Consider the following 57,671-nt stretch of genomic DNA (forward strand, 5'->3'; position numbering starts at 1 on the left):
TGTTTCAACAACCGTTCAGCCGTAGGGGAACGGCAGATGTTCCCCACGCATACCACCAGAATTTTGTTAAACATCGCGGATTACCAGGTATGAATGTCGCGCGCCGTATCCGTCATGTAGCGAACGCCACTGATGGTTGGCAGCAACTGGTTGATCAGACGGTTCCAGCGGGCAACCGGCGCGGTGGTGACATACACCACATCGTATGGCTGGAGACGGAACTCCGTTGCCATCACCAGAGAGGTCGCATCGGACATATCCAGCTGGTAGATGTTGGCAATCTTGCCTTTTGTACCCTCGCCTTTCAGCGGACGGATAACGAAGATACCGCTGGCGTTCGACGAGGTCAGGTCGATGCCTTCCGCATTGCCCAGCGCTTCGGTCAGGGTCATACCGCTGAAGTCCATTTTGAGGGTGCTCTGTTTCTTCACTTCACCCATCACGAACACTTTCAGATCGTCGTTGCGCGGCACGTAGAGAATGTCGCCCGGATAGAGCAGGCGGTTCTGGGTCAGATCGCCGTTTTGCATCAGCGCCTGCAGCGAAATGCGCTGCTCCTTCCCGTTGTGGGTCAGCACCACGTTGCGCCAGTCGGCACCGTCGGTTAACCCTCCCGCGGCGTTAATGGCATCCAGTACGGTCAAAGGAACGTTGGTGATGGCCTGCTGACCGGATTTGTTCACCTGGCCGGAGATATAGGCTTTTTGCGAGCGGAATGCGGCGATATTAACGTCCACCTGCGGATCGGCGATGTACTGCGCTAAGCGGCCGGTAATATCACTACGGATCTCGGCAAGCGTTTTCCCTGCAACATGAACTTTACCAATGTAGGGATAGAACATGGTGCCATCTGACTGCACCCAGTTACCGGTGTCGCTTGAGCTGCGGTACTGGCCCGCTGGCGTCGTCAGTTCAGGGTGGTCCCAGACGGTCACGTTGATCACGTCACCCGGCCCCACGCGGTACTGGTAGGAGGCAATTTCCTGGTCCAGCGACATATTCGGCTGGGCAACATTTGGGCGTGGGCGTAATTGTTCGACCAGACGTGGCGTAAGTGGATAAACATTCACCATTTTGTCGAGATCAAAATCGGCATCCTGTTGTTTGATCACATCCTTACCCATTGTTGACATATTGCTGCCGGGAAAGACCGTGCAACCACTCATCAAGGTCACAGACACCAATAATGGCATCAATTTCATTTTGGATTTCATCATTGATTATTTATCACTTTGGCAGAGTAATTATCCTGTGCAATTTAAATAAGCTCGCGTCGTATTGGGTTTCAGCATGCAGTTAATCAAATAGAAATATAACTGGCATCAGTCCTAAAAAAAGCTTATTCATCCATTGGCTATTGACAGAATAATCGAGGCTGATTCACACGCTTTCAGGCACGCTACCGCCCTTGGCTTTCAGTTACCAATCCACTGACTAAACAATGTGTTATGGATAGACACCCTCTTGAGCAAGGTCTTCAGGAAATATATCAGTCGCTTGAGAAACCTGACGGATAATGAATAACCTTCCCTGAAGACCGAACAATAATAGCAACACCGAGATTTAACATTTGATGCTGGGAGAATTGTTGCAGCTAACCTAATAGCAGGCAAGGAGACAACTGTCCTAATATCGGTTTTTAAGATTAATATTAAGAGCAAATTTTTGACCTTTTAGGATTTTCTTTATATTGACAAAAAGAAACTAAAAACCATTAACTGCGATATATCCTAAAGTGCCCTCTTTGTAATTAAATATACGTATTTCGCTTATTTACACCCTGTTGAGATTGCTCTCTCTTTTAACCGTCGTATTAAGAGAAATCTCAGCCTGGCATTGCAATTTCCCCCAGCTTTATCCATGATCGAAGTGTGACATTCGTCATATAACAGAAGGTATTGCTATTACTATGGAATGGATTGCCGATCCCTCAATCTGGGCCGGGCTGGTTACGCTGGTCGTCATCGAGTTAGTGCTCGGGATTGATAATCTGGTCTTTATCGCCATCCTCGCTGAAAAACTGCCCCCTTCCCAGCGCGACCGCGCGCGCGTGACGGGCCTGCTGCTGGCGATGGTGATGCGCTTACTGCTGCTGGCCTCTATCTCCTGGCTGGTGACGCTCACTCAGCCTCTGTTCTCCATTCACGGTCTACGTTTTAGCGCCCGCGATCTCATCATGCTCTTCGGCGGGTTGTTCCTGCTGTTCAAAGCCACGGTGGAGCTCAATGAGCGGCTGGAGGGCAAAGACAGCGAGAACCCAACCCAGCGCCGCGGAGCAAGATTCTGGCCTGTCGTGGCGCAAATCGTGGTGCTGGATGCGGTCTTCTCCCTCGACTCGGTGATCACCGCCGTCGGGATGGTGGACCACCTTGCGGTGATGATGGCGGCGGTGATTATTGCCATCACGCTGATGATGATGGCCAGCAAGGCACTGACCCGCTTTGTGAACAGTCACCCGACCATCGTGATACTCTGTCTGAGCTTCCTGCTGATGATTGGCTTTAGCCTGGTAGCCGACGGTTTTGGCTTCCATATTCCGAAAGGCTACCTGTACGCCGCCATCGGCTTCTCTGTCATGATTGAAGCGCTTAACCAGCTGGCGATATTTAACCGCCGCCGCTTCCTGTCCGCGAATCAGACCCTGCGCCAGCGCACGGCCGACACGGTTATGCGCCTGTTAAGCGGTAAGAAAGAGGATGCGGAGCTGGACGCAGAATCCTCCGCCATGCTGGCCGATCACAGCGACGGGCAGATCTTTGACCCGCAGGAACGACGGATGATCGAGCGAGTACTCAATCTGAATCAGCGAACGGTCAGCAGCATCATGACCTCACGGCATGACATTGAGCATATCGACCTGACGGCCCCGGAAGAGCACATTCGCGCCCTGCTGGATAAAAACCAGCATACCCGCGTGGTGGTGACCGGCGGTGAAGAGGAAGAGGAGCTGCTGGGCGTGGTGCACGTTATTGACCTGCTCCAGCAGCAGCTGCACGGCGAGGCGCTCAATCTGCGCGCCCTGGTACGCCAGCCGTTGGTTTTCCCGGAGGGGCTACCGCTGCTTTCCGCCCTTGAGCAATTCCGCAACGCCCGCACCCACTTTGCCTTTGTGGTGGATGAGTTTGGTTCGGTGGAAGGGCTGGTCACGCTCAGCGACGTAATGGAAACCATCGCCGGTAATCTGCCAAACGAGGTGGATGAGATTGACGCTCGCCATGACATTCAGAAAAACGCAGACGGTTCGTGGACGGCTAACGGCCATATGCCGCTTGAAGACCTGGTACAATTTGTGCCGCTGCCGCTGGATGAAAAACGGGAATATCACACTATTGCCGGTCTGCTGATGGAGTATTTGCAGCGTATCCCACAGCCGGGAGAAGCGGTTCAGGTGGGCGACTATCTGCTCAAAACGCTGCAGATTGAAAACCATCGCGTGCAGAAGGTTCAGCTCATTCCGCTGCGGGATGAAGAAGAACTGGATTTTGAGGTGTAAAAAAGCCGGGTGGCGCTGCGCTTACCCGGCCTACGACGTCAGATTTTTGTTGGCCGCCCACCCGGCACAACGGCGTCAGGCTTTTGTAGGCCGGGTAAGGCGAAGCCGCCACCCGGCACAGCAGGCATCAAAGCTTATCCAGCAGCTTCTTCACATCCTTGCCGTCCTGTGAATCTTTATTACGATCCGCCCAGCCGCTAAGCCGACGTTTCGCTTCATCCTGCAGATGCTTACGCAGGATCTGATCCACCTGCAGACTATAATTCAGGGCCTGCCATTTGCCATATACGGTCAGCGGGACCGGCGTCTCCTTCAGGAAGTCGATGAGCTTGCTCTCCCCCTGCCAGCCGGAAAGTACCCGCACGTTGAAGCGCGTGTCCGCCGTCTCTTTCGCCAGATCCAGCTTACCTTCACCGGTTATTGATAACAGTGAAGAGGTGCCCTGCATTCCGTCGAGAGAGAGCTGGCCGTTGTCCAGCGTCAGGTCCGCGGTGAAGCTGTCGAGGCGCGTGGCGCTGTCGTAGTTATCCTGAGCTTTCACATCGCTGCTGCGCTCAACCGCCTGCTGCACCAGCTGCTGGAAGTTAAGCCCTTCCATGCGGGAGTTTTTCAAATCAAGATGCGCCTGCCCCTGCCACTCGCGGCGGAAAGCATCGGCATCAATTTTCGTACCTGAGAAGTCACCCGCAAGCGTCAACTGCCCCGTCAGGGCAATCGGATAGTTAAACGCTTTCAGGATGGTGCCTATCTCAACGTTATCGAGACGCGGCTGGAATGCGGCGCTGGCAACGTCTTTACGGACATCCAGCGTGCCGGGCAGCGAGATGTTCCCTGAGCCCATCTTACCGCTCAGTTCGGAGATCACCAGCAAACCGTTATGGTTAAACATCTGGCTGCTCACGTCGGTGAAATCAATACCGCGCCAGCGCAGGCTATTGGCTTTCAGCAGAATATCCGCCGTGAATCCGCGCAGGGCGTTATAGTCAGGTTGGTCAAGATTAGACGAGATAACCGGCCGTGATACTACCGTTGCCTGGCTTTGCCCCGTCTGCGTGGCATCGCTGTCCGTGGCGCTGGCTGGCAGCGGTGGCAGCAGGTTTTCCAGATTGAGCTTGTCAAACTGCAGATCCAGTACCCACTTCGGCTTCTCTTCGAGCGTGACGCTCGCCTGCCCCTTCAGACTACTGTCATTTGCCTGCAGGTTGAGATTATCCAGCTCCAGCTGCTTTTGCTCTTCGCGCCAGACGGCCTGAAGCGTTCCCTGCCCGGTGATCCCCTGAGTGGGGAGATCGGCTCCCGTCAGCTGCCAGTCCAGCTGCTGGATGTCAGCCGTAAGCCGATGTGGATAGTCTGAGGCGTTGACGCTGGCATTCAGCGACAGGGTCAAATCGCGCTGATCGCGATTCACGCGTCCGCTAAACTCCACCGACGCAAGATGGTGAGCATCCTGTTCCATCTGCAGGTTAATGTTGCGAACAGTCACCTGTTCTGCATGCTCATGCTGGAAAACCAGCACGCTATCGGCGACTTTCAGTTTGCCAATATCAAATGACCAGCCTGTATCAGACGGTTCATCAGGCAGGGTATTTTCGCGCGGCGCAACCGGGGCATTCGCATCTCGCACGGCTTCGGTTTGCGGGGTGAGCTGAATCACCGCACCTTTCAGCATCACCTGCGTAACCTGCAGCTGATGGGAAATGAGCGGGATCAGTGCCACATCAAGGCGCATGTTGTCTGCGGACACCAGCGGCTGGGATGCCCCCGGCGCCGTAAGCGACATGCGGCCAGAGAGAATGCTGAGCTGTGGCCAGACGTGCCAGCGCAGCGGCCCGTCAAGCTTCAGTTGATAACCACTGCGTGCTTCGACCTGCCGCACCATGTAAGCGCGGAAATCGTTGGGGTTAACCAGCAGAACCAACGCCGAAAGGCCGGCCACCAGCACCACCAGCAAAATCATCAGCGTTGTCAGAACTCTTCTCATGGCATCCTCAATGGACTAACGATCAGTCTTTATCAATACGGCTGGCAACCGCGCCCTGCTGGTCGCGATATTTTGCGTCCTGCCGACGGTTATAAGGACGATCTGCCGGGCCTGACAGCGGTTCAAAGCTCAACGCGCCGATCATCATGCCCGGACGCAGCGCCAGCGGCAATTTACCGGCATTGAAGAACTCCAGCACGATACGCCCCGACCAGCCTGGATCGATACGGTGCGCGGTTACGTGCACCATCAGCCCCAGTCGCGCCAGCGAAGAACGACCATCAAGCCAGCCGACCAGGTCAGGAGGCAGGGTGACGGATTCAAACGTCACCGCGAGGGCCAGTTCACCTGGATGCAGATAAAAAGCTTCGCCCTCGTCGATAACGATTTCGTCACTCATCACGCGATCGAGCGCGGCGCTGACTTCGTCCTTCGGCCCGCTAAGGTCAATGAACGGTGCAGTATGACCGCTAAAGGTGCGGAATTTATTGCCTAACCGTACATCAACGGTCACACCATTGATACGCTCAACAGGTGGACGTGGGGTAATAGACAAACGGCCTTCATCCAGCCAGGCTTCTATATCGCGATCGCAAAGACGCACGGCACTTTCTCCTTTCATGCATCGTACCCTGAGGCGGTAAGCGCTCAGGGTAAAACCAGGTTATCTCTGAACGGTACACAATTCACGCGGCTTATTCAAAAAACTGGCTGATTTTCGCTTTTAAGATATCAATAGCAATGCGATTTTTACCTCCGCGCGGCACGATGATATCGGCGTATTGTTTGGAGGGTTCAATAAACTGCAGGAACATCGGGCGGACCGTTTTCTGGTATTGCGCCATGACGGAGTCCATCGAACGGCCGCGTTCATTCACGTCACGCTTGATGCGGCGCATCAGGCAGATATCCAGCGGGGTATCAACGAAAATCGAGAAGTTCATGGATTCACGCAGGCGAGCGTCGGTCAGCAGCAGGATGCCTTCGAGGATAATGACCTTTTTCGGCTCGATGCGGATGGTTTCCTGGGTGCGGGTGTGTTCTACGTAACTGTAAACGGGCAGTTCGATCGCCTGGCCGCTCTTAAGCGCTTCTAAATGCTGGAACAACAAGCTGTGATCCATCGCATTAGGGTGGTCATAGTTGGTTTTGACGCGTTCTTCCATCGACAGATGGGATTGATCTTTGTAATAGCTGTCTTCGGGAATGACGCCGATATGCTCATCACCTACTTGTTCACGCAGTTCGCGATAAAGCGTACTGGCAATTAGACTTTTACCTGAAGCCGATGCGCCGGCGATGCCTATAATGACGCACTGATGAGACTTATCAGTCATAAATTTAGCGACCTGATTAACCTGGATGTTAAGGAAGGACGACGCCGGAGCGTCAAACGCGGCAATTATAGGGATTTCGCGGGCGTGATACCAGTCGAATGCACAGGTTCTGCGAGACTGGCCGAAAAGTGGCGCTTTATTCCCTGAGTGAAATTTAAATGAACGTTTTTTCAGCGTTTACGCGCGTTTTTTCACGTAGCCTCTATTTAATAAGACTGCGGTGTCAAATTCTGAGCGGTCACCATATGAATTGTAAATTGTTTGTACTAGCATAAACCAAATTATCAAATTCACGCGTTCGGACATCTTCCCTGACGGCATGGCGTCTCTGGATAAAGCGGTAATGAATAAACAATACCAGCGGGTTTTGGTTACCACCCCACATCCTTTAATACGACTTGTCTGTCTGGGCCTGGTCACCTTTATCTTTACCTTATTTTCGCTGGAGCTCACCCGGTTCGGTACCCTGCTGGCCCCGCTCTGGTTCCCCACCGCGATTATGATGGTGGCGTTTTACCGCCATGCAGGAAAAATGTGGCCGGGCATTGCGCTGGCCTGCACGTTCGGTAACATTCTGGCTTCGTGGATGTTGTTTTCATGGGGGTCGGTCAGCCTCATCTACCCTTCTGTCAACGTGATCGAGGCCGCTATCGGCGCGCTGTTACTGCGCAGATTGCTCCCGTGGTACAACCCGCTGCAGAACCTGAATGACTGGATCCGCGTAGCCATCGGCAGCGCGCTGGTCCCCCCACTGGTGGGTGGTCTTCTGGTGACTCTGCTGGCGCCCGGCCCTGAGCCGCTACGTAATTTCTTCGTTTGGGTGCTATCAGAAGCCATCGGCGCGCTGGCGGTGGTGCCATTGGGACTGCTGTTTAAACCGCATTATCTGCTCCGCCACCGTGACCCGCGATTGCTGCTGGAAACGCTGACTACGCTAGCCGTGACGCTGGCCCTCAGCTGGGCAGCCATCACCTGGCTGCCGTGGCCTTTTACCTGCGTTATCGTTTTGCTTATGTGGAGCGCGGTACGCTTGCCCAGGATGGAAGCGTTCATGGTGTTTCTGGTCACCGTGATGGTTGTGTCGCTGATGATTGCCCGAAACCCTGCAGCACTGACTACCCAGCACGTCGGCACGATGCTTAACGCTCCCTGGCTGCCGTTCCTGATGCTGCTCCTGCCGGCCAACGTGATGACCATGGTGATGTATGCCTTCCGCGCCGAGCGCAAACACATCACCGAAAGCGAGGAGCGTTTCCGCAATGCGATGGAGTATTCCGCTATTGGTATGGCGCTGGTCAGCATTGAGGGGAAATGGCTTCAGGCTAACAAGGCGCTGTGCAATTTCCTGGGTTACAGCCAGGCGGAGCTTCAGTCACTGACTTTCCAGCAGCTCACCTGGCCGGAAGATCTGCACACCGACCTGGAACAGCTCGACCAGCTGGTCAACGGCGACATCAATACCTACACCCTTGAGAAGCGCTATTACACTCGCGACGGAGAAGTGGTCTGGGCGCTGCTTGCCGTCTCCGTCGTGCGTCATGCCGACGGCTCGCCGCTCTACTTTATCGCCCAGATTGAAGACATTAATGACCTGAAGCACACCGAGTGGGTCAATAAGCGCCTGATGGAGCGCATTACGCTCGCCAACGAAGCCGGCGGCATTGGCATCTGGGAGTGGGATCTGGAGCCAGACATTATCAGCTGGGACAAGCGGATGTTCGAGCTGTATGAAATCCCGCCGCACATCAAGCCTACCTGGCAGCTCTGGCATGACACGATGCTGCCGGAAGATCGTGCCCACGCTGAGAAGGTCCTGCGGGACTCGCTGATTTCCCGCCTGCCGTTTAAGCTGGAATTCCGCATCCGCGTGAAGGAAGGCGTGCGCCATATTCGCTCCCTGGCGAACCGGGTGCTCAATAAGCAGGGTGAAGTCGAACGGCTGCTCGGCATCAACATGGATATGACCGAGGTTAAGCTGCTCAACGAGGCCCTTTTCCAGGAAAAAGAGCGTCTGCACATCACCCTCGACTCCATCGGTGAAGCGGTGCTGTGCACCGATATCAACATGAACGTCACCTTTATGAACCCGGTGGCCGAGAAAATGAGCGGCTGGCTGCAGACCGAGGCTATCGGCCAGCCGGTTCTGAAGGTGTTGCATATCACCTTTGGTGAAAAAGGGCCGCTGATGGAGAATATTCACAGCGGCGATATGTCCCGTTCTGATATCGATCAGGACGTGGTGCTGAACTGCCGTACCGGCGGAAGCTTCGATATTCATTACAGCATTACGCCGCTCAGCACGCTTGACGGGCAGAGTATTGGCTCGGTTATCGTAATCCAGGACGTGACCGAGTCGCGCAAAATGCTGCGTCAGCTGAGCTACAGCGCCTCCCACGATGCGCTGACCCATCTCGCCAACCGGGTCAGCTTCGAAAACCATCTCAAACGTCTCCTGCAGACCGTTCGCGAAACCCGCCAGCGTCACGCCCTGGTCTTTATCGATCTCGATCGCTTTAAGGCCGTCAACGATACGGCGGGCCATGCCGCCGGCGATGCGCTGCTCAGGGAACTCTCTTCCTTAATGCTGACCATGCTGCGCTCCAGCGACGTGCTGGCACGCCTGGGCGGGGACGAGTTCGGGTTACTGTTGCCGGACTGCAATATTGAAAGCGCACGCTATATCGCCAGTCGCCTGATCCAGACGATCAATGACTATCACTTTATGTGGGAAGGTCGCCTGCACCGGATCGGCGCCAGCGCAGGTATCACGCTGATTGATGAAAATAACCATCAGGCGTCGGAAATCATGTCCCAGGCAGATATTGCCTGTTACGCCTCGAAAAACAGCGGGCGCGGTATGGTGACGGTTTACGAGCCCCAGCAGGAGCGGGATCACAGCACGCGCAGCATGATGTCGCTTGATGAACAGTGGCACATGATTAAAGACAATCATCTGATGATGATTGCCCGCAGCGTGGCCTCCCCGCGCATTCCTGAAAGCAGTAATTTCTGGCTGATTTCGTTACGCCTGTGGACCAGCCAGGGCGAAGTCCAGGAAGAGCACGCCTTCCGCTCGGGCCTGGCGGAGCCTGAGCTTTTGCACGCTCTCGACAGACGTATCTTTAGCGAGTTTTTCCGTACCTATGCCGCTCAGATCGCCAGTAAAGGCATGGGGGTGGCGCTGCCGCTTTCTGAGGCCGGTTTAGCCAGCGTAACGCTGGTTGATGAACTTCTCGATCTACTGGATAAAAGCCCGATGCCGGGCCGTCTGCTGCATCTGGTTATCTCTGCCGACGTGGTGTGCAGCCCGGATAAGAACCTGCATCGGGGTCTGCAAAAGCTCCGCCAGGCGGGCTGCCGCGTGATCTTCAGCCAGGTGGGACGCGATATGAACGTCTTTACCCACCTAACCGCGAACATGGCCGACTATCTGATGCTGGATGCGGAGGTGGTAACCAACGTGTACGGCAATCTGATGGATGAGATGATGGTGACCATTGTTCAGGGCCACGCCCAGCGTCTGGGAATGAAAACCATCGCGGGCCCCTGCAACCAGCCCATCATGATGGATACGCTCTCCGGCATCGGCATTGATTTTATCTATGGTGATACCATCGCCGAGCCGCAGCCGCTGGATCTATTGCTCAACACCAGCTATTTCGCCATCAACTGACGGCGCCCAGCCGTCGGTATACCAGATATGCAGCAGCGCGTAAGAGCGCCACGGCTGCCAGCGCTCGGCATAACGACGAATTTGCGCGGGCGTCATCCCGGCAAAGCGCTGCTTAATCAGATAATCATCCGGCAGAAAGACATCTTTCGCCTGCCAGCCGCGCAGGGCCAGGTAGTTTGCCGTCCAGCACCCTATTCCCGGCCGCTGCTGTAGCGCTTTCATCCCGGCCTCAATATCCGCGGGCGGGAAAAGCGGAAACGTCCCGTCGATGACCGACTGTGCCAGGTGAATTAACGACTCCGCCCGCTTTACCGGCATGCCTAACGCTTTCAGCGCCAGCGGGTCCGCTGCCGCCAGCGCTTGCGGGGTGGGGAAACAGAGATAGCCCGGACGATCCGCCACCGGTTCGCCACACAGCGCCACCACGCGCGACGTCAGTTTCGCCGCCATCGCCACGCTCACCAGCTGCCCGAGGATCGCCCGGACGCCCTGCTCGTAGGCATCCATCGCCCCCGGCAACCGCAAGCCCGGCCGGGCTGCACCGAGATCGCCCAGCGTCTCCGCGACGTGCTGCGGGTTGCAGGCGAGATCGAACAGGCGTTCGATGCGTTCAAGGCACGTCTGCGCAACCGGGATTAACCCCGAACTGAGCGTCACGACCAGCGTATGGGCGGCAGTATCCGGCGTGACGCGAAAGACACCCCGATGGCCATCGCAGGCGAAACTGCGCTCATAGTAGTCGCTCGTGACGGTTTCAATACCCATGACCGCACGCGCGCCAAGAAAGCTAAACATCCACTGCCAGTCGTAAGGGGGTTGCCAGTTCAGGGTGTACATCGTCTCTCCTTTTGGGTTCTCCACAGCATAAACGGAAAGGTCCTGTTTTGCCTTGCTTTCATATTCCTGTTGTCGCCATGCAGACATTTCGTTAAAGTCTCGCCCCTTCTCACTGGCATGGGGATTCATCGTGTTTATTGGATTTGACTACGGTACGGCAAACTGCTCGGTTGCGATTATGCAAAACGGACAGCCAGAGCTCCTGAAAATGGAAAAAGAGAGTACGCTGCTGCCGTCAATGCTCTGCGCGCCGACGCGTGAAGCGGTGAGCGAATGGCTGTTCCGCCATCATCAGGTTCCGGCCACGGCGGCGGAGACCCAGGCGCTGCTGCGCCGGGCGGTCAGCTTTAACCGCGAGGAAGATATCGACGTTACGCCGTCCAGCGTGCAGTTCGGGCTCTCATCGCTCGGGCACTATATTGAAGATCCTGAAGAGGTCTACTTCGTTAAGTCGCCAAAATCCTTTCTCGGCGCCAGCGGCCTGAAGCCACAGCAGGTGGCGATGTTCGAAGACCTGGTGTGCGCGATGATGCTGCACATCCGCAACCAGGCGCAGACGCAGGTCTCCGACGCGATTACCCAGGCGGTGATTGGCCGTCCGATCAACTTCCAGGGGCTGGGCGGCGACGAGGCCAACCAGCAGGCGCAGGGGATCCTTGAACGCGCGGCGCACCGCGCAGGCTTCCGCGACGTGGTGTTCCAGTACGAGCCGGTTGCGGCGGGGCTGGACTTTGAAGCCACGCTGTCGGAAGAGAAGCGCGTGTTAGTCGTGGATATCGGCGGTGGCACGACGGACTGCTCGCTGCTGCTGATGGGCCCCCAGTGGCATAACCGTCGCGATCGTGAAAATAGCCTGCTGGGGCACAGCGGCTGCCGCGTAGGCGGGAACGATCTTGACATCGCCCTGGCATTCAAGAGCCTGATGCCGCTGCTGGGCATGGGCGGTCAGACGGAAAAAGGCATCGCCCTGCCGATCCTGCCGTGGTGGAACGCGATTGCCATCAACGACGTGCCTGCGCAGAGTGATTTTTACAGCACCGCAAACGGCCGCTTCCTTAACGATCTGGTGCGTGACGCGCAGGACGCCGAAAAAGTCGCCCTGCTGTATAAAGTGTGGCGTCAGCGCCTGAGCTACCGCGTGGTGCGTACGGCTGAAGAGAGCAAAATTGCCCTTTCCGACCGGGCTGAGCATGCGGTCTCCTTGCCGTTTATCAGCGACGATCTGGCCACCGCAATTTCGCAGGACGGGCTGGAGACGGCGCTCGCGCAGCCGCTGCAGCGTATTCTGGAGCAGGTACAGCTGGCGCTGGAGAACGGCAACGAGAAGCCGGACGTGATTTATCTGACGGGGGGAAGCGCCCGTTCACCGCTGATCAAGAAAGCGCTGGCGGAACAGCTGCCGGGCATTCCGATTGCAGGTGGGGATGACTTTGGCTCCGTCACCGCAGGCCTGGCACGCTGGGCGCAGGTGATGTTCAGTTAAAACTACGCTCGCCCCTTACTGTGAAACGGGGCGAGCGAATTCAGGGTGCGGTAAGGCGCGGATTATTCTGCTTTTCCTGCCCTGGAGACTTCTTTTCCCGGACGGGCCTCGCGATATTTTCACACCGCTTCATGAAGCCTTTAAACTCCGCCAGCGCCACCGGGGGCATAAAAAAGTACCCCTGCTGGTAGTCGACCTGATTATCCACAAGCCAGTCGCGCTGGTAGTCATATTCCACCCCCTCAGCCACGGTTTGCAACCCCAGAATGGCGGCCAGGTTTATTATCGACTCCAGCATCGGCAGCGACTGCTCATGCGCGTGGATGCTGTTGATAAAGGTCTTGTCGATTTTAATCACATCGAGTTCAAGCTCGTTCAGATAGCAAAGATTCGCATACCCCGTGCCAAAATCATCCAGCGCAAACAGTACCCCGCGATTGCGCAGGGAGCGGATCAGCTCTTTTATTGCCGGAGTCACCACCAGCGTCTGGTTTTCGGTTATTTCAATCATCAGCTTTATTGGCAACGATTCCGTTAACTCTAAAAAGTTAAGGCACTCCCAGTAAAAGACGGGATTGCTCAGGCTTGAAGGGCTTACGTTAAAGGCGACAATAAAGGACTGCCCGTGCCGGTGAATGCTGTGATTTAAATCGCTGGCCACCTTATTCATTAAATAGCTGGTCAGCTCATTAATAAGCCCACTTTTTTCCGCCAGCGGAATAAACTCACGCTGGGAGATGGCGTAATTATGACCCAGCGGCCAGCGCGCTAGCACTTCGACCCCGCTCAGTTCTCCATTGCTGCCGACGATAGGCTGGTAATACGGAATAATCTCCTCATTTTTCAGCGCCAGGCTCAATCGATCGGCTTCGTTATTATCACAGACAAAGCGCGACGGCTTCTCATTTCCACTTATTCTTTCTGTCAGCAGGCCATTACGGGAAAGAAAAATAATGGACTCGTTGAAATTATCAAATCCCAGCCGATGGGTTATTTTATCCCGATAGCGATAAAGCGATTTCACCGCCAGCGAATTTGCCCGGCAAAATTCATCCTGGCCGGTTCGGGTGAATGAGGCATTGAGCATCTCCTGTTCAAAATCGCTCAGGCGAAATTCATCCACAAAGCCTATTCTGGCGGGCGCACCGTTTTCAGTATTCGCCATCAAAATCTTCTTCAGCGAATCAATGATGTCGTCAGCGTCCAGTCTGGCATCGATACACTCCGCGTATTCAAAACCTCGGTTAATACATTTATTTTCACTCAGCTTAATAACCACACTCTTGACATTAATAAACTGACTGCTGTTTCTTTGCAACCACCGTTTAACCAGGCCAAATGGCATTCGGCTGTCAATAATTAACAGGCAGGTTTTGTACTGGGGCGTGGAGATATCAGAATCATTGATGTAGGTTCCGGTATCCACCAGTATCAGATTAGGTAAAAATGACCTAATCCCTGAGAAAAGATAAATGTCATAACTAAGCAGGAAGACCTTTTTCGTGTTCATAATCATCACCATCATGGTTTTAATTGCAAAGGCTACCCCTCCCTCAAATAGAGAGAACATTCACAATTGATTCTGTTTCCAACGATATACATGTCAGATAATTAATATTCTCATTGCAAAGCTAAGCAAACGCTTTTTATATCCTCCGGATTGCGGTAAGAGTTAAAATGATAAGAATATTCCCATCAGCAGAACAGAGAATTTTCTTAGCGATGGAAAGTACAAACAAATGCCCTCACATTCACAACCAGACAAACTAAAATCTCATAAAAAAATCAATAAGCAGAACATACTACCTGTAAATCATTGTAAAGCAGAGAATCACTTCGCACGGCAGACCATCAGCGTGCGGCGCAAATCCCTGATACCATATACATTGTCGTCGATACGGATAACCTTGTAATAAAACAGCTTCTGTTTTGACATCAGCAAATCTGTTATCGCGTCGGGCAGATCGTCATTATCGTTCTTGACTATTGCCAGGCGCTCTGTACGCAGATATCCGTCGCTATCCTTCCCTAAAAAACGCAGCGACGTAGTGCGATTCACGGCGTACTGTTTATCATTTACGTCCAGCATACCCACCTGCGACAGCATCCCGTCTTTTTCCGAAGAGATCCTGAATACCTGGAGAACCTCTCCCTTTATTTTTATCCCGTTTTGTTGCGTGTCCAGATCGAGATGATATTTAGAGGTACAGACCAGCGCCGCCGGGATTGCCCCGCGGTGAAGTACAATGAAGAAAAGCGCGACCAGCGCTGTCATGATGCTAATAAAAATAATTTTGGCACTCATACGCCACCTTTTTTTCATCCATCATACAAATACTGAAAAAATGTTCTTTCAGCTTATTGCCCTTAGACAGGCTGTTATCGTCATAAAATATGATAGTTCTCTTCGTGCCGTGACAAATGGCATTAAAATTTTTCCATCGTTTAGAATGCAAAAACTTAAAAATTTTCTCTGAGGAATTATCATCCATCGTATACACTTCGCAGACACCAGTATTTGAAATATGCACCACGCCGTCGTTACTGCGAAACATTACGGTAAGAAAAATACCCATACCTCCCACAACAAACAGGAAAAAAACAAACCAGACTATAAATGTTGTGTTCCAGAGAAACGTCCCTGCATGATTAACATTCGTTACGTCTTTCTCAGTAGCATCCAATATATCTTCGCGGTTATCGTTGACCTGCGCCTGAAAAACAAAGCCTTCTCGTGGGATGGTAATTATAGCGCCATCAATCCCCAGCGCAGAAAATCCCTTGCGTAACAAACTAATGCTTTTATTAAGACTATGTCCGGAGGGATTCATGCCATACTTAGCCCAGACTTCCTCAATGATCAGTTCGCGGCTTAATTGGCGAGCATTATTTATAATAAAAAAATCCAGTAACCTTGCCACCGAAGCGGAAAGAACAACGTGTTGATCTTGTACGCTCAATTCTCGTTTCTTAGCGTCGTACAAAACCCGACCATTAATTATCTTTCTCATCCAGACAAACTCTTATATTTTTCATTCATTATGCAAGCAACCTATACAGAGTATATTTACCTTATACAGGTTGGCAATATAAGAATATTTTTATTTGGATTTTATGAGTCGGGTTTAAAACACGCGTTGCCAATAGGGATATACTTGTGCAAAGCGACAATGAATTTTTTATTTTGATTTTTTAACCCGCTGCTTCGATACGTTTCTCCGGGGAGAACGTAACGGATAGTGGCCTCATCATCCGTTGAATTGCATCCCTGCTGCACAATGATTTTAAAAAAAGTGTTCCCGGTATTTTTAAGCACCCCAGCCTGCTCATCCAGGGTATAGCGCAGGTCGATTTTTCTCGGGCGCACCACCAGTATCGTATCCAGGGCGATAGCCGGTATTGCTTCGCTTCTTTTTCCCCCGTTGCGCTCCGCGAACATCGTGACGGGCAGCTCCGTGAACTGCACCCGGTAATAGCGCTCCTTATCATCCTGCGGGCCGCGGTAGAAAATCTTAAAAAACTCCCCGGCATCAGGCGCCAGCGAGAACGTCAGCGGCGCAAAAATCAGCTCCCCTTCTTCTATATCCTGCCGCTTCTCCCCGCCCGGCCCGGGCTTATCAATTTTCACCGCAGAAATGCGATACACATTCTGCTTTTTGCTGTCGTTAAAAATGCGTTTGCTGATGAAAGACTTGTCCGCAGGCATCTCGTAAATCGTGGAATCGAGATACAGGGCGTGCGCCGAAAAGCTCAGCAGCGCCGCACTGATGATTGCCGCATACCCGCGCTTCATTTGGTGACACCCAGCCAGTTCGCGGTGACTTTGATTTCGCCGCTGGCGCTAACCACGCCTTCCCAGTCGGAGCCTGAAACCGTCAGCGCCGAGCGGGAGTCATTCATCGGGAACAGCAGCGATAAGCCGGTGCTGAAGTAGCTTCCGTCGTCGGTGTTATTCGCATCCCACGGCGTTTGCTGCCACAGCGCATCGTTGAGGCTGATGGGCGCCTCGCCACAGCTATTACGCACCTGCGTCACGCTGCCCGACTGGTTGCTGTACTGCAGATACGCCGGGATCGGCACGCTGATCCCGCCCTGCGCGGAGGTAAACAGGCAGTACGGCGTATTGTTAATGGTCGTGGTGTCCCCCGTGACCTGAGCGGTAATACTGTCCGCCTGACGCGGGCCGGAAACGGTGACGACATAGTCCATGCCAATCGGGGAATCATCGCCGATGGTGCCGCTGCCGCTTGCCGACGTGGTGTTATTCGACGAGACAATGCTGATTCCATACTCCTTCGGAATAATGTTCAGCTGCAGCGATGGCGTGAACTCGTAATGTCCCGACTCCGGCGTTAAGCTATTGCGGAAAGCAAAGGTAAAAGGCTGGCTGTTGGTAATGCTGTAGCCCGAGTCGACAAGGTTTTTAAGAAACGTCTTCGACAAAAATAGATAGACGTAGTGGCCGTCCGTTGAGAAGACATTGTAATAGGCCGTCGTCGCGCTGAAGTTATACCAGTTCGAGCCGTTGCCGGAATAACGCACCGTTGACGCCGCCGGGGTAAAGCCCAGCGCGGCGGAATCGATATAGGCCCTGAAGGTGAGCGAGGCGGTGAGGTTCGCGGTCTGCTGAAGGCTGTAGCTGACCATTTTGCAGATCACGCCGCTTACGTTTCCGACAACCCCCAACTCGCAGGCGCCGGAGTCATTGGTAATGCTCGGCGTCCCGTCGCTGGCGATCCACAGTTCCTGGAAAGCGCTGGTAGATTCCAGCGCCAGATGGCCGCGCTTGGTTAAGGTGTAGTTTACGTAGTTCCAGCGCCCGGTGCTTTGATCCTTACAGCGCTCGCCCCCCGCGTAATCATAGTTAACCGAGGTATAGCAGCGGTTAAAGACATACGTTTCGCTGCTGCCGGTCGGCATCGCGCGGAAATATTCGTAGGCCGAATCGCTCAGCGACGCAAAGCCGTACGCCCCGCCCACCACGCCCGCGACCGAGCCGACCTGAGCGTGGTAGAAACCGTTGCCGTCTCGGCCCTGACCGGAGATATAGCCGGACGTTGGGCATTGCGTACCGCTGTAACAACGGATGCCGCTAAACGGCCCGTCAATCGGCGAATTATCGATCCACATATCCTGATAGTTATTCGCCGGAGCCGTCCAGCCCACGTAGCCGAGATAGCCGAGGCTCACCTGCGAGGTGCCGTATTTCACCCAGGTGTTGGATCCGCTAAAGCGAGGATCGAGCGCGGAGGGGGTAATGAAATACTCACCGTCCACGGCGTTTTCAATAAACAGAAAGTTATTGCTGACCGAGCCGGACGAGGACGCGGTCAACGCTTTCGCCGCCAGCGGCGTCAATGCACCCGCAACGAGTAACGGAAGAATAAGGTTAATATTTTTCATAGTATTATCTCTGCGCCATAGTCGATTGCAGTGCGCATTGCACGTCCCCGACCCACGCTGCGCCGCGGGCTTTTTCCAGATCTAAATCGGCTTCGCAGATGTTGCCATTCGCCGAAACAAGGGTAATGACGGGGAATGTCTTATCGATATCAATCGCGAACTCACCTTTCGCATCGGTGCGCGTTTTACCGATGTGGTTATGAATATCGGTATTGGCCGCGAGCTGTCCGTTTGGATAGCGCACGCGCCCGAAGACGGTCACCATGCTTTTCACTTCCGGCGCCACCACACCCACGTTGCCCGGATAGAGGTTCAGCGACTGCTTACGCCCGGAGACGATATCGAAGCTGTCCTCGGAGTTGCGGTCGTTCATGATCTCCAGCTTGTACTGAGCGTACGGCGGCAGCGCGATAAAGCTCGATTTGCCGCTCAGGACGTAGTGACGGTTATTGATTTTTGCCGCCAGCTTGCCGTCACCTGCCAGCCCGGTTTTCACGATGATGCCGGAACGCTGGCGCTCTTTGCTGAGGCCGAAATCGCCCCCCGCCCAGGCAACCGAACCCTGGGATGAGAAGTTCAGGTTGGTAGCGTTATCCGCCGATCGGGTAACGGAGACCGTCCCGGCGTTGTATTTGGTGGCGTAACTCATGTTGCCGTTCACGGAATAATCGTTGCCGTAGTTCTGCTCGCCGCTCAGCCGGGTGGAGGCCGCGATCCCCGCCGAGGTAATTGGCCCGTCTTCAAACTGCTTGCGGGCGCTGATGTTGCCCTGCGTTGCACCGTAACGATCCCGCGATGCCCCGACGCTCAGCCAGGAGGCCAGCGGCAGCGAGAAGTCGAGGCTGACGTAACGCTCCTGACGACCGTCGTCATTCCGGTTGTTGTAGTAATAGCGCTGCACCCCGGCGCGCAGGCCGACGGTGGCGTAACGCCCGGCGTACAGCGTGGTGCTGTAATCCAGGTTGCGATATTTGTTGCCCGAGTAGCGGTTTTCCGTCTGGCTCACCGTCAGCGATCCCCCGTGCGGAATAAAGCGTCCGAGGTTAATCGTGCCGCCAATGGAGTAGTTATCGCGCTCCTGCACCGGCAAACGGTCGCCAATTTTGCTGTCCTCGCGTGACGCCCACACCGAGCCAAACCCGCCGGGAGCGTTGAGGCTCACGCTGCTGACGTTGCGCCAGGTGCCGTCGTTTGCCACCAGCGTTTGGGTGCCCACGCTCACGTATTCATTGACGTTTAAGGTCAGGTCGGTTTCGTTCACGGCGTTGGAATCAAAGCCGTACAGCGTGGACTTCACGTTCAGGCCGGAGAGGATCGCCAGCGTCAGAGAGGCCGCACCGCCGGCAATCCAGGTCTGCTCGCTGCCGGCATTGTGGTAGTGATTGCGCTTGTAGCTTACGCGATCGTAATCCAGCGATCCGCCGAACACCTGCCATGAGAGCTGGTCCAGCCCGGCGGCCTGCTGGCGCGCGAAGATTTTATTCACGCGGCTGACGCGGGTGTTCACCGTGCGACCATTCACCACGATATCCACCGTCACGTCGTAAACCCCGTAGGGAAAACGGCTGGTGTCTATTTCGTAGCTGCCCATGTTGAAGTTCTGCACACTCAGCAAGCGCCCGTCGCGGAAGACGTGGACTTCCCCGGCGGCAGGAAGAAAGACCGTAATGGGGGTCAGCGACAGCGCGGTATTTTCTACCACTGTGCTGCCTTTATTGCCGTAGCTGGCGCCGTAGATTTTTCCGCCGTTCAGCGCGTTCAGGCTGGCAATGGACTGCACGTTCCACGTATCCAGCATCCCCAGCGCCAGGCGATAGCCCTCGTAGTCGCGCTCGTACATCGCGCGATACACCTTGCTCGAACTGTTGCTCTCGCCAATACCGTATACCGAACCGTTAATATTGAAGTGATGCTCCCGAAGCGACAGGGTGTTATCGAGCGTTAAATAGCTGCGCGAGCTGCTGCCATTCTGATAGTCATTGTAATAGGTGCCGAAATTGTAATTCAGCACGTTAGAGAGCCTGTCCACGCTGGACGGGCCTAATAAGGTGCTGCGCGCCACTACCGCCTCGGTTAGCGCGTCCCGACTGACGATCATCTCCAGGTGAAACGACGAAACGTTAAGCTGCAGGCGGGCTTCCGACGTCAGGGCAATCGCGGTGTTATCGACAAACTTAGCGTCAGCGATTTTTTCTACCATGCCGCGGGTTTTATCCGACAGCACGGCGTTATTTGGCAGGTCGGAAACCATAATCGACTTCACGGTAATGTTACCGTCGACCAGAGAGATCACCGCATCCGCAATTTTCTGCTGACTCTTTTCGTCCGTTTCCTGATAGCGAATAAATACCGGAACCGTCATACCCTGCTCCAGCGAACGGGCAAACGCGCCAGGAATAACGTATTTCCCGATCTTCACGGGCGCAGAATGGGCAAAGCCTGGTGTTAACGCTAACGAGAGAAAAACACTTCCCCCAACGAGATATTTAAATGACATACGCATCCTTACACATCGGCATTTTAATTTTTGGTACCGGTAATGGCGTTATGTTTTTACTTCACTGTAATAAATTGCTTGCCGTGCCAGATGCCAATACGAGTACGGCTATTCGACACATCGCTTTTTTGCAGCCTTATTTTTGTGCCCGGCATGACGTAATAACGCTCGCGGCAGCCCCTGCCCTGATCCTGCGCCTTGTCCTTGCAGGCGCCGTAGGCGATCACGCGAAATGAGACATTGCCGGTATTGGTAATCAAGTCGCCCTGACGGCTGTAGTCGAAGCGCTCCTTACGCGGGGCAACAACCAGAATGGTGCCAATCTCCGCTGAGGCCGTGGCCGTCGCGGCTTTACCGGCTTTGGTGGTTGCGCTTTCACTGATCGGCTCGTCTATCCACTGCAGGCGGTAATAGCGCTCTTTATCATCCTCCGGACCTTTATAGAAAAAACGGAACACATCTTTCGCTTCGCCAGGAAGAATAAGGCTGGCGGGTGTCGATAATAATTCACCGGGATTAACGTTCAGCTCGACGCCGCCGGGCAGCGGAGAGGAGAGTTGTTTTACCGTCACACTCACGTAGCGCGCAGAATCCGTCGTGTTGATGATTTCTTTCGATAATGAACTCTCTTCGGAAATCATTATCGATGTAATATCACCCACATTAATTGCCCAGCTGGAAAAGGATGTAGCCATCCCTACCAACATGGCTATTGGCACATATTTAGTCATTACTTATTTCCTGAGAAAATTCGGGAGAGGAACTCTCCCGAATTTTATTCATTACGCTGGCGTGGTCCAGGTCGCGTTGAACTGTACTTTCACATCGCCAGTCCAGTAGCCGTCAGGCAGCGCTGAGTAATCTGTTACCGGAGTCGTACCGTCAGAGGTAGCAGAGGAAATAGAGAACTTGAAGCTGGACTGATCGCTCACGCGCTCCGCACCGTTATAAGCACCATCCGCCATCAGGCTCTCGAGGCCAGAGGTTGAAGAGGAATTAACCAGTACGGTTTCAGACGCGCTGGAGAGCGCGTTGCCGTTCCATGCCACACCCACGTCCAGCGTAGACGCATCGCCGCTTGCGTTGGTCAGAGTATTGCTAATGACCTGTGCAGTCAGCTCGAAATCTGTCGCACTTTCTTGTCCCTGAATGGTTACGTCAAAAGCGCCGTCCTGAGTGTTAAACCCGTTCAGGCCTTCCGCATACTGGAAAGTCAGAGAGTTCAGCGGAGTAACAACCAGCATGCTGGTTGTATCTTTTGTAGCCGTTGCATCCCATGACGCTGTAGCAGAGGCAGTCACATCAGCCATTGCATTTGCTGCTGCGAACACAGAAACCAGAGAGGCCACCAGTAATAACTTTTTCATTTTTTTCTCCTGAGAACAAACGCGCAACCAGGCACTCTTTATAAGAACCAGGATGCTCCATTTAATTGCGAGCGAAATTTGCCGCGCCAAAAAAGTATTATTCGAAATAACCTTCCCCACAACACCATAAAATACGAAAAACCTTAACATCTCTAAGAATTTTCTTATCAAAAATAGGTTAGCAACACCCGACAGCAACATTAAAATCTTATAAATAAATAATTTGCAGTTTTTAATACTTAATTAAACACAAATTAAGGATTTTAAATCTATTCTTATTTTTTGATACAAATCAAAATAGGAAAAGAATGCGAAAAAGCTAAAAAACATTATGAATCAATTAACTATTGAACTCGTTCTAAAATAAAAACGTTTGTTAAATTTTTGCTAAAAATATGCATCAATTTAGTACGGAGTGGAAAATTCCTATACTATATTAATAATGACAGGAATATTCTTAGATTTTTAATTAATAATAAATACCGAGCAGCAGGTTATATTTTTTATCGAAGAAGAGTGACTTCGGAATATTCCACGAATAAAGAATATTCCTGGATTAAACCGAATCCGCGAAGCGCTACGCAACGAAGCCGCACCGGCACCATTCAGACCATTCCTGACAGTCTTCCATATTTCCTCCATTTTTCCGCGGTGTTAGCTGACTAAACTAGTATCATTCCCCGAAGTATTCAGGATGAGAACGTATAACGATGAAAGGTAGTAACAACTCCCGCTGGGCAATCGCCGCTGGCATCATTGTGGTGGCCCTTGCCGCCGCCTGGTACTGGCACAGTCAATCCGCGAACTCCGCCGCCCCCGCTGGTGCCAGTAGTCAGGCGCAGCGCCCTGCAGGCGGAGGACGTCACGGTATGCGCGGCGGCGCGCTGGCGCCGGTCCAGGCAGCCACGGCGGTCAATAAAGCCGTTCCGCGCTATCTCTCCGGACTGGGGACAATAACTGCCGCCAACACCGCCACGGTGCGCAGCCGCGTCGACGGTCAGCTCATGGCGATCCACTTTCAGGAAGGTCAGCAGGTGAAAGCGGGCGACCTGCTGGCGGAAATCGACCCAAGCCAGTTCAAGGTGGCTCTTGCCCAGGCGCAGGGACAGCTGGCGAAAGACAAAGCCACCCTCGCCAACGCCCGCCGGGATTTAGCGCGCTACCAGCAGCTGGTGAAAACGAACCTGGTATCGCGTCAGGAGCTGGACACCCAGCAGTCGCTGGTCAGCGAAACGCAGGGCACCATCAAAGCCGACGAAGCCGCCGTGGCCAGCGCCCAGCTGCAGCTGGGCTGGAGCCGCATTACCGCGCCGATTGACGGGCGCGTGGGCCTGAAGCAGGTCGATATCGGCAACCAGATCTCCAGCGGCGACACCACGGGCATCGTGGTGATCACCCAGACCCACCCGATTGATTTAGTCTTTACCCTGCCGGAAAGCGATATCGCGACCGTGATGCAGGCGCAGAAAGCCGGTAAAGGCCTGGTGGTGGAAGCCTGGGACCGCACCAACAAGCAGAAACTGAGCGAAGGCACCCTGCTCAGTCTGGATAACCAAATCGACACCACTACCGGCACCATCAAGCTGAAGGCGCGCTTTTCTAATCAGGACGATGCCCTGTTCCCGAACCAGTTCGTGAACGCGCGGATGCTGGTTGCAACCGAAGAAAACGCGGTGGTGATCCCCACCGCTGCGCTGCAGATGGGCAACGAAGGTAACTTCGTCTGGGTGCTGAACAGCGACAATAAAGTTAGCAAGCACCTGGTGAAAACCGGTATCCAGGACAGCCAGACGGTGGTCATCGCCGCCGGCCTTTCCGCAGGCGACCGCGTGGTCACCGACGGCATCGACCGTCTGACCGAAGGGGCCAAAGTGGAAGTGGTTGAACCTGCGAAACAGGGAGAGAAATCCTGATGCAGGTGATGCCCCCAGGCTCTACAGGCGGGCCGTCACGCCTGTTTATCCTCCGCCCTGTCGCCACCACGCTGCTGATGGTGGCGATCCTGCTCGCCGGGATTATCGGCTATCGCTTCCTGCCCGTGTCGGCGCTGCCGGAGGTGGATTATCCCACCATCCAGGTGGTGACGCTCTATCCAGGCGCCAGTCCGGATGTCGTGACATCCGCCATTACCGCCCCGCTGGAGCGCCAGTTCGGCCAGATGTCGGGGCTAAAACAGATGTCCTCCCAGAGTTCCGGCGGCGCATCCGTCGTGACGCTTCAGTTCCAGCTGACGCTGTCGCTGGACGTCGCCGAACAGGAGGTACAGGCCGCCATCAACGCCGCCACCAACCTGCTGCCGTCGGATCTGCCTAACCCGCCGGTCTACAGCAAGGTGAACCCGGCGGATCCGCCGATCATGACGCTTGCCGTCACCTCCTCCGCCATGCCGATGACCCAGGTCGAAGACATGGTCGAAACGCGCGTGGCGCAGAAAATTTCTCAGGTTTCCGGCGTCGGCCTCGTCACGCTGGCGGGTGGCCAGCGCCCCGCCGTGCGCGTGAAGCTGAACGCGCAGGCGATTGCCGCGCTGGGCCTGACCAGCGAAACCATCCGCACCGCCATCAGCAGCGCCAACGTTAACTCGGCAAAAGGCTCGCTGGACGGCCCCACCCGCGCCGTGACGCTCTCTGCCAACGATCAGATGCAGTCCGCCGATGAATACCGCCAGCTGATTATTGCTTACCAGAACGGCGCGCCGGTGCGTCTGGGCGACGTGGCTACCGTAGAGCAAGGTGCCGAAAACAGCTGGCTCGGCGCCTGGGCCAACAGGCAGCAGGCGATCGTGATGAACGTGCAGCGCCAGCCGGGCGCTAACATTATCGATACCGCCGACAGCATCCGCACCATGCTGCCGCAGCTGATCGAAAGCCTGCCGAAATCGGTCAGCGTGAAGGTGCTTTCCGACCGCACCACCAACATTCGCGCGTCGGTCACCGACACCCAGTTTGAGCTGATGCTGGCGATTGCGCTGGTGGTGATGATCATTTACCTGTTCCTGCGCAACGTGCCGGCGACCATTATTCCTGCCGTCGCCGTGCCGCTCTCGCTGGTCGGGACCTTTGCGGTGATGGTGTTCCTCGACTTTTCGATTAACAACCTGACGCTGATGGCGCTCACCATCGCCACCGGGTTCGTGGTGGACGACGCCATCGTCGTTATCGAGAACATTTCGCGCTATATCGAGAAAGGCGAAAAACCGCTGGCGGCCGCGCTGAAGGGCGCGGGCGAGATCGGCTTTACCATTATCTCGCTGACCTTCTCCCTGATTGCGGTGCTGATCCCGCTGCTGTTTATGGGCGATATCGTCGGGCGGCTGTTCCGCGAGTTTGCCGTCACGCTGGCCGTTGCCATTCTGATCTCCGCCGTGGTGTCGCTGACCCTGACGCCGATGATGTGCGCCCGCATGCTGAGCCACGCGTCCCTGCGCAAGCAAAACCGCTTCTCCCGCGCCTCCGAGCGCATGTTCGAGCGGATTATTGCCGCCTACGGCCGCGTGCTGGCGAAAGTCCTGAACCATCCGTGGGCAACCCTCGGCGTCGCGATCGGCACGCTGGCGCTCAGCTTGATGCTGTGGATTTTCATTCCGAAAGGCTTCTTCCCGATCCAGGACAACGGCATTATTCAGGGCACGCTTCAGGCCCCGCAGTCGGTCTCCTTCGCCAGTATGGCCCAGCGCCAGCAGCAGGTGTCTGAGATCGTCATGAAAGATCCGGCGGTAGAGAGCCTGACCTCCTACGTGGGCGTCGACGGCACCAACCCGTCGCTCAACAGCGCGCGTCTGCAGATCAACCTCAAACCGCTGGATGAACGCGACGATCGCGTCAACGCCGTCATTGAGCGTCTTCAAAACGCCGTCGCGCGCGTGCCGGGCGTGGAGCTTTACCTGCAGCCGATTCAGGATTTGACCATTGATACCCAGGTCAGCCGCACGCAGTACCAGTTCACGCTGCAGGCCACCACCCTGGACGCGCTCAGCACCTGGGTGCCGCAGCTGGTGAATAAGCTTAACACCCTGCCGCAGCTCGCCGACGTCAGCAGCGACTGGCAGGACAAAGGGCTGGCGGCCTACGTGAACGTCAACCGCGATACCGCGAGCCGTCTGGGCATTACCATGGCGGACGTGGACAACGCGCTCTATAACGCCTTCGGTCAGCGCCTGATCTCCACCATCTACACCCAGGCCAACCAGTATCGCGTGGTGCTGGAGCACAACACGGAGAACACGCCCGGCCTGGCGGGGCTGGACTCGGTGCGCCTGACCAGCAAAGACGGCGGTATTGTGCCCCTGAGCGCTATCGCCACGGTGGAAGAACGCTATACCCCGCTGTCGATCAACCATCTGGATCAGTTCCCGTCCACCACCATTTCCTTCAACGTGCCGGACAATTATTCTCTCGGCGAAGCGGTGGAGGCCATTCAGGCTGCTGAAAAAGAGCTCAGCTTCCCGTCCGATATTCAGACCCAGTTCCAGGGCAGCACGCTGGCGTTTCAGGCCGCGCTGGGTAACACCATCTGGCTGATCGTCGCGGCGGTCGTGGCGATGTACATCGTGCTCGGCGTGTTGTACGAAAGCTTTATCCACCCGATCACCATCCTCTCTACCCTGCCGACGGCAGGCGTGGGGGCGCTGCTGGCGCTGATGCTGGCGGGCAGCGAGCTGGACGTCATTGCCATCATCGGCATCATCCTGCTTATCGGGATCGTGAAGAAAAACGCCATCATGATGATCGACTTCGCCCTGGCCGCCGAGCGCGAGCAGGGCATGTCGCCGCGCGATGCCATCTTCCAGGCCTGCCTGCTGCGTTTTCGTCCGATCCTGATGACCACGCTGGCCGCCCTGCTGGGCGCGCTGCCGCTGATGCTCAGCACCGGCGTCGGCGCGGAGCTGCGCCGTCCGCTGGGTATCGGCATGGTCGGCGGTCTGCTGGTGAGCCAGGTGCTAACGCTCTTCACCACGCCGGTGATCTACCTGCTGTTTGACCGCCTGGCGCTGTGGACCAAAAGCCGCTTCCCGAAACGTGAAGAGGAGGCATAAGTGAAGTTTTTCGCCCTCTTCATTTATCGCCCGGTAGCGACGATTTTAATCTCGCTCGCCATTACCCTCTGCGGCGTGCTGGGCTTCCGGCTGCTGCCGGTGGCTCCCCTGCCGCAGGTGGATTTCCCGGTGATCATGGTCAGCGCCTCGCTGCCGGGTGCGTCACCGGAGACCATGGCCTCCTCGGTTGCCACGCCGCTGGAGCGTTCCCTTGGGCGGATTGCGGGGGTCAACGAGATGACCTCCAGCAGCTCGCTGGGCAGCACGCGCATCATTCTGGAGTTCAGCTTCGACCGGGATATTAACGGCGCAGCGCGCGACGTGCAGGCGGCCATCAACGCCGCGCAAAGCCTGCTGCCGAGCGGAATGCCGAGCCGCCCAACCTACCGCAAGGCCAACCCGTCCGATGCGCCAATCATGATCCTGACGCTGACCTCGGATACGTATTCTCAGGGGCAGCTGTACGACTTCGCGTCTACCCAGCTGGCGCAGACAATCTCACAAATTAACGGCGTCGGTGACGTGAGCGTCGGCGGGAGTTCCCTGCCCGCCGTGCGCGTGGGCCTAAACCCGCAGGCGCTGTTCAACCAGGGCGTGTCGCTGGATGACGTGCGCTCCGCCATCAGCAACGCCAACGTGCGTAAACCGCAGGGAGCGGTGGAGGACGGCAGCCACCGCTGGCAGATCCACACCAACGACGAGCTGAAAACCGCCGCGGAGTATCAGCCGCTCATTATTCACTACAACAACGGCGCGGCGGTGCGCTTGAGCGACGTTGCCAGCGTCACCGACTCGGTGCAGGACGTGCGCAACGCCGGGATGACCAACGCTAAGCCGGCGATTCTGCTGATGATCCGCAAGCTGCCGGAAGCGAATATTATTGAGACAGTGAACAGCATTCGCGCCCGTCTTCCGGACCTGCAGGAGACCATCCCGGCCGCGATCGATTTGCAAATTGCCCAGGATCGCTCCCCGACCATTCGCGCCTCGCTTGAAGAGGTGGAGCAAACGCTGATTATCTCCGTCGCGCTGGTGATCCTGGTGGTCTTCCTGTTCCTGCGCTCCGGCCGCGCGACGCTTATTCCGGCGGTGGCCGTGCCGGTCTCGCTGATCGGTACCTTTGCCGCCATGTACCTGTGCGGGTTTAGCCTCAACAACCTGTCGCTGATGGCCCTGACGATTGCCACGGGCTTCGTGGTGGATGACGCCATCGTGGTGCTGGAAAACATTTCCCGCCACCTGGAGGCCGGGGTGAAGCCGCTTCAGGCCGCGCTGCAGGGCACGCGCGAGGTGGGCTTTACGGTGCTCTCCATGAGCCTGTCGCTGGTGGCGGTGTTCCTGCCGCTGCTGCTGATGGGCGGGCTGCCGGGCCGGCTGCTTCGCGAGTTTGCCGTCACCCTCTCGGTCGCGATCGGCATTTCGCTGGCGATCTCCTTAACGCTGACGCCAATGATGTGCGGCTGGATGCTCAGGCGCAGCAAACCCCATTCGCAGCCGCGCCGCAAAGGCTTTGGCCGTTTCCTGATGGCGATGCAGGAAGGCTACGGCAAATCGCTGAAGTGGGTGCTGAACCATACCCGGCTGGTCGGCCTGGTGCTGATCGCCACCATTGGGCTCAACGTCTGGATGTACATCACCATCCCGAAAACCTTCTTCCCCGAGCAGGACACCGGCGTGCTGATGGGGGGGATACAGGCGGACCAGAGCATTTCGTTCCAGGCGATGCGCGGCAAGCTGCAGGACTTTATGAAGATCATTCGTGAAGACAAAGCCGTGGATAACGTCACCGGCTTTACCGGCGGGTCACGCGTCAACAGCGGGATGATGTTTATTACCCTGAAACCGCGCGGCGAGCGCAACGAAACCGCCCAGCAGGTGATTGACCGCCTGCGGGTAAAGCTTGCCAAAGAGCCGGGGGCAAACCTGTTTTTGATGGCCGTTCAGGATATCCGCGTCGGCGGCCGTCAGGCGAACGCCAGCTATCAGTACACGTTGCTCTCGGACGATTTAGCCGCCCTGCGCGAGTGGGAGCCAAAGATCCGCAAGGCGCTGGCCGCCCTGCCGGAGCTGGCGGACGTCAACTCCGATCAGCAGGACAACGGTGCCGAGATGGCCCTGACCTACGACCGTGAAACCATGTCGCGTCTGGGCATTAACGTTGAAGCCGCCAACAGCCTGCTGAACAATGCCTTTGGCCAGCGCGAGATATCCACCATCTACCAGCCGATGAACCAGTACAAGGTGGTGATGGAGGTCGATCCGCGCTACACCCAGGACATCAGCGCCCTGGACAAAATGTTTGTGATTAACAACGACGGCAAGGCGATTCCGCTCTCCTACTTTGCCAGCTGGCAGCCTGCCAACGCGCCGCTGTCGGTGAACCATCAGGGGCTTTCGGCGGCGTCGACCATCTCCTTTAACCTGCCCGCCGGTTCATCGCTTTCTGAAGCCAGCGACGCAATCCACCGTGCGATGACGCAGCTTGGCGTGCCGTCCACCGTGCGCGGCAGCTTTGCCGGGACCGCGCAGGTGTTCCAGGAGACGATGAACTCGCAGGTAATTTTGATTCTGGCCGCCATCGCCACGGTTTATATTGTGCTGGGCGTGCTGTACGAGAGCTACGTGCACCCGCTGACCATTCTCTCGACGCTGCCGTCGGCGGGCGTGGGGGCGCTGCTGGCGCTGGAGCTGTTCGGCGCGCCGTTCAGCCTTATCGCGCTCATCGGGATCATGCTATTAATTGGTATTGTGAAGAAAAACGCGATCATGATGGTCGACTTCGCGCTGGACGCCCAGCGCAACGGCAATCTGTCGCCGGAAGAGGCGATCTTCCAGGCCTGCCTGCTGCGTTTTCGTCCGATCATGATGACCACCCTGGCGGCGCTGTTTGGCGCGCTGCCGCTGGTTATCTCGGGCGGCGACGGCTCCGAGCTGCGCCAGCCGCTGGGGATCACCATTGTCGGCGGCCTGGTGATGAGCCAGCTGCTGACGCTGTACACCACGCCGGTGGTCTATCTGTTCTTTGACCGCCTGCGGCTGCGCTTTTCGCGTAAAAACAGAACCACGGTGACCGGGTAAATGACTGAGCTTCCCAGCAGCGTTCGCTGGCAATTATGGATAGTCGCCTTCGGCTTTTTTATGCAGTCGCTGGATACGACCATCGTCAACACCGCCCTCCCCTCCATGGCGAAAAGCCTGGGGGAGAGCCCGCTGCATATGCATATGGTGATAGTCTCCTACGTGCTGACGGTGGCGGTGATGCTGCCTGCCAGCGGCTGGCTGGCGGACAAAGTTGGGGTGCGGAATATCTTCTTTACCGCCATCGTGCTGTTTACCACCGGCTCGCTGTTTTGCGCCCAGGCCAACACCCTCGACCAGCTGGTGATGGCGCGGGTGCTGCAGGGCGTTGGCGGGGCGATGATGGTGCCCGTCGGGCGGCTAACGGTGATGAAGATTGTGCCGCGCGAGCAGTACATGGCGGCGATGACCTTTGTGACCCTGCCGGGTCAGGTGGGGCCGCTGCTGGGCCCGGCGCTCGGCGGCATTCTGGTGGAGTACGCCTCGTGGCACTGGATCTTCTTAATCAACCTGCCGGTGGGCATCATCGGCGCCATCGCCACCCTGACGCTGATGCCGAACTACAAAATGCAGACGCGGCGCTTTGATTTCTTTGGCTTTATTCTGCTGGCGGCAGGCATGGCCACGCTCACTCTGGCGCTCGACGGGCAAAAAGGTCTGGGGATTTCGCCCCTGACGCTCGGGCTCCTGATCGCGATCGGCGTTACCGCCATACTGTGGTATCTGAGGCACGCCAGAGGTAACGATAAGGCGCTGTTCAGCCTGAACCTGTTTAAAAACCCTACCTACCGCCTTGGCCTGTTCGGCAGCTTCGCCGGACGCGTCGGCAGCGGCATGCTGCCGTTTATGACGCCCGTGTTCCTGCAAATTGGCCTGGGTTTCTCGCCGTTTCACGCGGGCCTGATGATGATCCCGATGGTGCTCGGCAGCATGGGAATGAAGCGCATCGTGGTGCAGGTCGTGAACCGCTTTGGCTACCGTCACGTGCTGGTGACCGCCACGCTGGGGCTGGCGCTGGTCAGCCTGCTGTTTATGGCCGTAGCGCTGATGGGCTGGTACTACGTTCTGCCGCTGGTGCTGTTCTGCCAGGGGATCGTCAACTCCATGCGCTTCTCGTCGATGAATACCCTGACGCTGAAGGACCTGCCTGACGAACTGGCGAGCAGCGGCAACAGCCTGCTGTCGATGATCATGCAGCTCTCAATGAGCGTCGGGGTGACCATCGCGGGCTTACTGCTCGGCATGTACGGCCAGCACCACCTCAGCGTCGACACGCCGGTGGCGCATCAGGTCTTTTTGTATACCTATCTCAGCATGGCGGTCATCATCGCCCTGCCCGCTTTCATCTTCGCCAGAGTGCCGGATGATACCAGCAAGAACGTCGTCATCAGGCGCGGCAAAAGGAGTGGTTCATGAAATTCTGGCGTCCGGGCATTACCGGCAAGCTCTTCGTGGCGATATTTGCCACCTGTATCGTCCTGCTGGTCACCATGCACTGGGCGGTGCGGATCAGCTTCGAGCGCGGTTTTATTGATTACATCAAGCATGGCAATGAACAGCGTTTACAGGGCTTAAGCGATGCGCTGAGTGAACAGTACGCCCAGCACGGCAACTGGCGTTTTCTGCGCAATAACGACCGCTTTATTTTCCAGATCCTGCGCTCGCTGGAGCACGATACCGGTGACGATCGTCCGGGACCAGGCATGCCGCCGCACGGCTGGCGCACCCAGTTCTGGGTGATTGACCAGGACATGCGCACGCTGGTGGGTCCGCGCGCGCCGATACCGCCGGACGGCACCCGTCGTGCGATCAAAGTCAATAATGCGACAGTCGGCTGGGTTATCGCCTCTCCGGTGGAGCGCCTGACGCGCAACACCGACATCAACTTTGACCGCCAGCAGCGTCGGACGAGCTGGCTGATTGTCGCCCTCTCCACCCTGCTCGCCGCGCTCGCCACCTTCCCGCTGGCGCGCGGTCTGCTCGCCCCGGTGAAACGGCTGGTGGAAGGCACGCACAAGCTGGCCGCCGGGGATTTCACCACACGCGTCGATACCCGCAGCCAGGACGAACTGGGCAAGCTGGCGCAGGATTTTAACCAGCTCGCCAGCACGCTGGAGAAGAACCAGCAGATGCGCCGCGACTTTATGGCCGATATCTCCCACGAGCTGCGCACGCCGCTGGCGGTGCTGCGCGGCGAACTGGAGGCCATCCAGGACGGCGTGCGCCAGTTTACGCCCGAATCGGTCGCCTCCCTGCAGGCGGAGGTGGGCACGCTCACCAAGCTGGTGGACGATCTCCACCAGCTCTCCATGTCTGACGAGGGTGCGCTGGCCTACCAGAAAGCGCCGGTGGACGTGATTAACATTCTGGAAGTGATCAGCGGTGCCTTCCGCGAGCGGTTTGCCAGCCGCGACCTGAAAATCGACCTCTCCCTGCCGGACAGCGCAGTGGTGTTTGGCGACAAGGATCGTCTGATGCAGCTCTTCAACAACCTGCTGGAAAACAGCCTGCGCTACACCGACAGCGGCGGCGGGCTGCACATCTCCGGCAGGCAGGAAAACGGACGCTTTGCCCTCACCTTCGCGGATTCCGCCCCCGGCGTGCAGGACGCGCAGCTGGAAAAACTGTTTGAACGTTTCTACCGTACCGAAGGTTCCCGCAACCGCGCCAGCGGCGGTTCCGGCCTGGGGCTGGCGATTTGCGTTAACATCGTCGAGGCGCATAATGGCACGATCCGCGCCGCCCATTCGCCTTTTGGCGGGGTTAGCATTACAGTAGAGTTACCTCTGGAACGGGATTTATCGAGAGAAGTATGACCGAGTTACCCATTGACGAAAACACGCCGCGCATTTTGATCGTGGAAGACGAGCCGAAGCTGGGGCAGCTGCTGATCGACTATTTACGCGCGGCCAGCTACGCCCCGTCCCTGATAAGCCACGGCGACCAGGTGCTGCCGTACGTGCGCCAGACCCCGCCGGATCTGATCCTGCTGGATTTAATGCTGCCGGGCGTTGACGGACTGACCCTCTGCCGGGAAATTCGTCGTTTCTCCGACGTGCCGATCGTGATGGTCACCGCGAAAATCGAAGAGATCGACCGCCTGCTGGGGCTCGAAATTGGCGCGGACGATTACATCTGCAAACCCTACAGCCCGCGTGAAGTGGTCGCCCGCGTGAAAACCATTCTGCGCCGCTGCAGGCCGCAGCGCGAGCTTCAGGTGCTCGACGCCGAAAGCCCGCTGATTGTCGACGAAAGCCGCTTCCAGGCAAGCTGGCGCAGCAAGCTGCTGGACCTGACGCCTGCGGAGTTCCGCCTGCTGAAAACCCTCTCCCACGAGCCGGGGAAAGTCTTTTCCCGCGAACAGCTGCTGAACCACCTGTATGACGATTACCGCGTCGTGACCGACCGCACCATCGACAGCCATATCAAAAACCTGCGCCGCAAGCTGGAGGCGCTGGACGCCGAGCAGTCGTTTATTCGCGCGGTGTATGGCGTGGGGTATCGCTGGGAAGCGGATGCGTGCAGGATTGCGTAGTCATCCGCGGGTCAATGTAGGCCGGGTAAGGCGAAGCCGCCACCCGGCACAATAACTTTACCTCCCTGCCCCGCAGCGCTACAATGCCCGCCCTTAAAGTGGGGGATCTCCCCTTACCGCTGCACCTGGTGCACGCGGATCTGACCTGTCATCAGAACGAGAACAAACATGTTTAAACCGGAACTCCTTTCCCCGGCGGGAACGCTGCAAAATATGCGTTACGCTTTCGCCTATGGTGCCGACGCCGTTTACGCGGGCCAGCCGCGCTACTCGCTGCGCGTGCGTAACAACGAATTCAACCACGAGAACCTGCAGCTCGGCATCAATGAAGCGCATGCCCTGGGCAAAAAATTCTACGTGGTCGTGAACATCGCGCCGCACAACGCCAAGCTGAAAACGTTCATCCGTGACCTGAAGCCGGTGGTGGATATGGGGCCGGACGCGCTGATCATGTCGGATCCGGGTTTAATCATGCTGGTTCGGGAGAACTTCCCGGAGATGGATATTCACCTCTCCGTACAGGCTAACGCCGTCAACTGGGCGACGGTCAAGTTCTGGAAGCAGATGGGGCTGACCCGCGTCATTCTGTCCCGCGAGCTTTCCCTCGAAGAGATCGAAGAGATCCGCACCCAGGTGCCGGATATGGAAATCGAAATCTTCGTTCACGGCGCGCTGTGCATGGCCTACTCAGGTCGCTGCCTGCTCTCCGGCTATATCAACAAGCGCGACCCGAACCAGGGCACCTGCACCAACGCCTGCCGCTGGGAATATAACGTCCAGGAAGGCAAAGAGGATGACGTCGGCAACATCGTCCACAAGCATGAGCCGATCCCGGTCACCAACGTTGAGCCGACGCTGGGCATCGGCGCGCCAACCGACAGCGTGTTTATGATTGAAGAAGCCAAACGTCCGGGCGAGTACATGACCGCCTTTGAAGACGAGCACGGCACCTACATCATGAACTCGAAAGATCTGCGCGCCATCGCCCACGTTGAGCGTCTGACCCAGATGGGCGTGCACTCCCTGAAGATCGAAGGCCGCACCAAATCCTATTACTACTGCGCGCGTACCGCGCAGGTGTACCGCAAAGCCATCGACGATGCGGCCGCCGGTAAACCGTTCGATACCAGCCTGCTGGAAACCCTGGAAGGCCTGGCGCACCGCGGCTATACCGAAGGCTTCCTGCGCCGTCATACCCATGACGACTACCAGAACTACGAGCACGGCTACTCCGTTTCCGAGCGCCAGCAGTTTGTCGGCGACTTCACCGGCGAGCGCAAAGGCGCGCTGGCGGCCGTCGCGGTGAAAAACAAGTTCACCAAAGGCGACAGCCTGGAGCTGATGACCCCGCAGGGCAACATGAACTTTACGCTGGAGCATCTGGAAAACGGCAAAGGCGAAGCGATTGACGTGGCGCCGGGTGACGGTCATACCGTCTGGCTGCCGGTTCCGGAAGAGGTGGAGCTGAAGTTCGCGCTGCTGATGCGTAACTTCAACGGTGAAAGCACCCGAAACCCACACGGCAAATAGTTAATCAGGGAAATTTTTTCGCGCTGGGATAATTCTTAGAATCGGATCACATACCGCTTCGTTCAATACGGGTATTATCCCCCCGCTGAAAAACATAACCCATAAATGCTAGCTGTACCAGGAACCACCTCCTTAGCCTGCGTAATCTCCCTTACGCGGGCTTATTTTTTGCCTTCTCTCTCCTCAACCCAGGCAATCAGTTCATCGATTTGCCCCTCAGAGAAGACGGCTATCCCATGCTCTGCGAGCAACGATGCAGCAACACCCATCCCCGCTTTATGTATCCCGCGAAAAGATCCGTCATAAATAAACTGACTGCCGCACGTTGGGCTGCCATCGGTTAATAGTGCTGCGCTACACCCCAACTCCTGAGCAGCGCGTAGCGCGAGCCAGGCTGCAAGCTGATACTGCTCAGTCACATCCTGCCCTGTATTTTCACTAATTCTGGCTTGCCCGTGCATTACGTCTTTGCCATCAGCGGACATAATCTCTGCCGGAGGACGAGGTACAGGCATCCCGGCCGCAAGTTCAGGGCAGTGGATAACCAGACGCTGTTCCTGCTGCCAGCGCTTGAGCTGCTCGTTCATTCGCGCTTTTTCACTTCCGTTATAACGAACCTTAAAGCCCATTAGGCACGCGCTTACCAAAATTTTATTCATCATCACTTTCCTGTGATTACGTTACTATCATCGCTGGAGTGTAACGCGCTTTCGCGCCTATTTTTTTCCTTTCGTCCTGTTCTTACCCGCTTTTTTCCTCTCTGCTATACACTCTTACTAACGCTAAAAAAGGGAGCAGCGCGGATGGCAACCTATCCAGACAGTTTATTGATTCTCAATGGCAAAAGTGCGGGCAACGATCTGTTGCGTCAGGTCATTCACGACCTGCGTGACGACGGCGCGCGCATCCACGTCAGGGTGACGTGGGAAAAAGGCGACGCGGCACGCTATATCAATGAAGCCCACGAGCTTGGCGTCAACACCATCATTTCCGGCGGCGGCGACGGCACTATCAATGAAATCGCCTCTGCGCTTATCGACCTGCCCCCGGCGGACCGCCCGGCGATGGGCATTTTACCGCTCGGCACCGCCAATGATTTTGCCACCAGCGCCGGGATCCCGGAGGAGTTAGAGAAGGCGCTTCAGCTGGCAATCCTGGGCAAGGCCACCGCTGTGGATATTGCCCAGGTGAATGATAAAACCTGCTTTATCAATATGGCGACGGGCGGGTTTGGCACGCGCATCACCAGCGAAACGCCGGAAAAGCTGAAGGCGGCGCTTGGCGGCGTGTCGTACCTGATCCACGGCCTGATGCGCATGGACACCCTCAAGCCTGACCGCTGCGAAATTCGCGGCGAGGATTTTCAGTGGCAGGGTGACGCGCTGGTGATTGGGATTGGCAACGGGCGCCAGGCAGGCGGCGGGCAGCAACTGTGCCCGGAGGCGCTGATCAATGACGGTCAGCTACAGCTGCGTATTTTCACGGGTGATGGCCTGCTGCCCGCGCTGTTTACCACGCTGACGCAGCCGGAAGAGAGCCCAAATATCATCGCCGGGAGATCGGCGTGGTTTGAAGTGAATGCGCCGCACGGGATGACGTTTAACCTCGACGGAGAACCGCTGAGCGGAACGCAGTTCCGCATTGAGGTATTGCCCGGCGCGCTGCAGTGTCGGCTGCCGCCGGACTGTGTGCTTTTGCGCTGATTGTATTGCCGGGTGGCGGCTACGCCTTACCCGGCCTACGTTTCGCCCTCAGGTCAGGCAATCGTGACTTTGCTATCCAGATAGACATCCTGCACCGCATTGATCAGCTTCACACCGTCGGCCATGGATTTCTTAAATGCCTTACGACCAAGGATCAGCCCCATGCCGCCCGCGCGTTTGTTGATAACCGCCGTACGCACCGCGTCTGAAAGGTCGGTATCCCCGCCCGCCGCGCCGCCGGAGTTAATCAGCCCCGCGCGGCCCATGTAGCAGTTCGCCAGCTGGTAGCGCACCAGGTCGATCGGGTTATCGCTGGTCAGCTTGCTGTAAACGCGGTCATCGGTATAGCCAAAGTTCACCGCTTTATACCCGCCGTTATTCTCGGCCATTTTCTGCTTCACGATGTCGGCGCCGATGGTTGCCGCCAGGTGGTTCGCCTGCCCGGTCAGGTCGGCCGACACGTGGTAATCCACGCCGTCTTTCTTGAACGCGTTGTTGCGCAGATACGCCCACAGCACGGTGACCATGCCCAGCTCGTGCGCGCGTTCAAACGCCGCGGAGATCTCTTCAATCTGACGACGGGACTGTTCTGAGCCGAAGTAAATCGTCGCCCCTACCGCCACCGCGCCCATGTTGAACGCCTGCTCGACGCTGGCGTAGAGGGTCTGGTCATATTCGGTAGGGTAGCTGAGGGTTTCGTTGTGGTTCAGCTTCACGAGGAACGGAATGCGGTGGGCATAGCGACGCGAAACCGAAGCCAGCACGCCGTAGGTAGAGGCTACGCAGTTACAGCCCGCTTCAATCGCCAGCTCAACAATGTTCTTCGGATCGAAGTAGAGCGGATTCGCCGCGAAAGACGCGCCCGCCGAGTGCTCAACGCCCTGATCTACGGGCAAAATAGAAAGATATCCGGTGCCGCCGAGCCGCCCGGTGTTGTAGAGCGTCTGCATATTTCGCAGGACCGCAGGCGGACGGTTGTTATCGATCATCACGCGGTCAACGTAGTCATGACCAGGCAGATACAGCTGGTCGGCTGGAATGGTCATACAACGATGCTGTAAAAGGCTGTCGGCGTCTTTGCCAAGCAACTGCGCAATATCAGTCATGTGATACTCCCGTAAGTCCGACGTCGTGTCGGTGTGTGTTTATCCAGTCCCATCTTTTATGGGCAGACTAAGCCTGGTACCGACTTAACAGATTTTCCACCCTTTGCATTTTTTTCAGCACAATCTGCTGGCTCGATTCGTGTACAACAAAACTGTTACATTGATCAAACAATCGCCATAAAGGTATTTAAAAGGTATTATTGAGTGGTATGTTAAAGGCGTACCCTCTCTGACATGCAGGATTAAAAAATGAAAACGAAAGTCCAACTGTCATTCATGATGTTTGTTGAATGGTTTATCTGGGGCGCTTGGTTTGTGCCGCTGTGGCTGTGGCTGAGCAAAAGCGGTTTTACCGCCGGGGAAATCGGCTGGTCTTACGCCTGTACCGCCATTGCCGCTATCCTCTCACCGATTCTGGTCGGCTCGCTGACGGACCGCTTCTTCGCCGCCCAGAAAGTGCTGGCGGTGCTGATGTTCGCCGGTGCGATTCTGATGTACTTCGCCGCACAGCAAACCCAGTTCAGCACCTTCTTCCCGCTGCTGCTGGTTTACTCCCTGACCTATATGCCAACCATCGCGCTGACCAACAGTATCGCCTTTGCCAACGTGGACGACGTCGAGGCCGATTTCCCGCGCATCCGCGTGATGGGCACCATCGGCTGGATCGCCTCCGGGCTGGCGTGCGGGTTCCTGCCGCAGATGCTGGGCTACAGCGACATTTCTGATACCAATATTCCGCTGCTGATGACGGCCGCCAGTTCCGCCCTGCTCGGCGTGTTTGCCCTGTTCCTGCCGAACACCCCGCCGAAGAGCACCGGCAAGCTGGATATCAAAGTGATGCTGGGGCTGGACGCGCTGATCCTGCTGCGCGACAAAAACTTCCTGGTATTCTTCTTCTGCTCGTTCCTGTTCGCCATGCCGCTGGCCTTCTACTACATCTTCGCCAACGGCTATCTCACCGAAGTGGGGATGAAAAACGCCACCGGCTGGATGACGCTCGGCCAGTTCTCCGAAATCTTCTTTATGCTGGCGCTGCCGTTCTTTACCAAACGCTTTGGTATTAAGAAGGTCTTACTGCTGGGTCTGATCACTGCCGCCATCCGCTACGGGTTCTTCGTTTACGGCGGAGCGGAACAGTACTTCACCTACGCCCTGCTGTTCCTCGGTATTCTGCTGCACGGCGTGAGCTACGACTTCTACTACGTTACCGCGTACATCTACGTGGATAAAAAAGCGCCGGTGCACATGCGCACCGCCGCGCAGGGCCTGATTACGCTGTGCTGCCAGGGCTTTGGGAGCCTGCTGGGCTACCGCCTGGGCGGCGTGATGATGGAAAAAATGTTCGCATACAAAGAGCCGGTGAATGGGCTGACCTTCAACTGGGCCGGAATGTGGGCGTTTGGTGCAATCATGATTGCCGTGATTGCCGTGCTGTTTATGCTGTTTTTCCGCGAATCGGATAAAGAGATCACCGCAATTGAGGTGGTTGATGGCGATGCCGCGCTGACACAAGGGGAAGTTAAATGAAACAAGAACGTGTTCTCGGTGCTCTTTACGGGCAGGCGTTAGGGGATGCGATGGGCATGCCGTCGGAGCTGTGGCCGAGAAAGCGCGTCAAAGCGCACTTCGGCTGGATCGACCGCTTTTTACCCGGCCCGGCAGAGAATAATGCGGCCTGCTATTTCAAACAGGCAGAGTTCACCGACGATACCTCAATGGCGCTGTGCCTGGCGGACGCGATTATTGAGTGTGAGGGAGACATTAACGCGGACGTTATCGGCAAGCATATTCTGCGCTGGGCGCTCGATTTCGATGCGTTTAATAAGAACGTGCTCGGCCCGACCTCCAAAATCGCGCTTAACGCGATTCGCGACGGCAAGCCGGTCAGCGAACTGGACAACAACGGCGTGACCAACGGGGCGGCGATGCGCGCCTCCCCGCTGGGCTGCCTGCTTCCGGCCACGCGTCTGGAACACTTTGTTGAGCAGGTGGCGCTGGCCTCCAGCCCGACCCATAAATCCGATCTCGCCATTGCCGGCGCGGTGGTGATTGCCTGGGCGGTTTCCCGCGCCGTCGACGGCGAAAGCTGGCAGAACATCGTCGATGCGCTGCCGGGTATCGCCCGCTATGCGCAGGAGGCGAAAACCACCACCTTCAGCGCGTCGCTGGCGGCACGTATTGAGCTGGCCCTTAAGACCGTGCGGGAAGCCAACGGGGTTGAATCCGCCAGCGAGCAGGTGTACCAGCTCGTGGGGGCCGGAACCAGCACCGTTGAGTCCGTTCCAGCGGCCATTGCGATGGTCGAACTGGCGGGAACCGACCCAAACCGCTGCGCCATTTTATGCGCCAATCTGGGCGGCGATACCGACACCATTGGCGCAATGGCGACGGCCATCTGCGGTGCGCTCCACGGCGTGCAGGCGATTGACCCAGCGCTAAAAGCCGAACTCGACGCCGTCAACCGGCTCGATTTCGGCCACTATTGCGAGAAACTGCTGCACTACCGGGAGCAAAGGGAGGGCGTATGAATTCATTTGCCCAACGTCTCGACACCCTGCACGCCGCACGCCCGGTGACGGTGCTGGGCGCAGCGGTGATTGACGTCATCGCCGACGCCTACGCCCTGCCCTGGCGCGGGTGCGATATTGAGCTCAAACAGCAGGGCGTGAATATTGGCGGCTGCGCGCTGAATATTGCCATCGCCCTGAAACGGCTCGGCATTACGGCGCAAAACGCCCTGCCCGTCGGCCACGGCGTATGGGCGGATATCATCCGCAACGCCATGGCGAAGCAGGATCTGCACAGCGCCATCGAGGCCGAAACCGGCGATAACGGCTGGTGCCTGGCGCTGGTGGAGCCAGACGGCGAGCGCACCTTTATGTCCTTTAGCGGCGTGGAGAACCAGTGGCAGCAGCGCTGGCTTGATGTGCTTAACATCCCGTCGAACAGCCTGGTCTATTTATCCGGCTATCAGCTGGCCTCGCCGTGCGGCGAGCTGCTGACACGCTGGCTGGAGGGGTTGCAGGACGTGACGGCCTTTATCGATTTCGGCCCTCGCATCGCGGATATCCCCGACGCGCTGATGGCGCGGATCATGGCCTGCAGGCCGATCGTGTCGCTGAATCGTCAGGAGGCGGAGATCGCAGCTGAACGACTGGGTGTAGCGGCTGAAAACCTGGGTGCAGAGTGGCAGCATCGCTTCGGTGCCGCGCTGATTGTGCGGCATGATAAAGACGGCGCCACATGGTATGACGGTGACATCTCGGGCGTTGTTCCGGCGTTCCCGGCGACGGTTGTGGACACCATTGGCGCAGGCGACAGCCACGCGGGCGGCACGCTTGCCGGGCTGGCGGCGGGATGGTCGCTGGCAGACGCCGTTCTGCTGGGGAATGCCGTGGCGTCCTGGGTGGTCAGCCACCGCGGCGGGGATTGCGCCCCGACTCGCGACGAATTATTCCTCGCACACAAAGACGTATAGATCGCTGCGACAGTAGCTGATGCTGTACTCAATCGGCCGGTGCTGTTGGTCAAGCGCGATCTGCTTGATCACCAGCACCGGTATTTTTTCGTCCATCTTAATGTGCGCCTGAAATTCGCTGTCCGGCATGCGGGCGCTGACGCGCGAGCGGGTACGCTGCGGGAAAATATTCTGACTGCGGAAGTAATCATAGAGCGAAATGCCGATCGCATCCGGATCGGGAATGAGCCCGACCGGCACCCAGGACTCCTCAATCGAGACGGCGTCCTCGTCAACGTAGCGAATACGCTTGAGCAGGAACACCTCGCTCTCCGGGGGAATTGAAAGGTGATTCGCCACCTCTTCCGGACACTTCACCACCCGCTTGTTGACCCATAGCGTATTCGGCTTTTGACCGCGCAGCACCACCTGCTGGGAAAAGCCGCGCGCCTCTTTCAGCGAATATTCAAAGATATTATTGATTTGCGTGCCATAACCACGGGAACGCGTCACCACGCCCTCTTCCTCCAGCGCCTGCATCGCTTTTCGCACGGTGATGCGCGACACGCCGGTTAACTGGCTCAGATCGCGCTCGCCGGGCAAAATATTCCCGTGCTCTAACATGCCGCTTCGCACCGCATTTTTTACCGTTTCGGCAAATTTCAGGTACAGCGGCGTGTTGTCAGGCGCGGCGATCCGCTCATTCAGTTGGGCGATTAACCGGGTATGCGCTTGTTCCATCTCTGTTTTTCTCAGGCGTGGTGTGTCCTGCCAGTATAAGGCCTACCACCATGCATGAAAATGGTGAACCGGCCCAATACCGTGACCGACCTCCAGACTATCCGCTTTTGCCAGCGCCGCCGAGAGCCAGGTTTTCGCTTCGCGCACCGTATCGGCCCAGCTTTCATGCCGTGGACGCAGCGCCGCCAGCGCGGCTGAGAGCGTACAGCCCGTACCGTGGGTGTTTTTGGTCTGCACGCGCGGCGCGGTAAAACGTACTTCACCATCGCGGGTAAAGAGCCAGTCCGGACTTTCAGCGTCGTCAAGATGACCGCCCTTCATCAGCACCGCGCCGCAGCCCATTGCCAGCAGCGCGTTCCCCTGGGCTTTCATTTCACGTTCGTTTTGCGCGTGCGGGGCACCCAATAGCGCGGCGGCTTCCGGCAGATTGGGCGTGATCAGCGCCACCTGCGGCAGTAGCTTTGTGCGCAGCGTCTCCACGGCGGAGGCGGAGAGCAGCGGGTCGCCACTTTTCGCCAGCATGACGGTATCCAGCACCACGTTTTGCACCTGATAACGCTTAAGCCGCTCGGCCACCGCTTCCACAATGTCCGTCTCGGCCAGCATGCCGATCTTGGTGGTATCGATGCGCACGTCGCTGAACACCGAATCCAGCTGCGCGGCAACAAAATCAGGTTCGATACGATAGACCGACTGTACGCCACGCGTGTTTTGCGCCACCAGCGCGGTAATGACCGAGCAGCCGTACGCGCCAAGGGCCGAGAAGGTTTTCAGGTCAGCCTGGATCCCCGCGCCGCCGCTGGGATCGGTGCCGGCAATGGTCAGGGCGTTAATCCGCTTCATGCCTGCTCCTCCAGCGTATAGAGCGCATCCAGGAACGCGCTGGCAAAACTGCCTGGGCCACGCGACTGCGCAACGGCGACCGTTCCGGCCCGCTTCATCCATTCGCAGGCGGCAGCGACGTTATCCATCCGGTCGCCCGGCAGCGAGCAGCTCGCCGCCACAACGGCAGAAAGCGCGCATCCGGTTCCCACCACGCGCGTCATCAGCGGATCGCCGCCCGTTACGGTGCGCGTGCGCTGTCCATCGGTGATGTAATCTACTTCTCCCGTGACCACGACAATTGCATTTGTCTGACGCGCCAAAGCCTGCGCGGCAGGCACCGCGCTGGCTGCGGTGTCGGTGGTATCAACGCCGCGCCCGCCCGCGCTCATCCCGGCAAGGGCAAGGATTTCAGAGGCATTGCCGCGGATCGCCGCAGGTTTAAGGGAGAGAATTTGATGGCAAAAGCGGGTGCGGAACGCGAGCGCGCCAACGGCAACCGGGTCGAGCGTCCAGGGCTTACCCGCCGCCACCGCGCGTTCAATCGCCCGACGCATCGACTGGGCGCGCGGTGCGGTCAGCGTGCCAACGTTAATCAGCAGCGCATCGGCGATTTCAGCAAACTGCTCAGCCTCTTCGGCCTCAATCACCATCGCGGGTGATGCACCGAGAGCCAGCAACACGTTGGCCGTGAAGGTCTGTACAACATCGTTGGTCATACAGTGTGTGAGCGGGGAACGGGTTCGGAAGTGGTGTAAAACGTGTAAATCGAGCAGGTCAGGCTGCATGGGTTCGCTCCTGCCTTGCGTGAAGAAGCGATGACCGGGAAGGCATCTGACTTCCCTACGCTGGCATTATCCAGATCAGGTAATACGGGTATTTCTCAGCCTTCAACGAAGAAGGGCACCCCGAGTCAAAATACTTATAAAACAGCGAGTTACTCAAACTCATTGTCAATATTTAGTGTAACCGCGCCCGCAGGCCATGCGCAAGGGGTTTCGATGATACAGATTTACCTACTTATTTTTACCTTTTCTTTAACAATCCACTTACTCATTTTTATTGCAATCTGGCCTGAACGCTATCTCGCTTAAATCTGCAACCTAAATATTTTTCCAAATTAACTTAGACGATGAATAGCCGAAAAAAACCTTCATTCAAAACCTGAAAAAGATTCGTAAATAAAGAACTAAGAAATATCTATCAATTTATATTAACTATTTTGTGTATTTTCCATAATTTCAGGTCAAAACACTTAAAAAAAATTTATGGATTGGCGTTTTTAACCCTTTTTGCAACCTCGCCTTTTTGTTTTTATATATCATTGTAATTTATGAATATTTTTCCATAATCACTGTGGCGAGTCGTTTTAGCTATTCATGCTGTTTATGATTTGGATCAATAATCAAAATTTCACATTGATAGATAGTTGCTGCACGTTACGAAATAAGTCACCTAACCAAAACCTCAGGGTTAACGTTGAATGAATCCAGATATAACAAGAAGTTATATCATCCCGCCAGGATAGCGATCTGACCTTTATCTTTTTTATTTATTGATTTAATGATGAGAACTTTCAAATGAAATTTATTAAAACGGCTGTAGCGTCAATCACTCTTTGCGCTATCTCTGGTTCTGTATATGCTACCACTTACTTTTCGATACAAGAAAAGTCAGACGCTATTCAGCATATCAGGGATGAGGCGAATGCCGCGAATAGCCTGTATAAACTTAACATTCAGAAATTTAACCTCGATCGCGCTCATTATACACCGCAAGATCAGGCTATTTCTGATAAGGCCCTGGACATAATAAAAAATGCGGGTGCTCGAATTACAGAGATTCAGCAGGCGTCAATTGTTCCTGTTCCAAAGCCAACGCAGACATCCACGCCTGTTGTTTCTATGACTAATCTGAATCCCGCTCAGAAAAAGCCGGTATTACCTCCGCAACAGATTCCACAGAAATTGAATGGGTCGCAACATCCAACCAATGAGCATCACATTACGAATGCTCCCGTGAAACTGCCCTACATTATCCCCGTACACACGGTCACCCCGCTTGTTAATCTTACACCGTCAATTAAACCGCAGAGCGTACCCACACCGAAATATAACAATATCGCTTTAATTGGTTCTCACCTTGATAGCAACGTCACCGACGCACAACGTCTTACCGCGATTTTAGAGAATGCGCCAAAACCTGTTGACGGCGTAGATGGAAAAAAAGGAGCGAAAGGTGATAAAGGAGAAACCGGCGCGACGGGGGCACAAGGCGTAGCGGGAATGAAAGGCCGCAACGGCGTGAATGGTCATAATGGTAAAGACGGCACGTCAACCACGGTGACACGCATGCAGATTGATATAGCAACACAAACTAAAGTCGCTAATAATAGCCAGGCGATTACCGCCACCGTTCAGGAACTGCAGACAACCAGACAGACACTCCAGGCCATGAATAACAATACAAACCAGCAGTTTAGATCATTGCGTGATGAAGTAGATGATAATAAGAAACAAGCCAACGCCGGTATTTCAGGCGCGATGGCAATGGCAGGTTTACCCCAGGTGCAAACCAATCAGCGCGTCATGTTCTCTGCCGGTGGTGCAACTTATGAAGGTGAAAGCGCTATTGCAGTTGGCGCATCGGTGAACTTCAATCCACATGTCATCGGCAAAGTGAGTTTCTCTGATGATACCGCCAATAATATGGGTGCTTCAGTAGGTATCGGAGTGGGTTTTTAAATAAAACACCACTATTACATATATAACCCGCTCGTCTCTGGTGAGAATAGCGATGATAGCAAAAAACATGTCCAGATATATATTCATCTCAGCCATGCTGTACCTGATGCTAACTGGCGTCGGAATTTGGATAGGCGCGATGTATGTATCCTATTATCTGTGTAGTCTATAAGGGTTAAAATGAAAAAATTAATTATTACCGTGGCGGGTATATTTATACTTGCGGGGTGCGTATCGCCCGATCAGCGCATCGCAAACTGCACGGCGAAAGGCGTAAGTTATGACACGTGCTATTTGTCCGAACAGCAAAGACAACAAGGCATTAATAACGCTTCGCTCTCTGCCGCTTATGCGAATGCGGCAAGAGCGACAGAAAATGCACATAAACATGCTCACCACAACTAAGGTTTAATGATGAAAGCACAGTTAACAGTGATTGCTCTGTTGTTCGCCCTCGCGGCGACACCGGCACATGCCATTAACGCGCACTATCGCGCGCAGCTGGAGCATTCCGGATGCACCCAAATTAGCGATGGCGATGGTTCTTGCGATATCAACAAAACCAAAGCGGAAAACGCGGCGCAACACGAACAAACGAAAACCGTTCACGATCCGATGCGTGAAGCCTCATTCTCGTCTGATACGGTTAATGCCACGATTTCAAACGGCTTTTTTAGCGCCACCCTCAACGGTAAGAAAGCGACCGTAAAACGTCTGAATGCGGGTTTTTACGAGATTCACGGCGAAGGCTTTGTTATATCGTTTAGCCTTGATGAGAACGGTATTAACGATGCGTCCTGGAATAAAACGAAAGGCCGCGACCACGGCATTTTGCAGGTCAGGCAGAAATAACGTGTTCAAGGAGGCCATCCGCCTCCTTTTTCATCAGCGAAAAGCACGATTTGTCACACTCTTTTCTCTATTTTTACAGTTCTGACAAAACCATCATAAGCGGCTGTTTTTATTGTGCATAAAGTGCAACTTTCTTTCTGAAAACGGGGATAACCCTCCCCCTGTGCCCCGTGTCACAAAACAGTAAACAAATTAACCATTGAGCCCCGTGGCAAAAGGCTCTATATTGGCGGCGTTTTTTTCAGACCCCCATCTGTTTTTTAACTTTTTATTCAATCGTGGCTCATAACGAAGCGGCGGTTGTAGGAGTGATATGATGACGGATAAAGTCCGTATTGACACCGTAGATGCCCACAAAAGCAACGAAACCTATCTGGCCCGTCAGGCCGAGTTTGAATCTAACGTCAGGAGTTATCCGCGCAAACTGCCTTTAGCCATCACTAAAGCAGAAGGCGTGTGGATCACCGATGCAGATAATAAAGAATACCTTGACTGTTTAGCAGGCGCAGGGACTCTTGCGCTTGGCCATAACCATCCTGATGTGCTGAAAAGCATCCAAAATGTCATTACCAGCGGCTTGCCGTTACATACTCTGGATCTGACTACGCCTCTGAAAGACGCGTTTTCCGAATACCTGCTCTCTCTACTGCCTGGTCAGGGCAAAGAGTACTGCCTGCAGTTCACCGGTCCATCCGGTGCTGACGCCGTTGAAGCGGCGCTGAAGCTGGCGAAAAAAGTGACCGGTCGTAGCGGTATCATCAGCTTCTCTGGTGGCTACCACGGCATGACCCACGGCGCGCTGTCCGTGACCGGCAACCTGTCACCGAAAGAAGCGGTTGACGGCATGATGCCAGAAGTCCAGTTCATGCCTTACCCTCACGAGTACCGTTGCCCGCTGGGTATCGGTGGTGAAGCGGGCGTGAAAGCGCTGACTTACTACTTCGATAACCTGATCAACGACGTTGAAAGCGGCGTGCGTAAGCCTGCTGCGGTGATCCTGGAAGCGGTTCAGGGCGAAGGCGGCGTGAACCCGGCTCCGGCTGAGTGGCTGCAGCGCATCCGTAAAGTGACTCAGGAACACGGCATTCTGCTGATCCTCGACGAAGTTCAGGCTGGCTTTGCCCGTACAGGTAAATTCTTCGCCTTCGAACACGCTGGCATTGAGCCAGACATCATCGTGATGTCTAAAGCAGTGGGTGGTGGTCTGCCGCTGGCCGTGCTCGGTATCAAAAAGCAGTTCGATGCATGGGCGCCAGGCCACCACACCGGTACCTTCCGCGGCAACCAGCTGGCGATGGCAACCGGCCTGACGACGCTGAAAATCCTGAAAGACCAGAACATCGCAGGCAAAGTGGCTGCACAGGGCGAATGGCTGAAAGGCCAGCTGAAAGAGATGGCGAAGCGCTACCCGGTGATTGGTCACGTGCGCGGTCTGGGCATGATGATCGGTATTGAGATCGTTAAGCCACACGAAGCCGCTGACCACATGGGCTGCTTCCCTGGCGACGGCGAGCTGTCTGCACTGATTCAGAAGAAGTGCTTCGAAGCCGGTCTGATTCTGGAGCGCGGTGGCCGTAACGGTATCGTTCTGCGTCTGCTGCCGTCTCTGCTGATCAGCGACGAAGAGCTGAAAATCTTCCTGGATAAATTTGAGCAGGCACTGCTTGCTGCGGGCGTTCGCCCGGCGTAACCGGAGTTATTGATTACGATGTCTGATTCAAACCCAATTTTGTTCTCCTCTGCGCAGAGCATTGAAGCTTATCAGCAGGCGATTGAACAAAGCACTCAGGCTGTGATGCAGTGGCTGAAACAGCCTGAGATGTACCAGGGCAAAACGGTCGCAGAACTGCGTGACCGTATTAAGCTGGATTTCAACCCGAAAGGTCTGGGCAACGAAGCGGCGATTGAACGCGCCGTGGAGTTCTTCCTGAAAGACAGCTTGTCCGTTCATCACCCGCAGTGCGTGGCGCACCTGCACTGCCCAAGCCTGGTCGTAAGCCAGGCGGCGGAAGTGCTGATTAACGCCACTAACCAGAGCATGGACTCCTGGGATCAAAGCCCGTCCGCAACCATTATCGAGATCAAACTGATTGAGTGGCTGCGTACTCGCGTGGGTTATCAGGCCGGCGACGCCGGTGTCTTCACCAGCGGCGGTACCCAGAGCAACCTGATGGGCCTGATGCTGGCGCGCGATGCGTTCTTTGCGCGTCAGGGTCACTCCGTTCAGCAGGACGGTCTGGTGGGCGATCTGCGTAAAATCCGCGTACTGTGCTCCGAAAACGCCCACTTCTCCGTGCAGAAAAACATGGCGCTGATGGGTCTGGGCTACCAGTCCGTAGTGCAGGTGAAAACGGACGAATTCTCCCGCATGGATCTGACCGATCTGGCGGCGAAAATTGAACAGTGCAATGCGAAAGGTGAGCAGATTCTGGCGATCGTCGCGACGGCAGGAACCACCGATGCCGGTGCTATCGACCCGCTGCGTGCGATTGCAGAGCTGGCCGCGAAGCAGAACATCTGGGTACACGTTGATGCGGCCTGGGGCGGCGCGCTGCTGATGTCTGAGCAGTATCGTCACTACCTGGACGGCATCGAGCTGGTGGATTCCGTCACCCTGGACTTCCACAAGCAGTTCTTCCAGACCATCAGCTGCGGCGCGTTCCTGCTGAAAGAAGCGCGCCACTATGAGCTGATGCGCTATCAGGCGGCCTATCTGAACTCTGAGTTCGACGAAGAAGCGGGCGTGCCAAACCTGGTGTCAAAATCTCTTCAGACCACCCGTCGTTTCGACGCGCTGAAGCTGTGGATGAGCCTGGAAGCGCTGGGTCAGGAGCAGTACGCAGCGATCATCGATCACGGCGTAACGCTGGCACAGCAGGTGGCGGCCTATGTGAAAGAGCAGCCTGCTCTGGAACTGGTTATGCAGCCGCAGCTGGCAAGCGTTCTGTTCCGCTTCCGCGGACAGGTGCAGATGGATGACGCGGGCATCGCCCTGCTGAACCAGAAAATTGGTGATGCGCTGCTGGAATCCGGCCGCGCGAACGTCGGCGTGACCGAGCATAACGCCGTCACCTGCCTGAAGCTGACGCTGCTGAACCCAACCGTGACGCTGGAAGATATTAAAATCCTGCTGTCTCTGGTTGAGCGCACCGCGCAGGAAGTTCTGGCTAAGTAATACAGCACCCCTCTTCCACGGGGAGAGGGGTTCTTTTTATACGCCTGCCCACCACATCCTTAATTTTAATCCCCAGTAACTCGTCCAGCCCGTCGTGGTACTGACCACTTTCCCCTGTGACACAATGACCAGCGTTGGCGTGACGCTCACCTGCCACTGCTGCGACAACGCACCGTTTTCATCGTTTATCACCGGCATTTTCAGCTGTTTCTTTTCGACCCAGCGCGCAAGCTTCGCATTATCACCGGAACGCATGGCAATACTCACCACGTTCCCGCCCTCTTCTGCCAGTTGATTAACCGAAGGCGTCGTGTAGCGGCAAATGCTGCACCAGGTCGCCCAGACGTAGATCAGCAGCGGGCGTTCCTGGCTGAGCGCCGCGATATCGTGGATGTTGCCGTCGATGCTCGTCATCGGCGTTGCACTAAAACTGGCGGGGAGTGTCGGTTTTCGATACCGATCAACTCCCCACACCACGGCCAGCGTCAGCAGCACGAGCATGATACCTTCCCGCGCCCAGCGGCGCAGTCGACTGATTTTGCGGTTATCCATTGTGACCTCATGTTTCAACGAAGGTCATCTTAACGGGCAATACGCCATCACGCTGTAAAGAAGTGTCGCGCTACGTTTACTCCTGGGTATAGCCGTAGTCGTAATGGCTATATCCCGAGTTGTAATAGAGCGCAGCCGATTTCACGATATCATTGAGGATCGCGCCATTCACCTTCACGCCCATCCGTTCCATACGCTTAAGGCTAGTCTCGACCTCTTTAACGCTGGTTTTACCAAAGCGGGCGACCAGCAGCGTGGTGGCAGCTGCTCTGGCTATCAGCAAGGCATCCGTCACGGCAAGCACAGGCGGAGTGTCGACAATTACGAGGTCATATTGCTTTTCAATCTGCGATATCACCCCCCGGAAGCGTTCGCTCATGAGCAGCTCAAGAGGATGTGAAGGTTGGGGTCCGCAGGTCAGTATATCAAGACCGTGTTTCTCGAAGCGTTGAATCGCCTCCTGCCACTCAACGCTTCCTTCGAGCACGCAGGATAATCCCCGGTGATTGCTCAGTTTGAAAACGTTGTGGACATAACCCTTGCGCATATCCGCATCAATAAACAGCACTCGCTGTCCGGCCTGAGCGGCAATCGACGCCAGTGAAGTACTGACCAGCGTCTTTCCGCAATCCTGCGTGGGGCCTGACACCACGACGATCCGGTTTGTGGCATCCATCATGGTAAAATGCAGACTGGTGCGCAGCCCGCGTACCGCCTCGATAAACATATCTGCCGGACGGTCAACGGGCAGAAAAGGTACGTTTGACGTCCTGTGCTTCCAGTGGGAAGCAAACAGGTTTCTCCTGCGCAGGTGCGTTTTTTTCCAGAGCCACACCGAGCGTGGGAGCGTCGCCAGAAGTGGTATCCCCTGCACTTCCAGCTGTTCAGACGAGGTAATGCCCCGCTTAAAGGCTGAGCGCACTAAAACCGCTCCTGCAGAGAGCATTAACCCCATCAGCATAGCGAATACGATAATGAGCCCTTTGCGCGGTTTAATTGGGTCTGGCTGCGTCACAGCCGGATCAATAATCCGCACGTTCCCGATAGCGCTGGAGCGCGAGATATTCAGCTCCTGCTGACGCGTTAGCAACTGCAGGTATATGGTACGCCCGGATTCAACGTCACGACTCAGGCGTAATATTTCCTGCTGCGTGGAAGGCATGGAAGAGACGCGGGTATTCAGGCGCGCACGCTCCCGCTCCAGCGTTTGTTTCTTCTCTCGTAAAGCACGGTAGGTGGGATGGTCTTTTTTGAAAAGCTGGGAAACCTCTGCTTCGCGGAACGTCAGCTCGTTAAGCTGATTTTCCACGTTCACCACCTGATCAAGAACTGACTTCGCCTCGAGAGATAAATCGACAGAATCGCGCTGCTCTCTATAGGCATTCAGTCGCGCTTCGGCTTCATCCAGTTCCCGGCTGATCTTGGGTAATTGATCCTGTAAAAACGTGAGACTGCGCGAATCTTTCGCTTCCTGGCGCGCAATATTCTGACGGAGATAATTTTCAGCAATCGTATTAAGCACCGTGGCGATCTTGTCGGGGTCTTTACCCGTTAACGTTAATGCGATCATACCGCTCTGTTTCGCCGACTCAGCAACCGTAAGCCTGTTCTGAATGGCGTTGATCGCGTCAAGCCTGGTGGCGGTGTCGAGGGTAAACTGGGTACCAGGTTCCGCGATGAGGGCTGTCACCAGAAGCGATATGCCATCTTTAACCAGCGTTTTCCCCACAACGCCGTCTGCCTCAAGCGTTTTTCCCTTGAGACGATACCGCCCTTGCTCCTGTACGGTGAGTAAAAGCGTTTGTGGCTTCCCTTCCAGAAGGGGAATAGTCAGCGCGCCAATCGTTATTTTATCCGATTTATGTCCCCGCACGTGTTCCCACAAAGGTCCGATAACAGGAAACACGCGTCGCTTGACGTTGTACGTCAACCCTAATTGATCAACGGTCTCTCCCAGAATCATCCGTGATTTAAGGAGTAAAAGTTCTGGTGCGACATCTGGCGAGAGATCTGACCCGAGCGAGGCCAGGTTCTTGAGCAGCGAGTTATTCTGTTTTGCTTCAATCTGTACCAGGGCATCAGCCTGATAAACAGGCGTGGCGCTGAATGCGTAGATCCCCGCACATACTGTGAGCAGGAGCGTGACACATGCGATCATCTTCCAGTGATCAAACATCTCAGCAAGTAACTGAAGAAGATCGAGCTCATTATTCTGCGGTGTCGCAGCACTATTTTTTTCTGATTTAGAAGACGACATTACTGCTTCATTCCTTGTTGACTCAAACGACGAGCCCATTCCTGACTGGCTTTTCCCAATTGCTCGAAAACATATTCGAAGGCTTCACGACTTTTTTGATACGGGTCGGGAATGTCTCTGGTTTCCAGCCATTGTCCAAAGAGCAGTGATTTACCGCGGTTCTCCGGGGACATTGTGGCAATGAAACGGAGGTGTTCTGGCTCCATCACCAGAATCAAATCGGACTTTTGCAACAGGCTTCGCGTTACCTTGCGGGCTACATGCCCTTCCAGCGAAACGCCATGACGCCAGGCGACAGCCTGCGCAGCCGCATCCGCCGGGTGTCCTTCCAGTCCAAAAATACCAGCCGAGGTCACCTGCTTGCCGGGTAATAACTGCCGCAACAGCCGCTCACCAATCGGTGAACGGCAAATATTGCCGGTGCAGACCACTAAGATTGACTTGAACATTACTGTGGCCACGATCTGATGTAACGAACGGTTTCGGTCAGGTCATGGACGCCGCTAATGGTAGGCACCAGTTGAGTGATTACGCGATTCCAGCGTGATAACGGTGCCGTGGTGACGTAGACAATGTCATAGGGTTCCAGCTGGAATTCCGTTCCCAGCACCATGGCTGACGCATCTTCCGCATTCAGTTGATAGATATTGGCAATTTTGCCCGTGTTGCCTTTTTGAGGTACCTGACGAATAACAAAAATGCCGGTTGCATCGGCCATATTTTGGTTAAGCCCCCCGGCATTCCCCAGGGCTTCGGCCAACGTCATGCCGCTACGATCCATCTTAAGCGTGCTTTGCTTAACCACCTCGCCCATCACGAACACTTTCAGGGCATCATTCCGGGGAATAAACAGGATATCGCCCGGATAAAGCAGCTTATTTTGGGTCAAATCGCCATGCTGCATCAGCGCATAGAGCGAAAGACGGGAGTCCTGGCCATCATGCGTCAGCACGACGTTACGCCAGTCGGCATCCGCTGAAAGACCGCCAGCGGCATTGACCGCATCCATTACCGTCAGCGGAATATTGGTTATGGGCTGTTGGCCCGATTTTTCGACCTCGCCGGTAACATAGGCTTTTTGGGAACGGAAGGCGGCAATGCTGACGTCCACCTGCGGGCTCTCAATGACTTTATCCAGCCGAGCGGTAATCTCTTCACGTACCTGTGAAACCGTTTTACCCGCCACCCGCAGTTTACCGACGTAGGGATAAAAGAGCGTACCATCGGCGTTGACCCAGTTCCCGGCATCGCTTGCGCTACGATATTGTCCCGCGGGCGTCGTTAATTCTGGGTGATCCCACACGGTGACCGTAAGGATGTCGCCTGTGCCAATACGGTATTCCCAATTTTTGATCTGCTCATCCAGATTAGGATTTGCCTGAGATTTCGATACGGTTGGACGTAGTTTTTCAATCAATCCCGGCGTCAGAGGAAAAATTTCTACGCGCTTATCAAGCTGATAATTTTTTTCTTCCACCGCAGTGACTTTTTTTCCGGATACACTCAACGTCTGGCCGGGGGAAAATACACACCCTGTCAACTGACTGACAGTAAGAAATAACAGCGAAAATGCAGTTGTCGTTTTCATTTATATAAATATGTCTTTTTAACGTTGTGTTTATCGTCAAGCTTGCAAAGAGACTTAACATAAAGCCATGAAATTTAATTAATTATTATTCTGCAATATGAAATTCCGGTATGATAAAACGCAACCCATTCGGTCTCTAAAAAAACTACAGTCTTGTAAAAAACGGAAGTAAGCGCGCTTCACCCGAAGACGATATTAAATGTTCTTAAGTGGGAAAGCATTCGCATAACAGTGTAATTTTGGAGTTGAAAGTTATTTTCAGAATTGATTAATGAAATCATAAATATTAAAAATATAAAACAAATGCAGTATTCATCATGTTGATAAATATCACCCCATTCGACTACACAAAACCGTCCACTTTTGTTACATTTTTTTTCAAACATACCCTGCGTTGATACTTAAAATGGACCGTCTGCTCCGCTTTGCGCGACCCGCAGACGAAAAGTATCTGTAACGATATCACTGGAGAAAAAATGGCTAAGCGTAAATTGCTGCTTCTGGGTGTATTACTGTCTCTGGCGGGATCCGCATTCGCAGCCCCGCAAACGGCCGCTGCGCCATCTGGCATCAAGGCCTATGAAGAACAAGAGTTCATCGCTGACTTTACGAAATTCAAGATTGGCGACACGGCACCGGCGCAGTATCAAACGCCGGAGTACACCATCAAACAATACCAACTGCGTAACCTGCCGGCCCCGGATGCCGGAACCCACTGGACCTACATGGGTGAGAACTACGTGCTGATTGGCGATGCTGATGGCAAGATCTACAAAGCCTACAATGGAGATATCTTCTATCACCGCTAATGCAATTCTGATTCGTCCCTGGCAGGAAAGTGACCGCCCTTTCCTGCGCACGCTCTACCTCCACGCCCGGCGTGTTGCCTGGCCATGGCTAGACGGTTCTGACTGGCAGCTTGAAGACTTTGACGCGGCAACCCGTGACGAAGTGATTTGGGTTGCTGTCCAGAACGGCCATCGCCTGGGGTTTGCCTCCGTCTGGGCGAACGATAATTTCCTGCACAACCTGTTTGTCGATCCGCAGTATCAAAGCCAGGGCGTCGGGCACGAGTTGCTTGAACACGTACAGAAGACATTTACCAGTACGGGTTCGCTTAAGTGTCTGGTGAAGAATGCGCGGGCTATTGCGTTTTACCAGCGGCACGGCTGGCACATTGAGGCGACGGGTAATTCTCCTGAAGGAGAGTATTATTTGATGCATTACCGGTTGGGTTAAAGTCGGGTGGCGGCTTCGCCTTACCCGACCTACGTGATGGTGCCATTTGTAGGCCGGGTAAGCGAAGCGCCACCCGGCAATTCGGAGCTGAGGAATTACACCGCGCGGAACGCGATTTCCCCTGGGATGATTTCGCCCTGCCAGTAGAGCTGCGCCGCAACGCGTCCCGCCAGCTGGCGATACATTTCTGCAAATTCGCTCTCCGGACGGCTGACCACCGTCGGCTTTCCGCTGTCCAGATCTTCACGCAGGGTAATGTGCAGCGGCATCTGCCCCAGCAGCTGGGTATGATACTTCGCGGCCAGTTTCTCTGCGCCACCCGTACCAAAGATAGGTTCGTGGTGACCGCAGTTGCTGCAGATGTGCATGCTCATGTTCTCGACGATACCGAGCACCGGCACTTCCACCTTCTCGAACATCACGATGCCTTTTTTGGCGTCGATCAGCGCAATATCCTGCGGCGTGGTCACGACAACCGCACCCGTCACCGGGATGTTTTGCGCCAGCGTCAGCTGAATATCACCGGTACCCGGCGGCATATCCAGCACCAGATAATCCAGATCCGGCCACATCGTCTCCTGCAGCATCTGCAGCAGCGCCTTGCTGGCCATAGGGCCGCGCCAGACCATGGCGTTATCGTCGGTCACCAGATAACCAATCGAGTTGGTCGCCAGGCCGTGCGCCATAATTGGCGCCATGTGAGTGCCGTCCGGCGAGGTTGGCCGCTGGTTTTCCGCACCCAGCATGTTCGGAATAGACGGGCCGTAGATATCCGCATCCAGAATACCGACCTTTGCCCCTTCCGCCGCCAGCGCGAGCGCCAGGTTTACGGCGGTAGAGGATTTCCCCACCCCGCCCTTGCCAGAGCTGACGGCAATGATGTTTTTCACGCCGTTCACGCCAGGCTGGTTTTTCACGCGCTTCAGCGTGGCGATGCTGTGGCTCAGCTTCCAGTCAATCGCCTTCGCACCGGTAATGCGCAGCAGCTCAGAGCTGGTCTGCTCTTTCAGCGCGTCAAAGGCGCTGGTCCAGACGAACGGCATCTGCAGCTCAATGTGCAGCGTGTCGTCCAGCCAGGCAACGTGGTGTAACGCTTTCAGCGTAGTGAGATTGTGCTTCAGGGTTGGATGCTGAAAGTTAGCCAGCGTCCCGGCGACCATTGCTCGTAAGGCTTCCGGTGATTTGGCCTGGGATTGAGAACTCATCCCGACTCCTTTGTTCTTGTGAATAAGACCTTAGATGAACAAGTTTACCTGAAAGGCCGTGGTTTGTGCTTACTTAATAATGCCCCTTTTGGTAATATCAAAAACCCTTTTCACAGTTAAAAGAAGTAATGCCTACTATGACTCAAGTCGCGAAGAAAATTCTGGTAACGTGCGCCCTGCCGTACGCCAACGGCTCAATCCACCTCGGCCACATGCTGGAGCATATCCAGGCTGATGTCTGGGTCCGTTACCAGCGAATGCGCGGCCACGAGGTTAACTTCATCTGTGCGGACGATGCCCACGGCACGCCGATCATGCTGAAAGCGCAGCAGCTGGGCATTTCCCCGGAGCAGATGATTGCCGAAATGAGTCAGGAGCATCAGACTGATTTTGCTGGCTTTGACATCAGCTATGACAACTATCACTCCACGCACAGCGACGAAAACCGCGAGCTGTCGGAGCTGATCTACACCCGTCTGAAAGAGAACGGTTTTATCAAAAACCGCACCATCTCTCAGCTGTACGATCCGGAAAAAGGCATGTTCCTGCCGGACCGTTTCGTCAAAGGCACCTGCCCGAAATGTAAATCCCCGGACCAGTACGGCGATAACTGCGAAGTGTGCGGCGCGACCTACAGCCCGACCGAGCTTATCGAGCCGAAATCCGTGGTTTCCGGCGCCACGCCTGTGATGCGTGACTCCGAGCACTTCTTCTTCGACCTGCCGTCCTTCAGCGAAATGCTGCAGGCGTGGACCCGCAGCGGCGCCCTGCAGGAGCAGGTGGCGAATAAAATGCAGGAGTGGTTCGAATCCGGCCTGCAACAGTGGGATATCTCCCGCGATGCGCCGTACTTCGGCTTTGAAATCCCGAACGCGCCGGGCAAATACTTCTACGTCTGGCTGGACGCACCAATCGGCTACATGGGCTCCTTCAAGAACCTGTGCGACAAGCGTGGCGACACCGTCAGCTTCGATGAATACT

Annotated in this window: 46 protein-coding genes and 1 riboswitch (2 of these 47 running past the window's edge); of the genes, 22 read left to right on the forward strand and 24 right to left on the reverse strand. The window is 55.6% G+C overall.

Annotation, left to right across the window (positions count from 1 at the left end; translation table 11 throughout):
• Both wzb and N037_RS19560 read right to left on the reverse strand, forming a co-directional pair.
• Positions 1–74, reverse strand: the beginning of a protein-coding gene (gene wzb / locus N037_RS19555; protein ID WP_023312405.1) for a low molecular weight protein-tyrosine-phosphatase Wzb. It extends 370 nt beyond the left edge of the window; only the first 74 of its 444 coding nucleotides appear in the window; its start codon is at positions 72–74; its stop codon lies off the left edge, out of view.
• A gap of 6 nt (positions 75–80) precedes the next feature.
• Positions 81–1,217 (reverse strand): polysaccharide export protein, encoded by a 1,137-nt coding sequence (locus tag N037_RS19560; protein ID WP_023336278.1) that lies wholly within the window; start codon positions 1,215–1,217, stop codon positions 81–83.
• A gap of 692 nt (positions 1,218–1,909) precedes the next feature.
• On the opposite strand from N037_RS19560, the gene N037_RS19565 reads away from it, so the two are divergent.
• Positions 1,910–3,493, forward strand: a complete 1,584-nt coding sequence (locus N037_RS19565) for a TerC family protein (protein ID WP_032642830.1) — start codon at positions 1,910–1,912, stop codon at positions 3,491–3,493.
• A gap of 127 nt (positions 3,494–3,620) precedes the next feature.
• Here N037_RS19565 and asmA read toward each other — a convergent pair whose 3' ends face one another.
• The 3 genes from asmA to udk all read right to left on the reverse strand — a co-directional run bounded on the left by asmA (position 3,621) and on the right by udk (position 6,811).
• The gene (asmA, locus tag N037_RS19570; RefSeq protein ID WP_032642831.1) at positions 3,621–5,474 is read right to left on the reverse strand and encodes an outer membrane assembly protein AsmA; all 1,854 of its coding nucleotides are present in this window, start codon (positions 5,472–5,474) and stop codon (positions 3,621–3,623) included.
• A 22-nt stretch (positions 5,475–5,496) separates the two neighbouring features.
• On the reverse strand, positions 5,497–6,078 hold the full coding sequence (dcd, locus tag N037_RS19575) for a dCTP deaminase (RefSeq protein WP_023312408.1): 582 nt from the start codon (positions 6,076–6,078) through the stop codon (positions 5,497–5,499).
• Between the two features lie 91 nt (positions 6,079–6,169).
• A complete protein-coding gene (gene udk, locus N037_RS19580; protein ID WP_008500855.1) occupies positions 6,170–6,811 on the reverse strand; it encodes a uridine kinase in 642 nt (213 codons plus the stop codon).
• A gap of 343 nt (positions 6,812–7,154) precedes the next feature.
• Here udk and N037_RS19585 point away from each other — a divergent pair, with 343 nt between their 5' ends.
• A complete protein-coding gene (locus tag N037_RS19585) occupies positions 7,155–10,484 on the forward strand; it encodes a diguanylate cyclase (protein WP_032642832.1) in 3,330 nt (1,109 codons plus the stop codon).
• Here the strand turns inward: N037_RS19585 and alkA are convergent.
• Complete coding sequence (gene alkA / locus N037_RS19590) at positions 10,449–11,321, reverse strand: DNA-3-methyladenine glycosylase 2 (RefSeq protein ID WP_032642834.1); 873 nt, start codon at positions 11,319–11,321, stop codon at positions 10,449–10,451. The genes N037_RS19585 and alkA overlap by 36 nt on opposite strands.
• Before the next feature lie 130 nt (positions 11,322–11,451).
• Here alkA and yegD point away from each other — a divergent pair, with 130 nt between their 5' ends.
• Entirely contained in the window at positions 11,452–12,804 is a 1,353-nt protein-coding gene (gene yegD, locus N037_RS19595; RefSeq protein WP_023336284.1) for a molecular chaperone, read from the forward strand.
• Positions 12,805–12,844: 40 nt separating this feature from the next.
• On the opposite strand, the gene N037_RS19600 is transcribed toward yegD, so the two are convergent.
• The 8 genes from N037_RS19600 to ecpA all read right to left on the reverse strand — a co-directional run bounded on the left by N037_RS19600 (position 12,845) and on the right by ecpA (position 22,071).
• Positions 12,845–14,314: an EAL domain-containing protein gene (locus N037_RS19600; protein ID WP_082440906.1), complete on the reverse strand. Its 1,470-nt coding sequence runs from the start codon at positions 14,312–14,314 to the stop codon at positions 12,845–12,847.
• A 321-nt stretch (positions 14,315–14,635) separates the two neighbouring features.
• Positions 14,636–15,109, reverse strand: a complete 474-nt coding sequence (locus N037_RS19605) for a hypothetical protein (RefSeq protein WP_023336286.1) — start codon at positions 15,107–15,109, stop codon at positions 14,636–14,638.
• A complete protein-coding gene (locus N037_RS19610) occupies positions 15,084–15,764 on the reverse strand; it encodes a winged helix-turn-helix domain-containing protein (RefSeq protein WP_231686701.1) in 681 nt (226 codons plus the stop codon). The genes N037_RS19605 and N037_RS19610 overlap by 26 nt, the downstream gene beginning before the upstream one ends.
• A 152-nt stretch (positions 15,765–15,916) precedes the next feature.
• Positions 15,917–16,597, reverse strand: a complete 681-nt coding sequence (locus N037_RS19615) for a fimbrial biogenesis chaperone (RefSeq protein ID WP_032642838.1) — start codon at positions 16,595–16,597, stop codon at positions 15,917–15,919.
• Complete coding sequence (locus tag N037_RS19620) at positions 16,594–18,207, reverse strand: hypothetical protein (protein WP_023336289.1); 1,614 nt, start codon at positions 18,205–18,207, stop codon at positions 16,594–16,596. The genes N037_RS19615 and N037_RS19620 overlap by 4 nt, the downstream gene beginning before the upstream one ends.
• A gap of 4 nt (positions 18,208–18,211) precedes the next feature.
• Positions 18,212–20,704, reverse strand: coding sequence for a TcfC E-set like domain-containing protein (locus N037_RS19625; RefSeq protein WP_032642840.1), 2,493 nt, complete (start codon positions 20,702–20,704; stop codon positions 18,212–18,214).
• Between the two features lie 56 nt (positions 20,705–20,760).
• Complete coding sequence (locus N037_RS19630) at positions 20,761–21,435, reverse strand: fimbrial protein (RefSeq protein WP_023336291.1); 675 nt, start codon at positions 21,433–21,435, stop codon at positions 20,761–20,763.
• Positions 21,436–21,486: 51 nt separating this feature from the next.
• A complete protein-coding gene (gene ecpA, locus N037_RS19635; RefSeq protein ID WP_023336292.1) occupies positions 21,487–22,071 on the reverse strand; it encodes a common pilus major fimbrillin subunit EcpA in 585 nt (194 codons plus the stop codon).
• 710 nt (positions 22,072–22,781) lie between these two features.
• On the opposite strand from ecpA, the gene N037_RS19640 reads away from it, so the two are divergent.
• From N037_RS19640 to trhP, 7 genes are all read left to right on the forward strand, one after another.
• Positions 22,782–23,984, forward strand: a complete 1,203-nt coding sequence (locus N037_RS19640) for an MdtA/MuxA family multidrug efflux RND transporter periplasmic adaptor subunit (RefSeq protein WP_032642842.1) — start codon at positions 22,782–22,784, stop codon at positions 23,982–23,984.
• Positions 23,984–27,106, forward strand: a complete 3,123-nt coding sequence (locus tag N037_RS19645; protein WP_032642844.1) for an MdtB/MuxB family multidrug efflux RND transporter permease subunit — start codon at positions 23,984–23,986, stop codon at positions 27,104–27,106. Before N037_RS19640 ends, N037_RS19645 begins: the two co-directional genes overlap by 1 nt.
• On the forward strand, positions 27,107–30,184 hold the full coding sequence (gene mdtC / locus N037_RS19650; protein WP_032642846.1) for a multidrug efflux RND transporter permease subunit MdtC: 3,078 nt from the start codon (positions 27,107–27,109) through the stop codon (positions 30,182–30,184). It begins immediately after the preceding gene.
• Complete coding sequence (locus N037_RS19655) at positions 30,185–31,600, forward strand: MFS transporter (RefSeq protein WP_032642847.1); 1,416 nt, start codon at positions 30,185–30,187, stop codon at positions 31,598–31,600.
• Complete coding sequence (gene baeS, locus N037_RS19660; RefSeq protein WP_023336297.1) at positions 31,597–33,000, forward strand: two-component system sensor histidine kinase BaeS; 1,404 nt, start codon at positions 31,597–31,599, stop codon at positions 32,998–33,000. The genes N037_RS19655 and baeS overlap by 4 nt, the downstream gene beginning before the upstream one ends.
• Positions 32,997–33,719, forward strand: a complete 723-nt coding sequence (baeR, locus tag N037_RS19665) for a two-component system response regulator BaeR (protein ID WP_032642850.1) — start codon at positions 32,997–32,999, stop codon at positions 33,717–33,719. The genes baeS and baeR overlap by 4 nt, the downstream gene beginning before the upstream one ends.
• Before the next feature lie 168 nt (positions 33,720–33,887).
• Positions 33,888–35,249, forward strand: coding sequence for a prephenate-dependent tRNA uridine(34) hydroxylase TrhP (gene trhP, locus N037_RS19670; RefSeq protein ID WP_023312421.1), 1,362 nt, complete (start codon positions 33,888–33,890; stop codon positions 35,247–35,249).
• A gap of 161 nt (positions 35,250–35,410) precedes the next feature.
• Here the strand turns inward: trhP and N037_RS19675 are convergent, their stop codons facing one another.
• Positions 35,411–35,911 carry a DUF523 domain-containing protein gene (locus N037_RS19675; RefSeq protein WP_032642852.1) on the reverse strand — a complete coding sequence of 167 codons (501 nt, stop codon included), beginning with the start codon at positions 35,909–35,911 and terminating at the stop codon, positions 35,411–35,413.
• 141 nt (positions 35,912–36,052) lie between these two features.
• Here N037_RS19675 and yegS point away from each other — a divergent pair, with 141 nt between their 5' ends.
• Positions 36,053–36,952 (forward strand): lipid kinase YegS, encoded by a 900-nt coding sequence (gene yegS, locus N037_RS19680; protein WP_032642854.1) that lies wholly within the window; start codon positions 36,053–36,055, stop codon positions 36,950–36,952.
• A 53-nt stretch (positions 36,953–37,005) separates the two neighbouring features.
• On the opposite strand, the gene fbaB is transcribed toward yegS, so the two are convergent.
• On the reverse strand, positions 37,006–38,058 hold the full coding sequence (gene fbaB, locus N037_RS19685) for a class I fructose-bisphosphate aldolase (protein WP_023312424.1): 1,053 nt from the start codon (positions 38,056–38,058) through the stop codon (positions 37,006–37,008).
• A 249-nt stretch (positions 38,059–38,307) separates the two neighbouring features.
• Between fbaB and N037_RS19690 the strand changes: the two genes are divergently transcribed.
• Genes N037_RS19690 through N037_RS19700 form a run of 3 tightly spaced genes read left to right on the forward strand, consistent with a single transcriptional unit; the run spans position 38,308 to position 41,536 of the window.
• Positions 38,308–39,585 (forward strand): nucleoside permease, encoded by a 1,278-nt coding sequence (locus N037_RS19690; protein WP_032642855.1) that lies wholly within the window; start codon positions 38,308–38,310, stop codon positions 39,583–39,585.
• Positions 39,582–40,586 (forward strand): ADP-ribosylglycohydrolase family protein, encoded by a 1,005-nt coding sequence (locus tag N037_RS19695; protein ID WP_032642857.1) that lies wholly within the window; start codon positions 39,582–39,584, stop codon positions 40,584–40,586. Before N037_RS19690 ends, N037_RS19695 begins: the two co-directional genes overlap by 4 nt.
• The gene (locus N037_RS19700) at positions 40,583–41,536 is read left to right on the forward strand and encodes a PfkB family carbohydrate kinase (protein ID WP_032642859.1); all 954 of its coding nucleotides are present in this window, start codon (positions 40,583–40,585) and stop codon (positions 41,534–41,536) included. Before N037_RS19695 ends, N037_RS19700 begins: the two co-directional genes overlap by 4 nt.
• Here the strand turns inward: N037_RS19700 and N037_RS19705 are convergent.
• From N037_RS19705 to thiM, 3 genes are read right to left on the reverse strand one after another with little or no spacing between them, the layout of a single operon-like run.
• Complete coding sequence (locus N037_RS19705; RefSeq protein WP_032642861.1) at positions 41,510–42,256, reverse strand: GntR family transcriptional regulator; 747 nt, start codon at positions 42,254–42,256, stop codon at positions 41,510–41,512. The two genes, N037_RS19700 and N037_RS19705, sit on opposite strands and share 27 nt — an antisense overlap.
• A 42-nt stretch (positions 42,257–42,298) precedes the next feature.
• The gene (thiD, locus tag N037_RS19710) at positions 42,299–43,099 is read right to left on the reverse strand and encodes a bifunctional hydroxymethylpyrimidine kinase/phosphomethylpyrimidine kinase (protein ID WP_032642863.1); all 801 of its coding nucleotides are present in this window, start codon (positions 43,097–43,099) and stop codon (positions 42,299–42,301) included.
• Positions 43,096–43,866 (reverse strand): hydroxyethylthiazole kinase, encoded by a 771-nt coding sequence (gene thiM, locus N037_RS19715; RefSeq protein WP_032642865.1) that lies wholly within the window; start codon positions 43,864–43,866, stop codon positions 43,096–43,098. Before thiM ends, thiD begins: the two co-directional genes overlap by 4 nt.
• Before the next feature lie 35 nt (positions 43,867–43,901).
• Positions 43,902–43,999: riboswitch (TPP riboswitch) on the reverse strand.
• 659 nt (positions 44,000–44,658) lie between these two features.
• On the opposite strand from thiM, the gene N037_RS25295 reads away from it, so the two are divergent.
• From N037_RS25295 to N037_RS19735, 5 genes are all read left to right on the forward strand, one after another.
• Complete coding sequence (locus N037_RS25295; RefSeq protein WP_231686702.1) at positions 44,659–45,822, forward strand: YadA C-terminal domain-containing protein; 1,164 nt, start codon at positions 44,659–44,661, stop codon at positions 45,820–45,822.
• Between the two features lie 180 nt (positions 45,823–46,002).
• On the forward strand, positions 46,003–46,227 hold the full coding sequence (locus N037_RS24970) for a hypothetical protein (RefSeq protein ID WP_032642867.1): 225 nt from the start codon (positions 46,003–46,005) through the stop codon (positions 46,225–46,227).
• A gap of 9 nt (positions 46,228–46,236) precedes the next feature.
• Positions 46,237–46,674, forward strand: a complete 438-nt coding sequence (locus N037_RS19725) for a hypothetical protein (protein WP_156369744.1) — start codon at positions 46,237–46,239, stop codon at positions 46,672–46,674.
• A gap of 313 nt (positions 46,675–46,987) precedes the next feature.
• Positions 46,988–48,364, forward strand: coding sequence for a diaminobutyrate--2-oxoglutarate transaminase (locus N037_RS19730; RefSeq protein WP_014884533.1), 1,377 nt, complete (start codon positions 46,988–46,990; stop codon positions 48,362–48,364).
• A gap of 18 nt (positions 48,365–48,382) precedes the next feature.
• A complete protein-coding gene (locus N037_RS19735; protein ID WP_032642870.1) occupies positions 48,383–49,849 on the forward strand; it encodes a pyridoxal phosphate-dependent decarboxylase family protein in 1,467 nt (488 codons plus the stop codon).
• A gap of 36 nt (positions 49,850–49,885) precedes the next feature.
• Here N037_RS19735 and N037_RS19740 read toward each other — a convergent pair whose 3' ends face one another.
• The 4 genes from N037_RS19740 to N037_RS19755 form a co-directional block, all read right to left on the reverse strand.
• On the reverse strand, positions 49,886–50,401 hold the full coding sequence (locus tag N037_RS19740) for a protein disulfide oxidoreductase (RefSeq protein WP_032642872.1): 516 nt from the start codon (positions 50,399–50,401) through the stop codon (positions 49,886–49,888).
• Positions 50,402–50,477: 76 nt separating this feature from the next.
• Positions 50,478–52,658: a polysaccharide biosynthesis tyrosine autokinase gene (locus N037_RS19745; RefSeq protein WP_032642874.1), complete on the reverse strand. Its 2,181-nt coding sequence runs from the start codon at positions 52,656–52,658 to the stop codon at positions 50,478–50,480.
• Positions 52,658–53,107 carry an arsenate reductase/protein-tyrosine-phosphatase family protein gene (locus N037_RS19750; protein WP_032642875.1) on the reverse strand — a complete coding sequence of 150 codons (450 nt, stop codon included), beginning with the start codon at positions 53,105–53,107 and terminating at the stop codon, positions 52,658–52,660. Before N037_RS19750 ends, N037_RS19745 begins: the two co-directional genes overlap by 1 nt.
• Positions 53,107–54,246 (reverse strand): polysaccharide export protein, encoded by a 1,140-nt coding sequence (locus N037_RS19755; protein ID WP_032642876.1) that lies wholly within the window; start codon positions 54,244–54,246, stop codon positions 53,107–53,109. The genes N037_RS19750 and N037_RS19755 overlap by 1 nt, the downstream gene beginning before the upstream one ends.
• A gap of 476 nt (positions 54,247–54,722) precedes the next feature.
• On the opposite strand from N037_RS19755, the gene N037_RS19760 reads away from it, so the two are divergent.
• A complete protein-coding gene (locus tag N037_RS19760) occupies positions 54,723–55,055 on the forward strand; it encodes an RcnB family protein (RefSeq protein WP_023336316.1) in 333 nt (110 codons plus the stop codon).
• Entirely contained in the window at positions 55,030–55,485 is a 456-nt protein-coding gene (locus tag N037_RS19765) for a GNAT family N-acetyltransferase (protein WP_231686703.1), read from the forward strand. Before N037_RS19760 ends, N037_RS19765 begins: the two co-directional genes overlap by 26 nt.
• A gap of 95 nt (positions 55,486–55,580) precedes the next feature.
• Here N037_RS19765 and apbC read toward each other — a convergent pair whose 3' ends face one another.
• A complete protein-coding gene (apbC, locus tag N037_RS19770) occupies positions 55,581–56,690 on the reverse strand; it encodes an iron-sulfur cluster carrier protein ApbC (protein ID WP_032642878.1) in 1,110 nt (369 codons plus the stop codon).
• Between the two features lie 137 nt (positions 56,691–56,827).
• Here apbC and metG point away from each other — a divergent pair, with 137 nt between their 5' ends.
• Positions 56,828–57,671, forward strand: the start of a protein-coding gene (gene metG, locus N037_RS19775) for a methionine--tRNA ligase (protein WP_032642880.1). 1,190 nt of this gene lie beyond the right edge of the window; 844 of the gene's 2,034 nt are visible here — the first part of the coding sequence; it begins with the start codon at positions 56,828–56,830; the stop codon falls past the right edge of the window.

The organism is Enterobacter sp. EGD-HP1, from assembly GCF_000733275.2.
GTDB lineage: Bacteria > Pseudomonadota > Gammaproteobacteria > Enterobacterales > Enterobacteriaceae > Enterobacter.

Excerpts from the sequence above, each read along its gene's own strand:
- N037_RS19730 (WP_014884533.1), top strand. The coding sequence starts at position 46,988 with ATGATGACGGATAAAGTCCGTATTGACACCGTAGATGCCCACAAAAGC.
- N037_RS25295 (WP_231686702.1), top strand. The coding sequence starts at position 44,659 with ATGAAATTTATTAAAACGGCTGTAGCGTCAATCACTCTTTGCGCTATC.
- N037_RS19700 (WP_032642859.1), top strand. The coding sequence starts at position 40,583 with ATGAATTCATTTGCCCAACGTCTCGACACCCTGCACGCCGCACGCCCG.
- N037_RS19705 (WP_032642861.1), bottom strand. The coding sequence starts at position 42,256 with ATGGAACAAGCGCATACCCGGTTAATCGCCCAACTGAATGAGCGGATC.
- N037_RS19755 (WP_032642876.1), bottom strand. The coding sequence starts at position 54,246 with ATGAAAACGACAACTGCATTTTCGCTGTTATTTCTTACTGTCAGTCAG.
- N037_RS19675 (WP_032642852.1), bottom strand. The coding sequence starts at position 35,911 with ATGATGAATAAAATTTTGGTAAGCGCGTGCCTAATGGGCTTTAAGGTT.
- N037_RS19760 (WP_023336316.1), top strand. The coding sequence starts at position 54,723 with ATGGCTAAGCGTAAATTGCTGCTTCTGGGTGTATTACTGTCTCTGGCG.
- N037_RS19620 (WP_023336289.1), bottom strand. The coding sequence starts at position 18,207 with ATGAAAAATATTAACCTTATTCTTCCGTTACTCGTTGCGGGTGCATTG.
- N037_RS24970 (WP_032642867.1), top strand. The coding sequence starts at position 46,003 with ATGAAAAAATTAATTATTACCGTGGCGGGTATATTTATACTTGCGGGG.
- N037_RS19725 (WP_156369744.1), top strand. The coding sequence starts at position 46,237 with ATGAAAGCACAGTTAACAGTGATTGCTCTGTTGTTCGCCCTCGCGGCG.
- trhP (WP_023312421.1), top strand. The coding sequence starts at position 33,888 with ATGTTTAAACCGGAACTCCTTTCCCCGGCGGGAACGCTGCAAAATATG.
- N037_RS19640 (WP_032642842.1), top strand. The coding sequence starts at position 22,782 with ATGAAAGGTAGTAACAACTCCCGCTGGGCAATCGCCGCTGGCATCATT.
- apbC (WP_032642878.1), bottom strand. The coding sequence starts at position 56,690 with ATGAGTTCTCAATCCCAGGCCAAATCACCGGAAGCCTTACGAGCAATG.
- N037_RS19655 (WP_032642847.1), top strand. The coding sequence starts at position 30,185 with ATGACTGAGCTTCCCAGCAGCGTTCGCTGGCAATTATGGATAGTCGCC.
- N037_RS19765 (WP_231686703.1), top strand. The coding sequence starts at position 55,030 with ATGGAGATATCTTCTATCACCGCTAATGCAATTCTGATTCGTCCCTGG.
- N037_RS19695 (WP_032642857.1), top strand. The coding sequence starts at position 39,582 with ATGAAACAAGAACGTGTTCTCGGTGCTCTTTACGGGCAGGCGTTAGGG.
- N037_RS19750 (WP_032642875.1), bottom strand. The coding sequence starts at position 53,107 with ATGTTCAAGTCAATCTTAGTGGTCTGCACCGGCAATATTTGCCGTTCA.
- N037_RS19585 (WP_032642832.1), top strand. The coding sequence starts at position 7,155 with ATGAATAAACAATACCAGCGGGTTTTGGTTACCACCCCACATCCTTTA.
- fbaB (WP_023312424.1), bottom strand. The coding sequence starts at position 38,058 with ATGACTGATATTGCGCAGTTGCTTGGCAAAGACGCCGACAGCCTTTTA.
- N037_RS19625 (WP_032642840.1), bottom strand. The coding sequence starts at position 20,704 with ATGTCATTTAAATATCTCGTTGGGGGAAGTGTTTTTCTCTCGTTAGCG.
- baeS (WP_023336297.1), top strand. The coding sequence starts at position 31,597 with ATGAAATTCTGGCGTCCGGGCATTACCGGCAAGCTCTTCGTGGCGATA.
- N037_RS19645 (WP_032642844.1), top strand. The coding sequence starts at position 23,984 with ATGCAGGTGATGCCCCCAGGCTCTACAGGCGGGCCGTCACGCCTGTTT.
- N037_RS19690 (WP_032642855.1), top strand. The coding sequence starts at position 38,308 with ATGAAAACGAAAGTCCAACTGTCATTCATGATGTTTGTTGAATGGTTT.
- N037_RS19740 (WP_032642872.1), bottom strand. The coding sequence starts at position 50,401 with ATGGATAACCGCAAAATCAGTCGACTGCGCCGCTGGGCGCGGGAAGGT.
- N037_RS19630 (WP_023336291.1), bottom strand. The coding sequence starts at position 21,435 with ATGACTAAATATGTGCCAATAGCCATGTTGGTAGGGATGGCTACATCC.
- N037_RS19560 (WP_023336278.1), bottom strand. The coding sequence starts at position 1,217 with ATGATGAAATCCAAAATGAAATTGATGCCATTATTGGTGTCTGTGACC.
- N037_RS19565 (WP_032642830.1), top strand. The coding sequence starts at position 1,910 with ATGGAATGGATTGCCGATCCCTCAATCTGGGCCGGGCTGGTTACGCTG.
- ecpA (WP_023336292.1), bottom strand. The coding sequence starts at position 22,071 with ATGAAAAAGTTATTACTGGTGGCCTCTCTGGTTTCTGTGTTCGCAGCA.
- alkA (WP_032642834.1), bottom strand. The coding sequence starts at position 11,321 with ATGTACACCCTGAACTGGCAACCCCCTTACGACTGGCAGTGGATGTTT.
- baeR (WP_032642850.1), top strand. The coding sequence starts at position 32,997 with ATGACCGAGTTACCCATTGACGAAAACACGCCGCGCATTTTGATCGTG.
- N037_RS19615 (WP_032642838.1), bottom strand. The coding sequence starts at position 16,597 with ATGAAGCGCGGGTATGCGGCAATCATCAGTGCGGCGCTGCTGAGCTTT.
- yegS (WP_032642854.1), top strand. The coding sequence starts at position 36,053 with ATGGCAACCTATCCAGACAGTTTATTGATTCTCAATGGCAAAAGTGCG.
- thiD (WP_032642863.1), bottom strand. The coding sequence starts at position 43,099 with ATGAAGCGGATTAACGCCCTGACCATTGCCGGCACCGATCCCAGCGGC.
- N037_RS19605 (WP_023336286.1), bottom strand. The coding sequence starts at position 15,109 with ATGAGTGCCAAAATTATTTTTATTAGCATCATGACAGCGCTGGTCGCG.
- N037_RS19735 (WP_032642870.1), top strand. The coding sequence starts at position 48,383 with ATGTCTGATTCAAACCCAATTTTGTTCTCCTCTGCGCAGAGCATTGAA.
- N037_RS19600 (WP_082440906.1), bottom strand. The coding sequence starts at position 14,314 with ATGAACACGAAAAAGGTCTTCCTGCTTAGTTATGACATTTATCTTTTC.
- udk (WP_008500855.1), bottom strand. The coding sequence starts at position 6,811 with ATGACTGATAAGTCTCATCAGTGCGTCATTATAGGCATCGCCGGCGCA.
- N037_RS19745 (WP_032642874.1), bottom strand. The coding sequence starts at position 52,658 with ATGTCGTCTTCTAAATCAGAAAAAAATAGTGCTGCGACACCGCAGAAT.
- asmA (WP_032642831.1), bottom strand. The coding sequence starts at position 5,474 with ATGAGAAGAGTTCTGACAACGCTGATGATTTTGCTGGTGGTGCTGGTG.
- thiM (WP_032642865.1), bottom strand. The coding sequence starts at position 43,866 with ATGCAGCCTGACCTGCTCGATTTACACGTTTTACACCACTTCCGAACC.